The following is a 57,205-nucleotide window of genomic DNA, read 5'->3' as shown; positions in this document are numbered from 1 at the left end:
GGTCATGCGCGCAGTCTGGCAGCCCGCCGGTCCCGGACCTCGAGCGCCAGGTCGGGATGGTTCGTGGTGACCAGCCAGGCGCGGCCGGGCTTGAGCCAGTAGTGCAGCGACTTCTCGGTGTCGATGGTCCACACCAGCAGCGGCAGGTTGCGCTTGCGGGCGAAGCGGGCGACGCCGTACCTGGCCAGGGTGTGGTTGGCGACCATCACGTTGGCGAGCGAGGCGCGGTAGCGCAGTCGCGGGAAGAGCTCGGACAGCCGGATCCGGACGGCGGCCCGCAGCGGCAACCCGCGCACCCGGCGGCCGAGCGAGAGCCCGGCCAGGACCGGCAGCCCCTCGGCGTCGGACCACTCCCGGACCGCCCGCACCGACCGGTCGTCGAGGGTGGTGACGACGATCCGCTCCACGCCGAGCACCTCGACGGCGCGCCGGACGGCGGCGACCTCGTGGACCCCGCCCGGCGAGCTGAACTTCAGGTCGATGTGGGCGTGGGCGCGGCCGTCCAGCGCCTCGAGCACCTCGTCGTAGCGCATCGCGTGCGGGGCGTACGCCGCGAACTGCTCGGAGGTCGCCTCGCGCAGCCACGTCTTCTGGCCCTCGACCGTGATCCAGTCGTCGTGGAAGAGCACCAGCTCGCCGTCGGCACAGCGGTGCACGTCGAACTCGACGTACTCCACCCCGAGCGCGAGCGCCCGGTCGAGCGCGACCCGGGTGTTCTCCAGCTCCTTGTCGCCGCCCGCCCCGCAGCGGTGCGCGCTGAGCAGGACCTGCGGCCGCGGCCTCACCGGCCGGTGCCGTCCGCGGCGTACGACGCCGCCGCGCGCACGAGGCCCGCGAGCAGGCCGACGTCGGCGGCGGTCTCGGGGTGCCACTGCACGGCGAGGCGGAACGGGGCGCGGGGGTCCTCCATGGCCTCCAGCGTGCCATCATCGGCCCGCGCGACGGCGAGGTACCCCGGGTGTGTCCGCACCGACTGGTGGTGGTGGCAGCTCACCTCCAGCCGGTCACCCACCAGCCCGGCGAGCCGGGTGCCGGGGACGATGTCGACCGCGACGTTCCCGAACGCGTCGCCGCCGGGGCTGTGCTCCTCGTGCCCGACCAGGTCCGGGGTGTGCTGGTCCAGCGTCCCGCCCGCGTGCACGGCCATCAGCTGCATGCCCCGGCACACGCCGAGGACCGGCAGACCCCGCGACTCGGCCGCGTCGAGCAGGGCGAGCTCCCAAGCGTCCCGGTCGGGCCGCCAGGCCGCGGTCCGGGGATGCGGGAGGTCGTCGTACCGCGCCGGGTCGACGTCGGCCCCGCCGCTGATCACGAGCCCGTCGAGGCGGGCGACGACGACCTCGGCCGCGGCCGACGCCTGCGGCGGCAGCAGCACGGGTACGCCGCCCGTCGCCTCGACCGCCTCGGCGTACTGGGTCGGGAGCAGGTCCGCGCGCTGCTGCCAGACCCCCCACGCCGCGTGCTCGCGGTAGGTCGTCAGGCCGATGAGCGGGGCGTTCACAGCGGGGTGACGTACGCGCCCGAGATGCCGCCGTCGACCAGGAAGGTGCTGGCGGTCATGAAGGAGGAGTCGTCGGAGGCCAGGAACAGCACCGCCGCCGCCATCTCCTCGGGCTCGCCGAAGCGACCCATCGGCACGTGCACCAGCCGGCGCGCGGCGCGCTCGGCGTCCTTGGCGAACAGCTCCTGCAGCAGCGGAGTGTTGACGGGGCCGGGGCACAGGGCGTTGACGCGCACCCCCTGTCGGGCGAACTGGACGCCCAGCTCGCGGGTCATCGACAGCACCCCGCCCTTGGAGGCGGAGTAGGAGATCTGCGACGTCGCCGCCCCCATCACGGCGACGAACGAGGCCGTGTTGATGATCGAGCCGCGGCCCTGCTCCAGCATGTGGGGGAGCGCGGCCTTGCAGCACAGGTAGACCGACGTCAGGTTGACCTCCTGGACCCGGCGCCAGGCGTCCAGGTCGGTGTCCAGGATCGAGTCGTCCTCCGGCGGACTGATGCCGGCGTTGTTGAACGCGATGTCGACCGAGCCGTAGGTGTCCTTCGTGGTCCGGAACAGCGCCTCGACCTGCTCCTGGTCGGTCACGTCCACGTGGACGTACGTCGCCACCGACTCGCCGCCGAGCTGTCCGACCAGCTGGTGGCCGCGCTCGTCGTCGATGTCGCCGACGACGACCTTGGCTCCCTCCTCGACGAAGCGCTGGACCGTCGCCAGGCCGATGCCCGAGCAGCCGCCGGTGACGACCGCGACCCGGTCCTGGATGCGTCCTGCCATGGTGGTGGGGTTTCCTTTCGGGTGCGGGGGTCTCGACGGGCGTTCGGGCCTGGTGGCCCTCACTGCTCGACCACCGGGGTCAGTGGGCGATGAACACGTTCTTCTCCTCGGTGAACGCCATCGGGGCGTCCGGCCCGAGCTCGCGCCCGAGGCCGGACTGCTTGTAGCCGCCGAAGGGGGTCCAGTAGCGGACCGACGAGTGCGAGTTGACGCTGAGGTTGCCCGCCTCGACGGCGCGCGCGACCCGGAGACCGCGGCCGAGGTCGTTGGTGAAGATCGAGCCCGACAGGCCGTACTCGGTGTCGTTGGCCTTCGCCACCGCGTCGGCCTCGTCGTCGAACGGCATCACCGCGACGACCGGGCCGAAGACCTCCTCGCGCCAGATCCGCGCGGCGGGGTCGTCGACGGTGACGACGGACGGCGGCACCCAGAACCCGTCACCGCCCGGCGTCGATCCGGCGAACGCCACGTCCACCTCGTCGAGGTAGCCGGTCACCGTCTGCCGCTGCTGAGCCGAGATCAGGGGACCCATCTCGGACGACTCGTCGCTCGGGTCGAGCACCCGCAGCGCCTGCACGGCCGGCTCGAGCCTGCTCAGGAACTCGTCGTACGCCGAACGCTCGACCAGGATCCGCGAGCGGGCGCAGCAGTCCTGGCCCGCGTTGTCGAAGACGGCGTACGGCGCGCTGGCGGCCGCCGCCGCGATGTCGGCGTCCGCGAACACGATGTTGGCGCTCTTGCCGCCGAGCTCGAGCGTCACCCGCTTCACCTGGTCGGCGCAGCCCCGCATGATCCGCTTCCCGACCTCCGTGGAGCCGGTGAAGCAGACCTTGCGGACGAGCTCGTGGGTGACGAACCGCTCGCCGACCACCGAGCCCTTGCCGGGGACGATCGTCAGGACGTGCTCGGGGAGCCCTGCCTCGAGGGCCAGCTCGCCGAGCCGGACGGCCGTCAGCGGCGTCAGCTCGGCCGGCTTCAGGACGACCGTGTTGCCCGCCGCGAGCGCCGGTGCGAAGCCCCAACCCGCGATGGGCATCGGGAAGTTCCACGGGACGATGATCCCCACGACGCCGAGCGGCTCGTGGAACGTCACGTCGACGCCGCCCGCGACCGGGATCTGGCGACCGAAGAGCCGCTCCGGGGCGCCGGCGTAGTAGTTCAGGCAGTCGCGGACGTTGCCCGCCTCCCACCGGGCGTTGCCCCAGGTGTGGCCCGCGTTGCGGACCTCGAGCCCCGCCAGCTCGTCGACGTGTGCGTCGACGACGGCGGCGAACCGGCGCAGCAGGGTGGCGCGCTCGCCGGGGGGCATCGCCCGCCAGGCCGGGAAGGCCGCGTGGGCGGCCTCGATCGCGGCATCCGTCTCCTCGACGGATGCCAGGTGGACGTCGGTCACCGGTGCTGCGGTGGCCGGGTTGATGACGGTGTGCACCTCGTCGGTCGAGCTTGTCGAGACCATTACAGCCTTTCGAAGCCGCGCCGCAGCTCCCAGTCGGTGACGGCGGCCCGGAACGCGGTGAGCTCCACGTCGGCCATGTTCGTGTAGTGGTCGACGACGGCGTCGCCGAGCGCGTCCCGGGCGATCACCGACGACGAGAACGCCTCGCGCGCGGCCGCCAGCGTCGACGGAACCCGGGGCAGGTCGGAGGTGTAGGCGTTGCCGACCAGCTCCGGTCCGAGGGTGAGGTCCTGCTCGATGCCGTACAGGCCGCCCGCGATCATCGCGGCCAGCGCGAGGTACGGGTTGGTGTCGGCGCCCGGCACCCGGTTCTCCATCCGGGCGCCCGCGCCGTGGCCGACGAGTCGGACCGCGCAGGTGCGGTTGTCCCGGCCCCAGGCGATCGTCGTCGGCGCGAACGAGCCGTCGGCGAAGCGCTTGTAGGAGTTCACGTTGGGAGCGAACAGCAGCGTGAAGTCCGCCATCGTCGCCAGGACGCCCGCGACGAACCGGTCGTAGAGCGGGGTGCGGGTGCCGTCCTTCCAGAACACCAGCTCGCCGTCGGTGCCGCGCAGGGACAGGTGGATGTGGCACGAGCTGCCCTCGCGCTCGTCGTACTTGGCCATGAAGGTGACCGACCGGCCCTGCTGGGCGGCGATCTCCTTGGCGGCGTTCTTGTAGACGACGTGGTTGTCGGCGGTGGTGAGGGCGTCGGCGTACAGGAACCCGATCTCGTGCTGGCCGAGGTTGCACTCGCCCTTGGCGCCCTCGACGTCGAGGCCCGCGTCGTACATGTGGTTGCGGATGGCGCGCAGCAGCGGCTCGATCCGGCTGGTCCCGAGGATGGAGTAGTCGACGTTGTACTGGTTGGCGGGCGTCAGGTCGCGGTAGTCCGAGCGGTGGGCGTCCTCGTACGACGTGTCGAAGGCGATGAACTCCAGCTCGGTGCCGGCCAGGGCGGTCCAGCCGTGGGTGGCGCAGCGGTCGAGCTGGGCCTGGAGGATCGCCCGCGGGGACTGGACGACGGGCTCGTGCTCGGCGCCGTCGTCGTCCGCCGGCCAGACCAGGTCGCACTGCACCATCGCGGTCGCCGGGAGGTGGGTCAGCAGCCGGATCGTCCGCTCGTCGAGGACGAACTCCATGTCGCCGTACCCCTTCTCCCACGAGGAGATGGCGTAGCCGTCGACGGTGTTCATGTCGACGTCCACAGCGAGCAGGTAGTTGCAGCCTTCGGTGCCGTGCTCGACGACGTGGTCCACGAAGTAGCGGCCGTGCAGGCGCTTGCCCTGCAGGCGGCCCTGCATGTCGGTGAAGGCCACGATGACGGTGTCGATCTGGCCGGTCTCGATCCGGCGGACCAGGGCGTCCATGCTCAGGTGCCGGTCGTTGCGCAAGTGCATCCGTGCTCCTATCCGACCAGTCCGCGCAGCAGCGCGGCGGTGTCGTCGCAGTGCTCCTCCATGGCGCGGCGGGCGCGCTCGGGTCGCCCGTCGAGGATCGCGCGTACGACGGCCGCGTGCTGGCGGTCGGAGTGCGCGATGTTGGCGTCCAGGACCGGGATGGCCAGCAGCATCTCGTGCAGCGTGGCCTGCACCGACGTGACCGCCTCGACCGTCCGCGTCGAGCCGGTGAGCGCGGCGATGGTGAGGTGGAAGCGCGAGTCGGCCTGCCGGTGGGCAGCCGGCCGACGAGCCGAGGTGACGTCGTCGAGGGCACGCTGCAGGCGGTCGCGGGAGGCTTCGTCGAGCGGCAGACCGGCCGCGAGCCCGGCGGCGCCCGGCTCGACCACCCGCCGGAACTCGAGCGCGTCGAGCCAGTCGGCGCGGCGCTCGGGGGAGACCCGGGCCGCGGCTCGGGCGGAGGGCGTCCGGGGCTGCAGGGTCACGACGGTGCCGCCGCCGCGACCGCGGGTGGTCTCGACCAGCCCGGCCTGGCGCAGCGCGGCCATCGCCTCGCGCAGCGTCGCCCGGGAGACCTGGAGCCGGGTCGCGAGCTCGCGCTCGGGCGGCAGCGTCGACCCGAGCGGGTAGACACCCAGGCGGATGGCGGTGGCGAGTCGTTCGACGCACGCCTCGAAGGCGTGGTGGCCGCGCACGGGTCGGAGGACGACCTCGGGGAGCGGGTGCTCGGGGGAAGCGGTCACCCGCCCATCCTCTGGATCGAGAGCGGATCGCGCAATGGTCTGAGTTCAAACCATTTTTGGGGAGACCTCTGGACACCCGATTCCGGGCGGGTCTAGCGTCCGATTCACATTCGCACGAGCCTTCCCGGAGGAGTGCACCATGCCCGAAGCACACGAACCGATCTCGGATCACTCAGTCCTGGAGCTCACCGAGGACGAGAAGCACCTGGCCAAGCTCGGGTACAAGCAGGACCTGAACCGGTCCTGGTCGGGCTTCTCGAACTTCGCGATCTCCTTCTCGATCATCTCGATCCTGGCCGGCTGCTTCACGAACTTCGGCGCCGGCTTCAACAACGGCGGGCCGATCTCGATCTCGTGGTCGTGGCCGATCCTCGGCGTCTTCATCCTGATCATCGGCTTCACGATGTCGGAGCTGGTCTCGGCGTACCCGACCTCGGGCGGCATCTACTGGTGGGCGGCCAAGCTCGGCGGACCGGCGGCCGGCTTCTTCACCGGCTGGCTCAACCTCATCGGCCTGGTCGCCGTCACGGCGGGGGTGTCGTACGGCTGCGCGACCTTCATCGACCTGACGATCAGCACCTACTCGGACTCGTTCGCGGGCGACTACTCGCTGACCCGGGTGTTCGTGATCTTCGTGATCGTGCTGGCCCTCGTCTCGGTGCTGAACATCTTCAGCGGCCACCTGATGGCGATCATGAACAACGTCTCGGTGTGGTGGCACGTCGTCGGCGCCAGCGCGATCGTCCTGGTGCTGCTCTTCGTGCCCGACCAGCACCAGAGCTTCAGCTACGTGTTCACCGAGCGCTTCAACAACTCGGGGTACGCCGACGGGAGCACGACCAACCTCGCGTTCTGGTTCGCGATCGTGCCGTTCGGCTTCCTGCTCACGCAGTACACGATCACCGGGTTCGACGCGTGCGCCCACCTGTCGGAGGAGACCGCCGAGGCGTCGAAGGCGGCCGCGAAGGGGATCTGGCGCTCGATCTTCTACTCGGTCCTCGGCGGCTACATCCTGCTGCTCTGCGTGGTCTTCGCGATCCCGGACGACCCCGCGACCGGGCAGCCCAACAACGCGCTCGCCGGGTCGGGCGTCCAGCCGATCTTCCTGGAGGCGCTCGGGCAGAACTGGGCGACCCTGGTGTTGTTCATCTCCGCGTCGGCGCAGTTCTTCTGCGCCACCTCGTGCATGACCTCGGCCTCCCGGATGACCTTCGCGTTCAGCCGGGACGGCGCGATCCCGGGGTCGTCGATCTTCCAGAAGCTGACGCCCGCCCGGGTACCCGCGAACGCGGTGCTCTTCGTCGGGGTGGCGGCGGCGGTGCTGACCCTGCCCGCGCTGATCGAGGTCGACGTCAACGGGACCCCGGTCCCGCTCGCGTTCTACGCCGTCACCTCGATCGCGGTCATCGGCCTGTACCTCGCCTTCGCGATCCCGATCTTCCTGCGCTGGCGGATGGGCGACGCGTTCGAGGAGGGGGCGTGGACCAACGGCAGCAAGTACAAGTGGATGAACCCCATCGCGGTGCTGGAGATCGTCGTCGTCTCACTCTTCCTGATGATGCCGTCGACGCCGGCCGCGAACCCGTTCCGCGACGAGTTCGAGTGGAAGTTCGTCAACTACGCGCCGATCGTCACCCTCGGGGCACTGCTGCTGCTGACGATCTGGTGGTTCGCCTCGGCCCGGCACTGGTTCGCCGGCCCGAAGCACACGATCGACCAGGCCGTCGTCGAGGCGTTCGACGACTAGGCCTCTCCTGACCCGGTGACCGACACGACCGACACGATCGGCCTGGACCGCCTCGCCTGCCTGGCGGGGCGGTCCGTGGCCGTGTCCGACCTGCCCGGCGGCCTGACCAACCGCAACCTGCGGGTCACCACGACCGACGACGGGCCGCCGCTCGACGTCGTCGTTCGGTGCTCGCACGGGAACCCCGGCCTGCTCGGCATCGACCGGGACGCCGAGCACGCCAACACGGTCGCGGCCGCCGCTGCCGGGGTGGGCGCGCCGGTCGTCGAGTACCGGCCCGACCTCGGGATCCTGGTCATCGGCTTCCTGGCGGGCCGCACGCTGCAGGACGCCGACTTCGCCGATCCCGGGGTGCTGCGCCGGGCCGCGAGCGCGTGCCGCCGGTTGCACGCCGGGCCGGCGTTCACCGGCACGTTCGACATGTTCGCCCGGCAGGCGTCGTACCTCGCCACGGTGCGGGAGCACGGCTTCGCCCTGCCCCCGTCGTACGACGACCACGCGGACGCGTGGGCCGACGTACGACGCGCGCTCGCCGCCTCTCCGCGGCCGGGCGTGCCGTGCAACAACGACCTGCTGGCGGCGAACTTCGTCGACGACGGGCACGCCGTACGGCTGATCGACTACGAGTACTCCGGCACCGGTGACGCCTGCTTCGAGCTCGGCAACACCAGCACCGAGTGCGGATTCACCCCCGAGCAGACCGAGGCCTGGACGGCGGCGTACTTCGGCGACCCGACGCCGGCCGACCTCGCCCGGGTGCGCGTGCAGGCGCTGTGCAGCGAGTACGGCTGGTCGCTGTGGGGCTTCATCCAGGCCGCCACCAGCCCGGTCCACTTCGACTTCCACGGCTGGGGGATGGAGCGCTACGAGAAGGCGGTGGCGACCTTCCGTGGTCCGGATCTCCCGGGGCTGCTGGAGGCGGTGGCGACCGGTGGCTGAGCTCCCGTCGCGCGCCCGCGTGGTCATCGTCGGGGGTGGCGTGGTCGGCACCTCGGTGGCCTACCACCTCACGAGGCTCGGCTGGACCGATGTGCTCCTGCTGGAGCAGGGCCGGCTGTCCGGCGGGACCACCTGGCACGCGGCCGGGCTGGTCGGGCCGCTGCGCGCCTCGGAGGGAGGGACGCGGCTGGTGCAGTACTCCGCCGAGCTGTACGCCGGGCTGGAGGCCGAGACCGGCCTCGCGACGGGCTACCGCAACGTCGGCGGCGTGATCGTGGCTCGCACCGAGGACCGCCTGGTGCAGCTGCGTCGTACGGCGGCCAACGCGGCGGCGTACGACCTGCCGTGCGAGCTGGTGACGCCGAGGCGGGCGCAGGAGCTGTGGCCGCCCATGCGGGTCGACGACCTGCTCGGTGCGCTCTGGCTGCCGGGCGACGGCAAGGTCAACCCGACGGACCTGACCCAGTCGCTCGCGAAGGGCGCGCGGCAGCGAGGCGCGCGGATCGTCGAGCGGGTCCGGGTGACCGGCTTCGACGTCGTCGAGCGCGACGGGTGGCGTCGGGTGACCGGTGTGCGGACCGAGGCCGCCGGACAACAGCAGAGCGTCGAGGCCGAGGTGGTGGTGAACTGCGCCGGGCAGTGGGCCAAGGCGCTGGGCGACCTGGTCGGGGTGACGGTGCCGCTGCACTCGGCTGAGCACTTCTACGTCGTGACGGAGGCGATCGAGGGTTGCCACCCGGATCTGCCGATCATGCGCGACCCCGACGGCTGGACCTACTTCAAGGAGGAGGTCGGCGGCCTCGTCGTCGGCGGGTTCGAGCCCGAGGCCAAGCCCTGGCGCTCGCCGGACGACCTGCCGTACCCGTTCGAGTTCCAGCTCCTCGAGGAGGACTGGGACCACTTCTCGGTGCTGATGGACGAGGCGCTGCTGCGCATCCCGGCGCTGGAGCAGGCAGGGGTCCGGAAGTTCTACAACGGCCCGGAGTCGTTCACGCCCGACAACCAGTTCCTGCTCGGCGAGGCACCCGAGCTCGACGGCTTCTTCGTCGGCGCCGGCTTCAACTCCGTCGGCATCGCGTCGGCGGGAGGCGCCGGCCGCGCGCTCGCGGAGTGGATCGTGGCGGGGGAGCCGCAGGACGACCTGGTGGGCGTCGACGTACGCCGGTTCGCGCCGTTCCACGGCGACAACCGGTGGCTGCGCTCACGGGTCGCGGAGGTGCTCGGGCTGCACTACGCGGTCCCGTGGCCCAACCGCGAGCTCGAGTCCGGCCGTCCCCAGCGGACCTCGCCCCTGCACGAGCGCCTGGCGGGGCGAGGGGCACTGTTCGGGACCCGGATGGGATGGGAGCGCCCGCTCGTCTTCGGCCCCGACGAGCTGGACTACGCCTGGGGGCGTCCGCGCTGGCAGGACGCCTCGGCCGCGGAGCAGCGGGCCTGTCGCAGCGCGGTCGCGGTCTTCGACCAGACGTCGTTCTCGAAGTACCTCCTCGAGGGGCCGGACGCGCTCGCCGCCCTGCAGTGGATCTGCGCCGCGGACGTCGACGTCCCGGTCGGCGCGTGCGTCTACACGCCGTTCCTCAACGCCCGCGGCGGCTACGAGGCCGACCTGACCGTCACCCGCACCGGGGACGACTCGTTCCTCCTGGTCTCGAGCTCGGCGACGACGATCCGCGACCTCGACTGGATCCGGCGGCAGAGCGCCGCGGTGGGGCACCCGGTCCACGCGACCGATGTCACCGACCGGTACGCCGTGCTCGGGGTGATGGGTCCGCGCTCGCGGGAGCTGCTGGCCGAGCTCACGCCGGCGGACCTGTCGGAGGAGGGGTTCCCCTTCGCGACCAGCCGGGAGGTCCGGATCGCCGACCGGACGGTCCGGGCGACCCGGATGACGTACGTCGGGGAGCTGGGCTGGGAGCTGCTCGTCCCGGTCGCCGACGCCGTCGAGGTGTACGACGCGCTCGGGTCGGCGGGAGCGCCGTATGGGCTGGTCGACGCGGGGTACTCCGCCATCGAGTCGCTGCGGCTCGAGAAGGGCTACCGCGCCTTCGGGCGGGAGCTGACGCCGGACTGGACGCCCGTCGAGGCGGGCCTCGTCTTCGCCACCGCCCTGCGGGGCGACAAGCCGTTCCTGGGACGCGAGGCGCTCGCCGCCCGCCGGGAGCGGCTGTCGCGTCCCGGGCCACGTCGGCGGGTGGTGTCGTTCGCCGCCTTGTCGTCCGGGCCCGTGCTGTGGGGCGGCGAGCTGGTGCTGCACGAGGGCGAGCCGGTCGGGCAGGTGACCAGCGCGGCCTGGGGCGAGACCGTCGGCTCGTGCGTGGGGCTCGCCCTCCTGCGCCGGGACGAGCCGGTCACGGCGGCCTGGCTGGCCGAGGGCGGGTTCCAGGTCGACGTCGGGGGCGAGCGGCACGCGGTGCGGGTCGGCCTCCGGGCGCCGCTCGGAGGCTGAGAACCTTCCGCCCCTGGCCGTCGACGGCGCTCCGCGTCCCCTACGTTTCTCCCAGGCCCGCGGAGGCGCTCGGTCACGAAGGAGGTGTCGCGGGTGGAGGACCCTACGGAGAGCTCCGACCTGTGGCGGCTGACGCTGGAGTACTCGCCGGTCGGGATGGCCCTGGTCGATCTCGACGGGAGGCTCCTGCTCGTGAACCGGGCGCTCTCGGAGATGCTCGGCTACGACGTCGAGACGCTCACCCGGCGCGACTTCCAGCAGATCACGCATCCCGACGACCTGGACACCGACCTCCAGCAGTTCCACCGGGCGCTCGACGGGGAGATCGACTCCTACCGGCTGCGCAAGCGGTACCTGCACGCCGAGGGCCACGAGGTCTGGGGCGACCTGTCGGTCGCCGTCGTCCGCGGGCCGGAGCGCCAGCCCCTGTACTTCATCTCGCAGATCCTCGACGTGAGCGAGCAGCACGAGTACGAGCAGCGCCTGCAGGAGGCGAAGGCCGAGATCGAGCACGAGCGGAACGCGCTGGAGGCGATCTTCGAGACGGTGAGCGTCGGGCTGCTGCTCATCGACGCCGAGGGCCGCTACGAGCGGATGAACCGGCAGCACGAGGAGACGATGCGGCTGCCGTTCCCCGACGGCCACGACGGCCGCGCCGGCCAGCTCGGCCACGTCTACCACCTGGACGGCAAGACGCTGATGAAGCGCGAGGAGATGCCGTCGTACCGGGCGGCGCAGGGCGAGGAGTTCGACGACTACGCCTACTGGGCGGGCTCGGACCCGCTGACCCGCGCGGCGTTCTCCACCTCCGCCCGCCAGGTCCGGGGACCGAACGGAGAGCGGCTGGGCGCCGCGCTCGCGTACCAGGAGATCACCGAGCTGATGCGGGCGATGCAGGTCAAGGACGAGTTCGTGTCCTCGGTCTCCCACGAGCTGCGGACCCCACTGACCTCGGTCCTCGGCCATCTCGAGATGCTGGTCGAGGAGGACCTGCCGCCGTCGGTCGCGACCCAGCTCCGGGTCGTGCAGCGCAATGCCGCCCGCCTCGGCGCCCTCGTGGCGGACCTGCTCCTGGTGGCCCAGGTCGGCGAGGGCGGCCTGCGACTGCAGCGGCGGAAGGTGGACCTGTCCGCGTTGGTCCGCGAGGCCGTCGAGTCCGCCCGCCCGAGCGCCGGGCAGGCGCAGGTCGCGCTGAGGGCGGACGTGCCCGACCGGCTGGAGGCGGTCCTCGACGAGCAGCGGATCCGTCAGGTGCTCGACAACCTGGTCTCCAACGCGGTGAAGTACAGCCGGCCCGGCGGCCGCGCCACCGTCTCGCTCCGGCAGCGCCCCGACGCCGTCGAGATCGAGGTGAGCGACACCGGCATCGGGATCCCCGCGGACGAGACGGAGCGGGTCTTCTCCCGCTTCTTCCGGGGTGGGCACGCGCTCACCCAGCAGATCTCGGGGACCGGGCTCGGCCTGAACATCGTCAGCTCCATCGTCGCGGCCCACGAGGGGACCGTGTCGCTGGAGAGCGAGGTCGGGGTCGGGAGCACCTTCCGGGTCACGCTGCCTCGGCGATCGGGCTGACGGCGCGGGCAGTCCGACCACCGGCGCCGGCGACCGCATAGTCTGCACGGGTGCGGGGTCGGCGGGGGACGTTGAGTGACGGGATCTCGCGTCGCTTCCACGAACGGGTCCTGGGCTGGCGCAGTGGCACCTCGCAGAGCCAGGTGCTCGCGCTGGTGCTGCTGCTCGCGGGCGTGGCGGTGTCGTTCGTCGTCTCGGTGCTCGACTACGAGGTGATGCCGCTGACGACGTACTTCGTCTGGCTGCTGCTCGGCATGCTGCTGCTGCGCTTCCGGCCGCTGGTGGTGCTCACCGTCGCCGCCTCGGCGGCCGCCGTGGGGTCGGTGCTGGTCAGCGACGTGTCGTTCAACGGCGCGCGGGTCTCGGCCCTGGCGTCCCTGGCGGTCTCGGTCGCGATCATCCTGTACCAGTCCAGCCGGCAGCGCTCCGGCCTGCCGGCCGCCCTGGGCGAGGCGATGCTGGCCGACCTGCGCGAGCTGCAGGAGGCGCAGGGCACCGTGCCGCCGCTCCCCGACGGGTGGCTCTCGCAGTCGGCGATGCGGTCCGCCCACGGCGTCGGGTATGCCGGTGACTTCCTGGTGGCCGACCTCTCGCCCGACGGCCGCCGCCTCGAGATGGTGCTCGTCGACGTGTGCGGGAACGGCGTGAAGGCGAGCCCGCGGGCGCTGCAGTTCGCGGGTGCGCTCGGCGGCATGATCGGCGCGCTGCCGCCGCGCCAGCTGCTGAACGCGGCGAACGACTTCCTGCTGCGCCAGCACTCGGACGAGACCTTCGCGACCGCGGTGCACGTGGTCGTGGACCTGCCGACGGGGGAGTACGGCATCTTCAGCGCCGGTCACCCGCCGGCGCTGCGCTGGGACGCCGGACGACGGGAGTGGAGCGTCGACAACGCCCGCGGCACCGCGCTCGGCATCGCGCCCGACCCCGAGCTCCACCTCAGCGCTGGGCTGCTCCGGACCGGCGACGCGCTGCTCTTCTACACCGACGGCGTCGTGGAGTCGCGCGAGGCCGACCTCGACGCCGGAATCGACTGGCTGCGCGGGGTCGCGCGCCAGGCGATGAGCGGCGGGATCGACGGGACGCCGCGCCGGATCATCCGGCAGGTGGACCGCGGCGACGACGACCGGGCCGTCCTGATCCTGGGCCGGACCCTGCCCGGATCGCCCTAGCCGCAACCCGGACGGCACGATCGGAATACCTGGCCGGGGCCGGCGGTTCACTCGATAGTTCGAGATTCAACCAATAGACAGCGGAGGCAGTCATGCAGATCGGCATCTTCAGCGTCGGCGACGTGACGCCCGACCCCACGACGGGGCGGACACCGACGGAGCACGAGCGCATCAAGGCCACGGTCGCGATCGCGAAGCACGCGGAAGAGGTGGGTCTCGACGTCTTCGCCACCGGCGAGCACCACAACCCGCCGTTCATCGCGTCGAACCCGACGGCCACCCTGGCCTACATCGGCGCGCAGACCGAGCGGATCATCCTGTCGACGGCGACCACGCTGATCACCACCACCGACCCGGTGCTGATCGCGGAGGACTACGCCAAGATCCAGCACCTCACCGACGGCCGCGTCGACCTGATGATGGGGCGCGGGAACACCGGTCCGGTCTACCCCTGGTTCGGCAAGGACATCCGCGAGGGCATCAACCTCGCGGTCGAGAACTACGCCCTGCTGCGTCGCCTCTGGAGCGAGGACGTCGTCAACTGGGAGGGGAAGTTCCGCACGCCGCTGCAGGGCTACACCTCGACCCCGCGCCCGCTCGACGGCGTGGCGCCGTTCGTGTGGCACGGCTCGATCCGCAGCCCCGAGATCGCCGAGCAGGCGGCGTACTACGGCGACGGCTTCTTCCACAACCACATCTTCTGGCCGGCCGGGCACACCAAGCAGATGGTCGACCTCTACCGGCGCCGCTTCGAGCACTACGGGCACGGGACGGCGGAGCAGGCGATCGTCGGCCTCGGCGGGCAGTTCTTCATGCGCAAGGACAGCCAGGCCGCGGTCAACGAGTTCCGCCCCTACTTCGACAACGCCCCGGTCTACGGCCACGGGCCGTCGCTGGAGGACTTCACCGAGGCCACCCCGCTGACCGTCGGCTCGCCGCAGCAGGTGCTGGAGCGCACGCTGTCGTTCCGCGAGTACGTCGGGGACTACCAGCGCCAGCTGTTCCTGGTCGACCACGCGGGCCTGCCGCTGAAGACCGTGCTGGAGCAGCTCGACCTGCTCGGCGAGATCCTGCCCGACATGCGGGCCGGGTTCGCGGAGGGTCGCAGCCCGAACGCCCCCGAGGCGCCGACCCACGCCTCGCTGGTCGCGAAGGCCGGCGGCGCCAAGGACACGACCGTGCACGCGGTCGACGACGTGACGGGGGTGTCCGTATGACGACCCGCATCGTCGTCGTCTCGGCCGGGCTCTCCAACCCGAGCTCGACGCGGCTGCTGGCCGACCGGCTGGCCGCCGCGACGACCGAGGCGCTGGAGGAGGTGGAGCTGACCCAGGTCGAGCTCCGCGACCTCGCCCACGAGCTGACCGACCACCTGCTGACCGGCTTCCCGAAGCAGGCGCTGGCGGAGGCGATCGCCGCCGTCCGCGACGCCGACGGGCTCGTCGTCGTCACGCCGGTGTTCTCGGCGTCGTACTCCGGGCTGTTCAAGACGTTCTTCGACGTCCTGGAGTCCGGCACGCTGGAGGGCAAGCCGGTGCTGATCGCGGCGACCGCCGGGACGGCCCGCCACTCGCTGGTCCTCGACCACGCCCTGCGGCCGCTGTTCGCCTACCTGCGGGCGATCGTCGTACCGACGGGGGTCTTCGCGGCCACCGACGACTTCGGCGACACCGGCCTGCAGCGTCGCGTCGAGCAGGCGGCGGGCGAGCTCGCGGCCCTGGCCGGCAAGGTGCAGTCCAGCGGCTCCGCCCGCCACCACCGGACGGTGGACGAGGAGTTCGCCGACCCCACCCCCTTCGAGCAGCTCCTCAAGAACGCCTCCGCCCCCTAACGCCGACCCGGCGTGAATGTGGTGCCGAGCCGGCGCGAACTCGCGCCGGCTCGGCGTTTCAGTGCTGGTAGGTGCCGTGGATGATGGCGCGGCCGGCGGTCTTGAAAGCCAGGTTGAAGGAGACGACCGCGGCGGAGGCGTCGGAGTCGACGCCGAGGGACTCCTCGGTGACGGCGTGGACGACGAAGAAGTAGCGATGCACCTGGTCGCCCTCGGGCGGTGCGGCGCCCATGAAACCCTTCGGGCCGCCGTCGTTGCGGCACATGAACGCGCCGCCCGGCAGGTCCGCACCCTCGGCTCCCGCGTCGGCGTCGAGCGAGGTCACGTCGGCGGGGAGGTCCACGAGCACCCAGTGCCAGAACCCGCTCGGGGTCGGCGCGTCGGGGTCGAAGCAGGTGACGGTGAAGCTCTTGGTGCCCTCCGGTGCGCCCGACCAGGACAGCTGCGGCGAGGTGTTGCCCGCGGCCGCGACCTGGTCGTCCTTCAGGGGCTGCCCGTCGGTGACGTCGGTGCTGGTCACCGTGAAGGACGGTACGGCGGGCAGCAGGTCGTACGGGTTCGGGGTGACGGGACGGTCCAGCGAGGGCATGCGGTCTCCTAGCGCAGTCGGGGATCGGTCACGACCGTAGTCCGGCCACCGAACCCGTGCCCAGGGGTCAGGAGCGGCACACGGGATGATGGGCGGGTGGACGACTTCCCGACGTACCCCTCCGGGCTCCGCCTCGCCGATCGCCGCGTCGTCGTCGTCGGAGGCGGCCACGTCGCGCAGCGGCGGGTGCCGCAGCTGATCGCGGTGGGCGCCGACGTGCACGTGGTGTCGCCGGAGGTGACCCCGGCGATCGAGGGCCTGGTGGGCTCCGGCGAGGTCACCTGGCACGAGCGCGGGTTCGCGGACGCCGACCTCGACGAGGCCTGGTACTGCATCGCGGCCACCGACGACCCCGCCGTCAACGAGCAGGTCAGCGCCGCGGCGGAGGTACGGCGGGTGTTCTGCGTCCGCTCCGACGACGGGACCCAGGCCACCGCCTGGACTCCTGCGACCGGCCGCCACGACGGCGTCACGGTCGCCGTACTGTGCAACCGCGAGCCGCAGCGCTCCGCCCGGATCCGTGACGAGATCCTCGAGCAGATGCGCGAGGGCGTCGTCGCCGCGCCCCGCCAGCGCGACCGTACGGCGGGCGTCGTCCTCGTCGGCGGCGGCCCGGGCGACCCCGAGCTGATCAGCATCGCCGGGCGGAAGGCACTGATGGACGCCGACGTCGTGGTGGCCGACCGGCTCGCTCCCCGCGAGCTGCTGGGCGACCTCGGCCCCGACGTCGAGCTGATCGACGTGGCCAAGCTGCCGCGCGGGCGCAGCGCGATGCAGGAGGAGATCAACCGCGTCATCGTCGACCGGGCGCTCGCCGGCAAGCGGGTGGCGCGGTTCAAGGGCGGCGACAACTTCGTGTTCGGCCGCGGGTACGAGGAGATCCTGGCCTGCCGCGACGCCGGCGTACCGGTGACCGTGATCCCTGGCCTGACCAGCCCCGTCGCCGTACCCGCCGCCGCCGGCATCCCGGTCACCCACCGCGGCGTCGCGCACGAGTTCACCGTGATCTCGGGCCATCTCCCGCCCGGCCATCCCGACTCGTTGACCAACTGGTCCGCAGTCGCCGGGCTGGCCGGCACGCTGGTGCTGATGATGGCCGTCGAGAACGCGCCCCGCATCGCGCAGGCGCTCCTCGACGGCGGCCGCCCGGCCGACACGCCGGTCGGCGTGGTGTGCGACGGCACCATGCCGGGGGAGCGCACCGTACTGGCCACGCTCGGGACCCTGGCCGACGTACTCGCCGCCGAGCAGGTCAAGCCGCCCGCGATCATCGTCATCGGCGACGTGGTGGCCGTCGCCCACCCCGACACCTTCGCTGGTCGAGTAGCCGGTGAGGGACGAACCGGCGTATCGAGACCCTGATGGCGACCCTGGTCGAGATCGAGGACCCCGCCGACCCGCGGCTGGCCGACTACCGCGACCTGCGCGACGTCGAACTGCGCAAGAACCTGGAGGCCGAGCACGGCCTGTTCCTCGCCGAGGGGGAGAAGGTCGTACGCCGCGCCGTCGAGGGCGGCTTCGCCCCGCGCTCGTTCCTGATGGCGCCGCGCTGGCTCGACGGACTCGCCGACGTCCTCGCGACCACCGACGCCCCCTGCTATGTGCTGTCCGAGGCACTGGCCGAGCAGGTCACCGGCTTCCACGTGCACCGCGGCGCGCTCGCCTCGCTGGAGCGCCGGCCGCTGCCGCCGGTCGGGGAGGTGCTGGCCGGCGCCCGGTCCGTGCTGGTGCTGGAGGAGATCGTCGACCACACCAACGTCGGCGCGATCTTCCGCAGCGGAGCGGCGCTGGGCTTCGACGCCGTACTTCTCGCGCCGCGCTGCGCCGACCCGCTGTACCGCCGCGCGATCAAGGTCGCCATGGGCGCGATCTTCTCGATGCCCTGGACCCGCCTTCCTGACTGGTACGACGCCCTGCCGGACCTGTCCGCCGCGGGCTTCACCACGGTGGCGCTGACGCTCGCCGACGACGCGACCCCGGTCGACGAGGCCGTCGCCGGGCTCGACAAGGTCGCCCTCGTCCTCGGCTCGGAGGGCCACGGCCTCTCCGCGCGGTGGGAGCAGTCCGCCGACCGGCGCGCCATCATCCCGATGCGCGAGGGGATCGACTCCCTCAACGTCGCTGCCGCCACCGCCGTCGCCTGCTACGTGACGGCTCGCCGCTGAGAGTCCTCGGTTCCACCACGAAGCTGCCGACGATCCCGGTAAAGTCACGCGACTTTGCTCGAAGGGAGCCATCGTGAAGGGTGCAGGTGTCGGCCTCGTGGCCGCGGTCGTCGGTCTCGCCGTGCTCGTCCCGAGCACGCCGCCGACCTTCGCGAGCCCGCCCGAGAAGCACGTTCAGGTGGCCGAGGAGCAGCCGGAGCTGGCCGCGCTGGAGGTCGACATCCCGCGTCCCGCGCAGGGCCGCGCCGCCCTCCGGCTGCTCGGCGAGCAGGTCGACGCCGCGGCCGCCGTCAACGGGGTCGAGACCGCCGAGCTCCGCGAGATCCTGCGCACCGACGAGAGTGCCTGGCTCAGCACGAACGGCCTGCTGCACTACAAGGAGCCGCTCGTCACCGACCCGCAGCCGCCGGTCGCTGCCGCGGCGTCGTACCCGCTAGAGGAGACCTTCGAGCTGCACAGCAAGCCTGGTGCGCAGCGCACGATCTTCATCGACGTCGACGGTGCCACGGTCAGCGGGACGGAGTGGCACACGCAGTACCCCACGACGCCGACGGCTCACCCCGCCTGGGACCCGGCCGACGACGGACCGACCTTCTCCGCGAGCGAGCTCGCGACCGTGCAGGCGATCTGGGCGGGTGTCGCCGAGGACTACGCGCCGTTCGACGTCGACGTGACGACGGAGGACCCGGGCGCGGCGGCGATCCGCCGGTCCGGTGCCCTCGACCAGGAGTACGGCGCACATGCGCTGATCACGCCGAGCACCGCCTGGGACTCCATCTGCGACGAGAAGTGTGGCGGCGTCGCCTTCATCAACGTCTTCGACAAGGACTACGGCCCCGGCGGCAACGGCTACGGCGCTACCCAGCCGGCCTGGATCTTCCCGCAGGGCACCGGTGGCGACGCGAAGGGCATCGTGGAGGCGCTGTCCCACGAGGTCGGTCACCAGCTCGGACTCCAGCACGACGGCAACCCCAGCACGCAGACCGAGCACGACAACGGGTACGACGAGGGGCACGGCGCCTGGGCACCGATCATGGGCGCCGGCTACTACCGGCCGATCACCCAGTGGAGCAAGGGCGACTACGCCGGCGCGAACAACCAGCAGGACGACATCGCCATCATCCGGGGCGTGCTCGGCGAGCGACCCGACGAGGCGCCGTCCACCGTCGCCGGCGCTCCGACCGTGCCCACCGGCCCGGCGTACATCTCCAGCCGGACCGACGTCGACACCTTCCGCCTCGGCACCTGCACCGGGCCGGTGACGATCAGCGCCGCGCCGACGCTCGAGGCTGGCGCGAACCTGGACCTCGAGCTGCGGCTGCTGAACGCCGTGGGCACGACCGTCGGAACCATCGGCAACCCGTCGTCGGCCATGGTGGACGCCGAGCGGGCATCGGGACTCGGCGCCACGGTGACCGGGAACCTGGCGTCCGGCGTCTACCACGTCGCGGTCGACGGCGTCGGCAACGGCCCGTGGTCCACGGGGTACGACGACTACGGCTCGCTCGGCGCCTACGGCATCGAGGTCACAGGCGCCTGCGCGGACTCGGGGACGCCGGGCGTCCCCGGTGGGCTGAGCGCGACCGGCACGACGACCTCGTCGGTGTCCCTCTCGTGGACGGCTCCCACGGATCCGGGGTCGTCCGCCGTGACGGGCTACGTGCTCACCCGGACCGGCAGCGACCAGGTGGTCGAGCTCGGGGCCGGCGCGACGTCGTACACGTGGACCGGTCTGGCCGGGGGCACGTCGTACACCTTCCGGGTCGCGGCGGTGAACGCCGCCGGCACGGGCGTGGCGGCCAGCACCGGCGCGGCGACCGGGGCGGTCGTCCCCACGGCACCCCGGGACGTCACGGCTACCTGGGATCCGCTGGAGAAGGTGATCCTGGCAACCTGGACGCCGCCGGCGAGTGACGGCGGTGCGGCCCTGACCGGCTACCGGATCTACATCAATGACGTCTCGAGCGGCACCCTGCCGGCGGCGTGGGTCGGCGCGGTGATCAGTGACGTCGCTCCGGGTACCTACAAGATCGGCCTGGCGGCGGTGAACGGCGTCGGTCCTGGCCCGGTCGCGGAATCGACGGTCGTCGTGCCCGTCCCGCCCGCCAACGACGCGTTCGCGAACCGGAGCGCGCTGGCCGGCGCGACGGGATCGGTCGGTGGAGACAACGCCGGCGCGACCGCGCAGACCGGCGACCCGGTGCCGCCCGGTGCCGGCCTCGGCGCCGGTGGTGCCTCGGTCTGGTACTCCTGGACCGCGCCCGCCTCGGGCCCGGTCACGGTGGCCACCGACTCGACCGTCGACCAGCGCGACACGACCTTGGCGGCCTACACGGGCACGACGCTCGGGACGCTGACCCTGGTCGCCGAGAACGACGATGTGTCCGAGGACGACTACCTGTCCCGGATCACGTTCACCGCCGCCGCCGGCACGACCTACCACCTCGTCGTCGACGGCTTCCGGAACCGCGATGCGGGCACCGGGCCGTTCACGTTGACGTGGGCCGGTACGGCGCCGCCGGTGCTCCAGGCCACGACGACCGAACTCGACGTCACGGTCGCGGGCACCAGCGTGACGCTGACGGCCACGGTCGCCGCCGGCGCCCTGGTCCCGTCCGGATCGGTGCGGTTCACCGACGGAGCCGCGGCTCTCGGCGCCGCAACAGTGAGCGGTGGCCGGGCGACCCTGCGGCTCACCGGTGTCGCTCCGGGGGCTCACGCCTACCGAGCGACGTTCTTGCCGGCGACGGGCAGCGGCCAGGCCGGCTCGTCGTCGCCCGACCGGGTGGTCGCCGTGGCCGCGCCCGTCGTCGCCTCGCGCACCACCATCAAGGCCCCCCGGACGGCGAAGGCCGGTTCCCGCCCGACGGTGACGGTCCGGGTCTTGCGGGGATCTACGCCGGCGTCGGGGAAGGTCGTGCTGAAGTACGGCGCGAAGAAGAAGACCCTCACCCTCAGGGCCGGTACGGCGAGGCTGAAGCTGCCCAAGGTCAAGGCCGGGAAGGTCCGGCTGACGGCGACCTACGCCGGCAATGCCACCACCCGAGCGTCGTCCGCGAAGGCGACGATCAAGGTGGCGAAGAAGAGGCGTTGAGGCGCCGGTCTGCCTGATCCGGGATCAGGCGGGCCAGTTCGGCGGGTACTCGTCCGCGAGCTTGTCGTGGACCTTCTGCAGCTTCTTGCGGGCCTTGGTCGGCACCCGGTCGCCGAAGACCGTGCCGACGGTGTGGTCGGTCTCGTGCTGCAGGCACCGGGCGAGCAGGCCGTCGCCCTCGAAGGTGACCGGCTCGCCGTCGAGGCCCGTCCCGGTGACGGTCGCGTGGTCGGGGCGGGCGCAGTCGACGAACGCGCCCGGGAAGGACAGGCAGCCCTCCTCGGCGACGTCGAGCTGCCGGTCCTTGCCTTCGGGCAGGACGAGCTCGGGGTTGCAGACCACCCCGACGGTCCGGTCGCCGGTCGCGTCCGGGCAGTCGAAGACGAAGACCGCCTGGTCGACCCCGATCTGGCACGCGGCCAGGCCGACGCCGTCGGCGGCGTACATGGTCGCGACCATGTCGGCGACCAGGGTGCGCAGGGCGTCGTCGTACGCCGTGACCCGCTCTTGCGGCCGGTGCATCACCGGCGTGCCCCAGCGGGTCATCGGCCGGACGGTGCCGCCGGTCGGAAGGGGGCCGTACGGCGCGTGCTCGGGAGCCTCGGGGTGTTCGGACACGGCGCGATCGTAGGCCATCCGGGCACGGGCGACACGATCGCGGGCTCGTTCGTAGCCCGGCGTGTAACTACGAGTTACATTTGCCGACATGTCCCTCAGAGAGAGTCTCCGCCCCGGTGGGAAGCACGGGCTGTCCTCGACCGAGACCCGCGACCCGATCGGGTACGCCGTGGCCGCGCTCGGCCGCCTGGCGCGGAGCGACGTGCTCGACCGGGTCGGTCTGCGCCGGCATGCCGAGCGCGCCGTCTTCTCGACGACGCGCAGCGGGTTCCGCACCGCGACGGCGGCGAGTCGGGCCTTCGCCCGGGCCGGGTCGAGAGGCACGCCCGGGACCCGCGCCCTCCCGGCCTCGGGCGGGGGCATGTTCGACCTGACCCCCACGGAGGACCAGCAGCTGCTCGTCGACGTGGCCACGGAGCTGGCCGACGAGGTGTTCCGGCCTGCCGCCGCGGCCGCGGACGAGGCGTGCGCGGCCCCGGACGCGGTGCTGGCGTCGGGTCTCGAGGTCGGCCTCCCGACCCTCGGGGTCCCGGAGTCGCTCGGGGGTGTCGCCGAGGAGCGCTCCGCGGTGGCCGGCGTCCTGGTCGCCGAGGCGCTCGCCCGTGGCGACCTCGGGCTGGCCGTCGCGTCGCTCGCCCCGGGTTCGGTGGCGACGGCGCTCGGGCTGTGGGGCACCCAGGAGCAGCAGCAGACCTACCTGCCGGCCTTCACCGACGGGCGGGGGAGCCTCACCGCGGCCCTCGCGCTCGCGGAGCCGACGGTGCTCTTCGACGCGCTGAGCCCGGCGACGACCGCCCGGCGTACGGCCGACGGGCTGGTCCTCGACGGCGTGAAGTCCGCGGTCGCCCGCGGGGCCGAGGCCGAGCTGTTCGTGGTCGGTGCCGTCCTCGACGGGCGCCCGGTGCTGGTCCTGGTCGAGTCGAGCACGCCCGGGATCGAGGTCGTCGCCGACCCCGGCATGGGCGTCCGGGCCGCGGGCCTGACCCGGCTGGTCCTCACCGGCGTCACGGTCCCGGAGGCGAACCTCCTCGGTGAGACCGACGGATCCTCGTACACCGAGTGCGTCCGGCTCTCGCGCCTGGCCTGGTGCGCGCTCACCGTCGGCACGGCGCAGGCGGTGCTCGACTACGTGACGCCGTACGTCAGGGAGCGTGAGGCCTTCGGAGAGCCGATCGCACACCGGCAGTCGGTGGCCTTCATGGTCGCCGACATGGCCATCGAGCTGCAGGCGATGCGCCTGCTGACCTACAAGGCCGCCGGCCGGGCCGCCGCGGGCCGGGACATCGCTCGCGAGGTGGCGCTGGCGCGCCGGCTGTGCACGGACAAGGGGATGCGGATCGGCCTCGACGGGGTGCAGCTGCTCGGCGGGCACGGATTCGTGAAGGAGCACCCGGTCGAGCGGTGGTACCGCGACCTCCGGGCCGTCGGCGTGATGGAGGGAGTGGTTCTCGTATGAGCATCGATCTGGACGACCCGAAGAGGTTCCGGACCCTGGCCGGGCAGGCCCACCAGGTCGCGATGAACATGCTCCGGCCGATCTCGCGGAAGTACGACCGGGCCGAGCACGCCTACCCCCAGGAGCTCGACCTGCTCGCCGCGATGATCGACGGGCTGTCCGAGTCGGGCGCGAACGAGGGCGCGGGCGCGGCCGGCGTACGACGCGACACCGGAGACCCGGTCGACACGGGCGAGGGGGTCAGGAACGGCGCCAACCTCGCCTCGGTCATGTCGATCGCCGAGATGTGCTGGGGCGACGTCGGGCTGCTGCTGTCGATGCCCCGCCAGGGACTCGGCAACTCCGCGATCGCCTCGGTGGCGGACGACGAGCAGCTCGAGCGGTTCGCCGGGGTGTGGGCGGCGATGGCGATCACCGAGCCCGGGACCGGCTCCGACTCGGCGAGCATCACGACGACCGCCGTGCGCGACGGCGACGAGTACGTCATCAACGGCGAGAAGATCTACGTCACCTCCGGCGAGCGCGCCGACCACGTGGTCGTCTGGGCCAGCCTGGACCGGTCTCTGGGCCGGGCCGCGATCAAGTCGTTCGTCGTGCCGAAGGGCACGCCCGGCATGCGGGTCGACCGGCTCGAGCACAAACTCGGCATCAAGGCCTCCGACACCGCGACGATCATCTTCGAGGACTGCCGCGTCCCGAAGGAGAACCTGCTCGGCTCGCCGGAGATCGACGCGAAGCAGGGCTTCGCCGGCGCGATGGCGACCTTCGACAACACCCGGCCACTGGTCGCGGCGATGGCGGTCGGCTGCGCCCGGGCGGCGCTCGACCTGACCCGCGACCTCCTCGAGCAGGCCGGGGTGGTCGTCGACCACGACCGCCCGGCGAGCACGCAGTCGGCCGCCGCGGCGAAGCTGCTGCAGCTGGAGGCCGACTGGGAAGGGGCGCGGCTCCTGATGCTGCAGGCGGCCTGGCTGGCCGACAACCGGCGGCCCAACTCGCTGGAGGCCTCGATGGCCAAGGCCAAGGCCGGACGGGTCGGCTCCGACGTCACCTTGTCGTGCGTCGAGCTCTGCGGGACCCTCGGCTACTCCGAGGCCGAGCTGCTGGAGAAGTGGGCACGCGACTCCAAGATCCTGGACATCTTCGAGGGCACCCAGCAGATCCAGAAACTCATCGTCGCGCGACGGGTGCTCGGCCTGAGCAGCGCCGAGCTGAGGTAGCGCTCAGTCCTCGTCGGTCCGCCGCCGGGGCGGCAGCTTGGCGCCCGGCGCCCTCCTCGGTACGGAGGGCTTCGGAGGCGCCGTCACGGGCGCCGGCGGATGCGGGGCGATGTTGCGCGCCACACTCGCGGGACTCGGGCCAGTGCTGGCCTTCTTCGTGACCGCGGGAGCCTCCACCGGAGGTCCGGGATCGGGGGTGGACTCGACCACCGGTGGTTCGGCCGGGGCCGTGCCGCCCGCCGGGGGCTGGCCGGGCAGCCGCGACCGCAGCGTGGACTGCGCCTTCCCGGCCAGGTCCGAGATCACCGGGGCGACGGTCCGCACGACCTTCCAGCCGATGCCGGTCGCGACGTCCTGGAGGTGGTTGATCCGGGCGGTGAGGCTCATCGGGATCCCTCCGTCGGGGGTTGTTCCTCGGAGTGAAGCACGAACGTGGTCGGGACCGCCTCCGTCAGTCCTTGCCCGGATCCGCCGCTCGCGCTGCGACGTCGGCCTCCGTCGCCACGGCCTTCGCGGTCCCGGGGTCGAGCAACGGCTCCGTGCTCTCGGCCGGTGCGAGGTCGGGTTCCGAGCTCTCGCCGGCGGCGACCTCGGCCGCCGTGAGGGGGGCCGCCGGCGGCGGGGGCGTCGGACCGGCCGCCTTGGTCGCCGCCGCCTTGGTCGCCGCCTTCTTCGCGGGGCTCTTCTTCGCGGCAGTCTTCTTGGCCGGTGCGATGTCGGCCGGCGTGACGCCGTCGGCGGGGACGGCTGCCGTCGGGGCGGCCGCCTTCTTCGCCGCCGTCTTCTTCGCTGTCGTCTTCTTGGCCGGGGCCTTCTTCGCCGTCGCCTTCTTGGTCGCAGCCTTCTTGGTCGCCGCCTTCTTGGTCGCCGCCTTCGGAGCGGGGGCCTTCTTCTCCGGCGCCGACGTCAACGGCTGGAGCGGGTCGCCGTGCGGACGAGGCGCGGGGGAGGCCGGCGGGGGGCCGGCGTCGGGGGTCGGCTTCGCCGGGGCCGAGCGGCCGGTCACGGCGCCGACCCGGTCGACGGCCGCCTGGGTGGCCTGGCCGACGACGAGCCTGCCGAGCTGGACCGTGCCGCGCACCTGGTCGACGGCTTGTCCGATCACCTTCTGGCCGGTACCGACCGGGTCCTTGACGGCGCCGACGGCCGTGTCCACGGCCGAGCCGACCAGCTTGCCGACGGGATTCTGAGGCACAGGGGTTCCTTCCGATCGCGAACGGGTCCGGTCGACCGTTACCCCCGACCCGCTCAGGACACGCTGCGGAACGGGTCGTGGTCGGCCAGGATCTTGTCGACCCGCGCCTGGTCGAGGCGCGTGACGACGTACTGGTCATCCTGCGCGTCCCGGATGCACTTGGCCAGGGTGAACGCCGAGGTCGTCAGGAACAGCGTCGTCATGCCGAAGAAGGCCCGCACCCACGGGTCCACCGGCAGGTAGAGGATCGCGAAGAGCATGGCCAGCAGGGCGATGGCGAAGGAGATGCCGGCCTGGGCGAAGAAGGCGGTGGTGTTCTTGGTCTGCTTGGGCGTGTTCATGACGACAAGCCTCGTCCCGAGTCGTACGGCGCGGACCCGCCGTCGTACCCGGTCCTCCCTGAGTACGCCGACTCAGATCACCGTCGTGGCTCGTAGCGCAGTGCGACCGTCCCCGACTCGAAGTCGACCCGGTCCACGAGCCGCAGGTCCAGCTGCCGCGGGAGCCCGGCGAAGATCGTCGGCCCGTGCCCGGCGACCCGCGGGTGCACGACGAACTCGTACTCGTCGATCAGCCCCAGCTCCGCGAGCGCCAGGGACAGGCGCACGCCGCCGACGAACAACCCCCGACCCGGCTCCTGCTTGAGCCTCTCGACCGCGTCGGCCAGATCCCCGCGCAGCAGCTCGGCGTTCCAGTCGACGTGCGGCAACGTGCTGGAGACGACGTACTTCCTCGCGGCGTCGATCGTCCGCGCGAAGGAGTCGACCGGCTCCGGATGCTCGGCCGTCGGCCGGAAGGCGGCCTCCATCATCTGGTAGGTCTCCCGCCCGAACAGCAGGGCGTCGGCCCGGTCGAGGTTGGCGGCGTGGTGGCGGTGCAGCTCCTCGTCCGCGGGGATGGCGCGGTGGTCGCAGCACCCGTCCAGCGTGACGTTGACGGAGAACCGGAGAGGTCGCACGCGGCGACGCTACCGCTCGGGGACGGGTGCCGCCCCCGCCGACGGCTCCGCGCGCAGGTGCGCGGGCGGCCGGAACCCTTCGAGCACGAACGTCGCGTCGACGGCCCGCATCACGGCCTCGACCCGCTCCTCCGGGACGACGGCCACGCTGGAGCCGCCGAAGCCGCCGCCGGTCATCCGGGCCGCGACCGCGCCCGCCTCGACCGAGACCGCGACCGCGGCGTCGAGCTCCGGGGTGGAGATCTCGAAGTCGTCGCGCATCGAGGCATGCGAGTGGAGGAACGCCTCCCCGACGGCGTCCCAGTCGGAGCCGGCCAGGGCGTCGACGACCTCGGTCACCCGCGTGATCTCGCTAACGACGTGCCGGGCGCGGCGGCGTACCCGGTCGTCGTCGAGCTGCTCGACGGCGGCCAGGTCGGCCTGCCGCAGGGTGGGGACGCCGATCCGGCGGGCCGCCTCCTCGCAGTCGGTACGTCGCGAGCCGTAGCCGCCGTCGGTGAGCTCGTGGCTGACCCGGGTGTCGGTGACCAGGAGGGTGTGTCCCGTCAGGTCGAGCGGCACCTGCGTGGTCTCGTCGCTCTCGAAGTCGATCAGCAGCGCGTGCCCGGGCCGCGCCAGCAGGGCGACGTACTGGTCCATCCCGCCGGTGGGCGCGCCCGCGACCTCGGTCTCGGCCCGGATGCAGGCGGCGGCCAGCACCCTCCGATCGGTGTCGGGTGCCAGCGCCACCGCCACCGCGCACTCGAGCGCGGCCGAGCTGGAGAGCCCGGAGCCGACCGGGACGGTGCTGTCGACGAGCAGGTCGCCGCCCGGGACGTCTACCCCCGCTTCGCGCAGCGCCCACACCACGCCGGCTGCGTAGGTGGCCCAGCCGTCGACCGCGCCCGGCCGGAGCTCGTCGAGCCGGCCCTCCCAGGTCGTCGCCTGCTGACGGCTCGCGACGCGGAGCCGCCCGTCAGCGCTCGGCCGCCACGCGGCGTACGTCGCATGGGGGAGCGCCACCGGCAGCACCAGCCCCGCGTTGTAGTCGGTGTGCTCGCCGATCAGGTTGACCCGTCCGGGCGCCCGGCCGACCGCCGACGCGGGGGCGCCGTACCGCTCCTCGAACGCCTCGCGGACGCGGGCGGCAAGCTGGACGGGGTCACCCGGATCGAGGTACGCCATGGCGTCCAACCTGCCAGATGGGGTGGCGGCACGTAGATTCTCAGGAGTGGAGTTCCTCGACGGTGCGGTGCCCCCGTACGACCTGACCTACGACGACGTCTACATGGTGCCCCGCCAGTCCGCGGTGGCCAGCCGGTACGACGTCGACCTCGCGACCAGCGACGGCACGGGCGCGACCCTGCCGGTGGTGGTGGCCAACATGACGGCGATCGCCGGGAAGCGGATGGCCGAGACCGTCGCCCGCCGCGGCGGGCTGGTCGTGATCCCGCAGGACATCCCGATCCCGGTGGTCGCCGACGTGGTGCGCTGGGTCAAGCAGCGGCACCTGGTCTTCGACACCCCGATCGAGCTCGCCCGGGACGCCACCGTCGCCGAGGCGCTGGCGCTGATCCCCAAGCGCGCGCACCGGGCGGCCGTGGTCGTCGAGGACGGCCGTCCGGTCGGCCTCGTGACCGCCGCGGACTGCGCCGAGGTGGACCGGTTCGCCCAGGTCCAGCAGGTCATGTCGCCACCGCGGGTGATCGTCCCGGCCGACACCGACCCGCGCGCCGTCTTCGACGCCCTGGACACCGTCGGCGCCACGCTGGCCGTGGGCGTCGACGAGGACGGGCGCCTGGTCGGCGTGCTGACCCGCACGGGCGCGCTGCGGGCGACCCTCTACACCCCCGCCGTCGACGCCCGGGGCGGCCTGCGGATCGCTGCGGCGATCGGCGTCAACGGCGACGTCAAGGACAAGGCCGCCCGGCTCCTGGAGGCCGGGGTCGACGTGCTCGTCGCCGACACCGCCCACGGCCACCAGGACCGGATGATCGAGGCGCTGGGCGCGATCCGCTCGGTCGCGCCGGCGGTCCCCGTCGTCGCCGGCAACGTCGTCTCGGCCGAGGGCACCCGCGCGCTCATCGACGCCGGAGCCGACATCGTCAAGGTCGGCGTGGGGCCGGGCGCGATGTGCACCACCCGGATGATGACCGGGGTCGGCCGGCCGCAGTTCTCCGCCGTCGTCGAGTGCGCGGCCGCGGCGCGTGCGCTCGGTCGCCACGTGTGGGCGGACGGCGGCGTCCGGCACCCGCGCGACGTGGCGCTCGCGCTGGCCGCCGGCGCCTCGAGCGTGATGGTCGGCTCCTGGTTCGCCGGCACCCACGAGTCGCCGGGCGACCTGCTGGAGGACTCCACGGGCCGTCCCTACAAGGTGAGCTTCGGGATGGCGTCCGCGCGGGCGGTCGCCAACCGTACGTCGACGGAGTCGGCGTACGACCGGGCGCGCAAGGGGCTCTACGAGGAGGGCATCTCGTCCTCGCGGATGTACCTCGACCCGCATCGCCCCGGCGTCGAGGACCTGCTGGACTCCATCGGGTCCGGAGTCCGCTCCGCCTGCACGTACGCCGGAGCCGCCACGCTCGAGGAGTTCCACGAGCGGGCGCTCGTCGGCCTGCAGTCGGCCGCCGGGTTCACCGAGGGGCGTCCGCTGGCGACGTCCTGGTAGGCGCCACCGGGTTCGACCCGGTGTCGGGATCGGCCTCGACGGAGATGACGAAGTCGTCGCCGTGCTCGGTCACCCCCGCGATCACCGCCTGCTCGACCGCCTCGACGGCGTACTGACGCCGGACGACGACCGGGTCGGTGCGCAGGTCCATCACCAGCGAGACGCACAGCCCGATCACGACCAGCACGAACGGCACGGCCGCCACGATGGTCATCGTCTGGAGTCCCGACAGCGCGTCCTCGCCGCCCGCGAGCAGCATCACCGCGGCGACCGCGCCGGTCGCGACGCCCCAGAAGATGACGGTCGCCCGGCGGGGCGACGGCGTGCCGCGCTCGGAGAGGGAGCCCATCACGATGGAGGCGGCGTCGGCTCCGGAGACGAAGAAGATCGCCACGAGCACCATCACCACGACGCTCGCGAACGTCGCCGCGGGGTAGGCCTCGAGGGTGCTGAACAGCTGCGACTCCTCGCCGCCCGCGCCGCCGATGTCGGTGCCGAGCTGCTGGAGCCTGATCGCCGCACCGCCGAAGATGCAGAACCAGACCAGGCTGACCATGCTCGGCACGAGCAGCACGCCCGTCACGAACTGGCGGATGGTCCGACCGCGCGAGATGCGCGCGATGAACATCCCGACGAACGGGGTCCAGGAGAGCCACCACGCCCAGTAGAAGACGGTCCAGCCCTGCAGCCACTCGTTGGTGTCCTGGCCCTCGGCACCGGTGCGCGCCGCCATCATCGGCAGGTCGCCGACGTAGCTGCCGAGCGAGGTCGGGATCAGGTTGAGCATGAAGACGGTCGGCCCGACGATGAAGACGAACGCCGCGAGCGCGACCGCGAGCACCATGTTGATGTTCGAGAGCCACTGGATGCCCTTCGCGACCCCGGACACGGCCGAGGCGACGAAGGCGACGGTGAGGACCGCGATGATGCCGACCAGGAACGCGTTGCCGAGGTCGCCGAGGCCCGCGACGATCTCCAGGCCGCTGCGGATCTGCAGCGCGCCGAGGCCGAGGGACGCAGCCGAGCCGAAGAGCGTGGCGAAGATGGCCAGCATGTCGATGACCTTGCCGCCCGGGCCGTGCGCGTGCTTGCCGAGCAGTGGCTCGAAGGCGGCCGAGATCAGCTGCAGCCGGCCCTTGCGGTAGACGCCGTACGCGATGGCCAGGCCGACCACGGCGTAGATCGCCCACGGGTGCAGCGTCCAGTGGAACAGCGTCGTGGCCATGGCGTGCTGGACCGCCTCGTTGCCCGCGGGGTCGCCGGTGCCGGGCGGGGGCGTGACGAAGTGGCTGATCGGCTCGCTGACGCCGTAGAACATCAGGCCGATGCCCATGCCGGCGCTGAACATCATCGCGATCCACGAGACCGTCCGGAACTCCGGCTCCTCGCCGTCGTGCCCGAGGGTGATCGCCCCGAACCTGCTCATGGCCAGCCAGATGACGAAGACGACCAGGGCGCTGGCGGTCAGGACGAAGAGCCAGCCGGTGTTGCGCATGGTCCACGCCAGCGAGTCCGCGGAGACCTCGCCCAGCGAGTCGGTGCCGACGAACCCCCATACGAGGAAGGCCAGCGAGACGCTCGCCGTGACGCCGAAGACCAGCCGGTCCAGGCGGGGGTGCTCACCGTCCGGGCCGTACGACGACTGCTCGACGTCGAGGACGGGATGCGTGTCGGGCTCCGGGATGGGGCTGCCGACCGCCGCGGTGGTCTGCTGGACGGACGGGGGACGTTGTAACGAGGTCACTAGATCAGTGTTGCCACCCGTCGCTCGTCCCACACCTTCGGGTGAGGACGCTCACGCTCGCCGACCGGGCTCAGGAGCGCGAGCTGCGTTCCGAGCGGCCCCGCACGATGCCGATGAAGGTCTGGACCCGCGGGTCCTCGTTGTCGACCAGCCAGCCGAGCCCGACCGTGGTCGGCGGGAGGTCGGTGACCGGCCGCTGGACGACGTCCTTGCGGTGGTGCAGCCGGGCCACGGACATCGGCACCAGCACGATCCCGGTGCCGGACGCGACGACCTCGATCGCGTCGCGCACCGACATCGGCGGCCAGTCGAGCTGGGGGGCCGACGGCACCCAGCCGGACGCGTGGGGAAGCACCAGCTGCTCGTCGGCCAGGTCGGCCAGGGTGACCCCGTCCGGATCGGCCGCCGCGACCAGGTGCTCGCGGCCGGCCACGACGACGGCGACCTCGTCGTACAGCGGGATCAGGTGCAGCCCGTCCCTGTCCACGGGCAGCCGGACCAGGCACATGTCCAGGTCGCCGGAGCGGATCCCGTCCTCCTGCTGGTCCTGCTCGACCGGCACGAGCTCCAGCGGGATGCGGGAGCGTTCCCGCCAGATGCGCGCCCACTTGTCCGGCGTGGCGCCGGTGACGAAGCCGACGCGGAAGGGGGGCGGGGACACCCGGGCACTCTAGTGGCCGGGTCGTCAGGCCGCAGCGGCCACCAGGGAGGTGAGCTCCCGGTTGAACGCGGGCAGGTCGTCGGGCTTGCGGCTGGTGACCAGGTTGCCGTCGACGACGACCTCGCGGTCGACCCACGCGCCGCCCGCGTTGCGCACGTCGGTCTGCAGGCTGGGCCACGAGGTGAGCTCGCGGCCGCTGACCACGCCGGCCTCGACCAGCATCCAGATCGCGTGGCAGATCGCGGCCACTGGCTTGCCGGAGCCCACGAAGTCGCGCACGAAGCCGACGGCGGGCTCGGAGGTGCGGAGCAGGTCGGGGTTCGGCACCCCACCGGGGAGCACCAGGGCGTCGTACTGGTCCACCGAGACGTCGTCGACGACGGCGTCGACGGCGAAGGTGTCCGCGCGGTCCAGGTGGTTGAACGCCTGGACCTTGCCGTCCTCGGTGCTGACCAGGACAGGCGTCCCGCCGGCGTCGCGCACCGCCGCCCAGGGCTCGGTGAGCTCGACCTGCTCGATGCCCTCGGTGGCGACGAGGAAGGCGACGGTCTTGCCGGACAGGGTCTGCTCGTTCACAGGAGATTCCTCTCGGTGGGGTACGTCGACCGGTAGCCGTGGCGCGGGCGCGCAAACGGCGTTTGCCGGGGGCGGTCTCCGGGCACGGGCCGCTCCGTGTCCTCAGCACCCGCCGACGGCCCCGGCGTCTACCGGGCACCGATGCGCTCCCGCCGCGACGACGTGGACCCGTGGGCCGCGGTCGAGCGGGCGCTCGACCTCGGGCTGTGCGGGATGGGCGCGGTGACCGACGAGCGGTCCGCCCGCCGTCGGGACCGGTTCGCGACCGTGCCGGACGGTGCCGTGGTGTGGACCCGGGACCCGGACGGCCGCTACGTGCGGGGCCTCCTGAGCGGTCCGCTGCGGGACGACCGGTCGGCAGCGGCCGTCGAGGCGGATCTCGTGCACGTCCGCCCCTGCCGCTGGTCCCAGCCCGTCGAGGAGCATCGCGTACCCCCGGCCGTGGTCGCGACCTACGCGCGCGGCGGGCGCAGCTTCCAGCGCATCCGCGCCCTGTGAGCCATGGGACGCAGCAGGACGGCGGGCGCCTCCCACGGCCGGCCGTTCACGACGGCCAGGATCGCGTCGACCGCGGGCCAGCGCACCCGGCCGCCGGAGAAGATCGCCACCGACCGCAGTGGAAGCTCCTCGAGGGACCTCTCCAGCATCAGCTTGATCGTCTCGTCGTCGCCCGCGGCCTGGTCCAGCGGCGCTGCCGCGGCGAGTGCGCGGCGCAGCAGGCGGCCCGTGCGCGTCGTGGCGAGCTCCCCGACGGTCGACTCGCGGGTGAACGGCCGGACCGGTCGCGGCACCGGAACCGGGCGGCCGAGACGGCGGGCGAAGGCCCCGTCGTCGACGGCGAGGGGTGTGGTGTCGGCCGGTTCCGGCGCCCGGTCGACGCCGCCCGACACCCGGACCGGGAGGGTCGCCACGACCTCGGCGCTGGAGCGGGCCAGCTCGACGGCGTACTCGCCGGACGGGACGGCCCAGTCCGCGCGCTCGACGTCGTAGAAGGCGAACGCGCGGGTCGGCACCTCCAGGGTCACCGTCCGGCTCCCGCCGGGGTCGAGCCGGACCTTGGCGTACGCCGCGAGCTCGCGCCGGGGCCGCAGGACCACCCCGGTGCGGTCGTGGAGGTAGACCTGGACGACGTCGGAGCCGGGTCGCTCGCCGGGGTTCGTGAGCGTCACCGTGAGCCGCACGGACTCGCCGGCAGTGAGCTCCGTGCGGTCCAGGTCAGGATCGGTCCACTCGAGGCGGCCGTAGCCGAGACCGTGCCCGAACGGGTACGCCGGCGCTACGCCGGCCGTCTCGTGGTGCCGGTAGCCGACGAACAGCCCCTCCCGGTGCTCGACCTGGTGCGGGTCGCCGGGGAACCACGGGGCCGAGGCGACGTCGCCCAGTTCCTCCGGCCACGACTCGGCGAGCCGGCCGGCGGGCTCGACGTCGCCGTACAGGACGTCGACGAGGGCTGACCCGGTCGCCTGGCCACCGAGGTGCCCGGCCAGGACCGCCGCGGCCCGGTCGCGCCACGGCAGCCGGACCGGCCCGCCGGCGGAGACGACCACGACGGTGCGCGGGTTCGCGGCGCAGGTGGCCTCGACGAGGGCGTCGTGCTCGGTCGGCAGCTCGAGGCCGGCCCGGTCGAAGCCTTCGCTCTCGTGGGTGCCGGGCAGCCCGACCAGCACGACGGCCACGTCGGCGGTCGCCGGGTCGTCGGTCACCGTGATGCCGCGCGCCGCGAACGCGTCGCGGGCGCTGGTCAACCGGGTCGGTGTCACCAGGGAGCTTCCGCTGCCCTGGTAGCGCGGCTGGTCGGCGAACTCGCCGAGCAGGGCCACGGTGAGCCCGGGGGAGAGGGGCAGCAGGCCGTCGTTCTCGAGGACGACGGTGGCCTCGGCGGCGACCCGCCGGGCGAGCGCGTCGTGCTCGTCGACGGGGAGTACCGGCCGCTCGCCGCCCGGGCAGCGGGCGAGCAGGTCGATGACCCGCTGGGCGCTCGTCGCGACGACCGCGGCCGGGAGGTCGCCATCCTCCACGGCCTGGAGGACCGTGCGGTCGAACAGGCCGCGGCTGGTCGGCATCTCCAGGTCCATCCCGGCGGCGATGCCGCGGACCCGGTCGCCCACGGCGCCCCAGTCGCTCATCACCAGGCCGTCGAAGCCCCACTCGTCCCGCAGGATCGTGGTGAGCAGCTGGTGGTGCGCGGTGGCGGGCACGCCGTTGACCGAGTTGTACGACGCCATCACGGTCCAGGGCGGGCTCGCGCGGACGGCGTACTCGAAGCCGGCGAGGTAGAGCTCCCGCAGCGTGCGCTCGTCCAGGACGGCGTCGACCACGAACCGGTGCGACTCCTGGTTGTTCACGGCGTAGTGCTTCAGGCACGCACCGACGTCCCGGGACTGGATGCCCTCCACCATCGCCGCGGCGAGGCGGCCGCTGAGCAGCGGGTCCTCGGAGAAGTACTCGAAGTTGCGTCCGCCCAGCGGGTGGCGCTTGATGTTCAGTCCCGGTCCGAGGACCACGTCGACACCGAGGGCGCGCGCCTCGAGCCCGATCGCGGCGCCCACCTCGTGCGCCAGCGCGTCGTCCCAGGTGCAGGCCAGGGTCACCGCCGTCGGGAAGCACGTCGCCGGGATGCTCTCGCCGAAGCCGAGGTGGTCCCCGCCCTCCGGCTGCACCCGCAGGCCGTGCGGCCCGTCGCTGAGCATCGCCGGGCGCAGCGCGCCGGCCCGCTCGGTGCGCCACTCGTCGTGTCCCGAGAGCAGGCGCACCTGCTCGCGCAGGGGGAGGTCCTCGGCCCGCTGGGTCATAGTCGAGAGACTAGATCCCTTTACACTCCAACGGTGACGAGATGGCGAGACCGGACCCTGACGACGCTCGTGCTCGCACTGACGGCGACGGTGCTGTCCGTCGTACCTGCGGGCTCCGTGGGCGCCGCTCCGATCTCCGCTCCGGCCGCGACGCCCGCAGCGGCGAAGGTCTCGGCGCCGCTGGCGCCCCGCCGCCGGTGGAAGCCGCCGCGGGGGCCGGTCTTCAACGACCCCACGGGTGGTCCGAAGCGACGGGTCGCGATCGTGGCGCGGATCCGGGATGCCATCAAGCACACCCGGCGCGGCGACACGATCCGGATCTCGAGCTACTCGATGGATCGCAAGGACGTCGCCGACCTGCTGATCAAGGCGCACCGGCGTGGTGTGCACGTGCAGATGGTCTTCAACGACAACACCATCAGCAACACCCAGCGGCGCCTGCAGAAGGTCCTCGGCAAGCGCCGCGACCGGCCGAGCTTCCTGGTCTTCTGCCAGGGCTCGTGCCGCAACGGACCGGGCGGCAACCTGCACACCAAGATCTACTCGTTCAGCCGGAGCGGCGCCTCGAAGAACGTGATCATCTCGTCCTCGGCGAACCTGACGTATGGCGCCGCCTTCGCCCAGTGGAACGACGCCTACACCATCCGCGACGACCGCCGGCTCTTCCGCACCTGGGTCCGCGTCTTCCGCCAGCTCGTCCGCGACCGGAAGTCGACGCCGCGCTACATCGGCTACAGCTCGCCGGACCTCTCCGTGTCCTTCCAACGCGAGCTCGCCCGGGCCTCCGGCGGCGTCACCGAGGTGCGCGCGGCCCGCGCCGGCAGCGGCGATCCCGTTATCCAGCGGCTGTCCAAGATCGGCTGCCAGGCGCCCGCGGGCTTCGGGATCGACGGCCGCACCGTCGTGAAGATCATCGTCTACGCCTGGTACGGCGAGCGCGGCGAGAAGATCGCGCGCAAGGTGGCCGACCTCCAGCGCCGGGGTTGTCGGGTCAAGGTCATCGGCAGCGTCCTCGGCGAGTCGTCCGCCCGGGTGCTGCAGAACGCCGGCATCGCGGTCAAGGCGGCCGACTGGGACTTCGGGGACCGGATCTCGACCGGCAGCGAGGACAAGATCGTCTACGGCCCCCGCTGCTACTCCCACTACAAGTTCTTCACCGTCAGCGGCGCGTACGACGGCGCCGGCGTCCGCGCGGTATGGACCGGTTCGGAGAACTGGTCGCGCGTCTCCCTCGGCAACGACGAGGTGACCCTGCGGCTCAACGGCCGGGCCGTCTACCGGCGCTACACCGACCGCTTCGACGCCATGTGGAACGACCCCGACGCCACCCACCAGGTCGGTGTCGAGCCCACCCGGAGGCCCTGCGCGTACCGGTGATGCACCGTCGAGTGGGTCTCTCTGCCGCCGCACTGGTGACCGCGCCCCTGCTTCGTGCGGGGAGAGCTCACCCGACTCGATAGCGGCGCTTCGCCGACTGTCCGGAAGGCCCACGACGCACGAGGTGGAGGAGCCGACCGACGCGGGTGGTCGGAAGGTGGCGACCCCCGAGGTCACGGTCGCGGCCCCACCCGCCGCCTGCGTCGAGGCTGGCTCTCATCAGCGACTCGGCACCGTCGGGGTCCGCGTCCAGGAAGGGCGCTTCGAGGCAGCGACCGTCGTCGGCGGTCCGGAAGCCCGCGATGTCGAGGAACTCGTCGGGAAGCGGGGTCGTGACGCGTTGGACTCCGCTCGCGACGGCCGCCTGGGCGGCGAAGTAGGCGAGGTCGAGACGGACGCTGGCGGGCACCCCGGGCGAGGTTTCGAGTCGCAGAAGCGTGGCTTCGCCCGGTCCCGCCGTGGCGACGACGGCCTGGCCTACGTACGGGTGGCCCGTCGAGTTGTTCTCGTACGACACCAGCCAGGTAAGCAGCCTGCCGCTCGCGTGGAGCGATAGGGCCAACGACGGGTCCAGGCCGTCGCTGCGCAGGCCCGAGGCCAGGCCGGGGTCGCCCTCCTGGAGGTAGAACCTGCCGTCGGACGGCCAGCCACCCTCCGCACGAAGCTCGATGAAGTCGTCCACACGGCGTCGTCGTGCGTAGGCGCGGAAGCCGGTGTCCAGCATGACCGTCAGTCCCAGGCCGACGGAGTCCATCCACTCCTCGTCGCTCGTCACCTCGTCGTCGTCGTAGTAGTACTCGTGACCGGTGTCGGTCAGGTCGATGGGGATCCCGTAGAGGTGCGGGTCGTACTCCCACCTGAAGAGCAACACGGCTTCGGTCTGGCCCTCGCGGACCCCGACGAACCAGCCCGCCGAGGAACCAGGCAGCGGTGATCCCGCCGGGAACATCCCCCGCAGCCCCTCTACGAGAGCACGCCGCCGATCAGGGTCCATGGTCGAAGTCTGCCAGCGGCGAGCCACCGCCCTCGATGTCGAGCAGCGGCGGGACCGGAGACCTCCCGGAGAAGCAGCTGAAGGGCGGCCCGTGGGCCGCCCTTCAGCGTGAAGTCCGGGGAGTCGATTCCCCAGTTTCTGTGTCCGAGGGGGGACTTGAACCCCCACGCCCGATAAAGGGCACTAGCACCTCAAGCTAGCGCGTCTGCCAATTCCGCCACCCGGACGAGTGCGGAGAAAAGGTAGCAAACGGACTGCCGAAACGCCGCATCGGGGCGGTGTCCGCAGGGTGTCATGCTGGGGGCATGGCGAACACCCCCGTGAACGACGTTCCCGAGGCCTCGGCGGACCCCGCCGGCGAGGTGGTCGAGCTGTGCCGGGAACTCATCCGGATGGACACCTCGAACTACGGGGACGAGGACGGTCCGGGGGAGCGGAAGGCGGCCGAGTACGTCGCCACGCTGCTCGACGAGGTCGGGATCGAGTCGCGCCTCTACGAGTCGGAGCCGGGCCGGACGTCGCTCGTCGCCCGATGGGGCGGGCAGGAGGGTGACGGGCTGCTGCTGCACGGCCACCTGGACGTCGTACCCGCCGCCGCCGAGGACTGGCAGGTCCACCCGTTCAGCGGCGAGATCCAGGACGGCTACGTGTGGGGTCGCGGCGCGGTCGACATGAAGGACTTCGACGCGATGCTGCTCTCGGTCGTCCGGGCGCGGCAGCGCGCCGGCCGGGTGCCCGAGCGGCCGATCGTGCTCTGCTTCACCGCCGACGAGGAGGCGGGCGGGCACAAGGGCGCCCAGGTCATCGTCGACGACCACCCCGAGGAGCTCGAAGGCGTCACCGAGGCCGTGGGCGAGGTCGGCGGCTTCTCGACGACGGTCCGGGGCCGGCGGATGTACCTCGTCGAGGCGGCCGAGAAGGGGATGGCCTGGATGCGGCTCACCGCCCGCGGCCGGGCCGGCCACGGCTCGATGCGGAACCCCGACAACGCCGTGTCGCGCCTGACCGCCGCCGTCGCCCGGATCGGCGCCTACGAGTGGCCGGTGCGGCTGACGCCCACGATGGAGGTCCTGCTGGCCTCGGTGGGCGAGCTGGCCGGCGTCGAGGCCACCCCCGAGAACGCCCCGGCACTGATCGAGGAGTTCGGGGGAGCGGCCCGGATGCTCGGCGCCGCGATCAGCAACATCACCAGCCCCACCATGCTCAGCGCCGGCTACAAGGTGAACGTCATCCCGACGGAGGCCACCGCCCACGTCGACGGCCGCTTCCTCCCGGGCTTCGAGGACGAGTTCTTCGCGACCCTCGCCGAGCTGGTCGGCGAGGGCATCGAGATCGAGCACCTCTCGCACCAGCAGCCCTGGGAGACGCCGTACGACGGCGACCTGGTCGGTGCCATGCACCGTTCGATCCTCGCCGAGGACCCCGACGCGATCATCGCGCCGTACCTGATGAGCGCCGGCACCGACGCCAAGCACTTCCGCCGCCTCGGCATGCGCTCCTACGGCTTCGCCCCGCTCAAGCTCCCCGCCGACCTCGACTTCACGGCCCTCTTCCACGGCGTCGACGAGCGCGTCCCCGTCGACGCCCTGGAGTTCGGCGCCCGAGTGTTCGACCGGTTCCTGGACGACGTCTGACGTCTTGGCACCGTCGTTGAGGGGTGCCGTTTGGTCACCAACGGCATCTTTCGCGGGCCAGGACTGCCGTTGGTGACCAAACGGCAGTAAAGAGCTACGCCGTCCGAACCGCCCGGATGATCTTCCGCCGCAACACGACCCGCCGCGTGCCGTCGGGCCCGATCCGCACCCGGTCCAGCTCCCAGCCACCCACTTCGGCCCGCTCGACGAGCAGCTTGGTGACCACGCCTCGTGGGAACTCCCGCGAGAAGGTCACCTTGTCGAACTCCCACTCCACGCCGCGCCCGGGTGCGCGGCGGTGCGCCCGTGTCATCGTGGCGCCCTAGCTCGGGTCCGGCCGGCTCACGTCGTCGAGCGCGGCGACGATCTCGGCGGGCAGGGTCAGCTCCTCGACGGTGAGGGCGCCCTGCAGTTGTGCCGCGGTCCGGGCGCCGACGATCGGGGCGGTCACGCCCGGCCGGTCGCGGACCCACACGAGCGCGACCTCCAGCGGCGTCCAGCCGAGCCCCTCGGCCGCGCGGGCGACGGCCTCGACGATGCCGGCGGAGCGCTCGGTGAGGTGGGTCCCGACGAAGGACGAGAAGTGCTGCGAGGCGGCGCGCGAGTCCGACGGCGTACCGGTGCGGTACTTGCCCGTCAGCACTCCCCGGCCCAGCGGCGACCACGGCAGTACGCCGAGCCCTAGCGCGGCGCAGGCGGGGAGCACCTCGTGCTCGACGTACCGGCTGAGCAGCGAGTACTCCACCTGCGTCGATGCGAGCACCGCCCGCCCGGGGACCGCGCGCTGCCAGGTCGCGGCCTGGGCGGTCTGCCACCCGGAGTAGTTAGAGATCCCGACGTACGACGCCCGCCCCGACGTCACCGCGAGGTCGAGCGCGGTCAGCGTCTCCTCCAGGGGTACGTCGTCGGCCCAGATGTGCACCTGCCACAGGTCGACGTGGTCCACGCCGAGGCGGCGCAGGGAGGCGTCGAGGGTCGTCAGCAGGTGACCGCGGGAGACGTCGTACGACCGCCCGCCGCCGCGGGTGCCGGTGATGCCGGCCTTGGTCGCGACGACCACCTCGTCGCGGGCGACGACGTCGCCGATCAGCGTGCCGATCAGCTCCTCGGACGCGCCGTTGCCGTAGCCGGCCGCGGTGTCGAGCAGGGTGCCGCCTGCCTCGGCGAACGCGACCAGCTGGTCGCGGGCCTCGTGCTCGTCGGTGTCTCGTCCCCACGTCATCGTGCCGAGCCCGAGGCGTGACACCTTGAGGCCTGTGGCGCCCAGCGACCTGTGCTGCATGGCGACAAGGTAGTCGCCGACACCACACCAGGTGTCGTCGGCTCGCCCACCGAACCTCCGTAGGATCCCCTCTCGTGTGGGACTACCTCGAGGCGTTGGTCCTCGGCACCATCCAAGGCCTGACGGAGTTCCTCCCGATCTCCAGCAGCGCGCACCTGCGGATCTTCCCCGAGATGTTCGGGTGGGGGGACCCCGGCGCGGCGTTCACGGCCGTCATCCAGATCGGCACCGAGCTGGCGGTGCTCATCTACTTCCGGCACGACATCTGGCGCATCGGGTCGATGTGGCTGAAGTCGCTGTTCAAACCGGAGTACCGCGGCCACTTCGACGCCCGGATGGGCTGGTTCATCATCATCGGCTCGCTGCCGATCGTGCTCCTCGGCATCGCGTTGAAGGACGTGATCGAGGAGGACTTCCGCAGCCTGTGGATCATCGGCACCACGCTCATCGTGCTCGGCATCATCCTCGGCATCGCCGACAAAATCAGCCGCAGCAACAAGACGATCAAGAACATGAGCCTGCGCGACGCGATCCTGATGGGTCTCGCCCAGGCGTGCGCGCTGGTGCCCGGCGTGTCTCGCTCCGGCGCGACGATCTCGATGGGCCGCTTCCTCGGCTACGAGCGCGAGGCGGCCACCCGCTACGCGTTCCTGCTCGCCATCCCGGCCGTCGTTGGTGCCGGGCTCTTCGAGCTCAAGGAGATCCCGCACGGGGACAACACCTACGGCTGGGGTCCCACGATCGTCGCGACGCTCGTCTCCTTCGTCATCGGGTACGCCGCGATCGCGTGGCTGCTGCGCTATGTCTCGACGAAGTCGTACACGCCGTTCGTGATCTACCGGATCGGTCTGGGCGCGCTGACCCTCACGCTCGTGGCCACCGGCGTCCTGAACGCCTGAGCCGGCAGCGGGCTACAACCAGCCCGACTTCTTGAACCAGATCCACAGCCCGGCGGACACGGAGGCCATCAGCAGCAGGACGAGCGGATAGCCGAACGTCCAACCCAGCTCGGGCATGTGCTCGAAGTTCATGCCGTAGATCCCGGCGATCAGCGTCGGGACCACGACCAGCGCCGCACCGGCCGAGATCTTGCGCATGTCGTCGTTCTGCTGCACGGAGATGCGGGCCAGGTGGGCGTCGAAGGCCGAGGACAGCAGCGACTCGAGGTTCTCGCCGATCTCCTGTGCCTGGGTGACGTGGTCGAGGACGTCGCGGAAGAACGGCCGGGCGTCCTCGTGGATCACCGGCACCTCGCCCGACACGAGACGCCGCAGCGGATCGCGCAGCGGCTGGACCGCCCGCCGTACCTCCGCCAGCTCGCGCTTCAGCGTGTAGATCCGGGCCGAGTCCTGGGTGCGCTCGGGGGAGAAGACCGAGGTCTCGACCTCGTCGACGTCGGTCTCGAGCTCGCCCATCACGTCGAGGTAGCCGTCGACGACGGTGTCGCACGCGGCGTACATCACCGCGCCCGGACCGTGTGCGAGCAGGTGCGGCTCGGCTTCGAGGTGCGCTCGAGCGCTGTGCAGCTGCGAGCCCTCGCCGTGCCGGACCGTCACCACGAAGTCCGTCCCCAGGAAGATGTTGATCTCCCCGGTCTCGACCGCGTCCTCCTCGTCGACGTACCAGAGGGTCTTCAGGACGAGGAACAGGCTGTCGGCGTAACGCTCCAGCTTGGGCCGCTGATGAGCCTGTACGGCGTCCTCCACGGCCAGCGCGTGCAGCCCGAACGCCGCGGCCACCTCGTCGAGCTCCTCCCGGCTGGGCTGGAAGAGGCCGAGCCAGACGAAGTCGCCGGGGTTCTCGACCCCGGCGCGGAGGCGGCCGAAGTCGCCGGGAGCGCAGTGGAGGTCCACCCGGGCGCCGGCCTGGTACAGCGCGCTGTCGACGATCACGAAGCCACGCTAGCGCCGGGTGCGTCCCGCTACAGTCCGCGACATGGCAACGGTCATCCTCGTCCGGCACGGCAGGACCACGGCGAACGCCTCCGGGATGCTCGCCGGGCGCACGGCCGGCGTGCGACTCGACGAGACGGGCCGAGCCCAGGCGGACCGCACCGGCGTACGGCTCGCGGCCGTCCCGCTCACGGCCGTCGTCACCAGCCCGCTCGAACGCTGCCGCCAGACCGCCCGCGCGCTCCTCGCCCACCAGGCGGGGGAGCCGGCGACCCAGGTCGAGAGGGGCATCACCGAGTGCGACTACGGCGAGTGGCAGGGGCGGCCCCTGCGCGAGCTGGCCAAGGAGAAGCTCTGGCAGGTCGTCCAGTCGCAGCCCTCGGCCGCGACCTTCCCCGGTGGGGAGTCGATGACCCAGATGCAGGCCCGGTCGGTGTCGGCGGTACGCCGCCTCGACGCGGCGTTCGAGGCCGAGCACGGCCCCGGCGCGGTCTGGGTCGCCGTCAGCCACGGCGACATCATCAAGTCGGTGCTCGCGGACGCGCTCGGCATGCACCTCGACCTCTTCCAGCGCCTCAACGTCGACCCGGCGTCGGTCTCGATCGTCCGCTACACCGAGACCAGGCCCTACGTGCTCGCCACCAACACCCACGACGGGGATCTGGGCTGGCTGGCTCCGCCGAAGGGCGCCAAGCGCGGCCGGCGCCGGCGTACCTCCGACGCGGCGGTGGGCGGTGGGGCCGGCCCTGTTCCGGCCTCAGGGGCGCGGTCATAGGGTGAGTCACATGCCTCTCGTCCACGGCTTCGACCCGCCGGAGCGCTTCGTCACCGGCACGGTCGGTCCGCCCGGCTCCCGGACCTTCTTCCTGCAGGCGCGCAGCGGTGCCCGGCTGGTGAGCGTCGCCCTGGAGAAGCAGCAGGTCGCGGCCCTGGCCGAGCGGGTCGACGAGCTGCTCGACGACGTGATGTCCAGCGACGAGCTGGCGACGGTCATCCCGGCCGTGGCGCCGCTCGGGCTCGACGACACCGCTCCGCTGGAGCAGCCGATCGAGGAGGAGTTCCGCGCGGGCACGATGACCCTGTCGTGGGATCCCGCCGACGAGCGCGTCGTGATCGAGGTGTTCCCGTTCAGCGAGGCCGCGGTCGTGACCCCCGACCAGCTCGACGAGGAGATCATCGAGCCGGAGCCCGACGAGGTCCTCGTCGTGCGCCTCACCCCGGGCGCGGCCCGGGCCTTCGTCAAGCGCAGCGCGCAGGTGCTGGACGCCGGGCGTCCCAGCTGCCCGTTCTGCGGCAACCCCATCGACCCCGACGGGCACCTGTGCGTCCGGGCCAACGGCTTCCGCAGACGGGACCCGTGACGCAGCCGGCGACGGACCTGCTCGAGGGGGAGCTGGTCCTCACCGGGCGGATCATGCCCGCCTCCAACGCGACGTTCCTCGGCACCATCGCCGCCGAGGACGGCCCCCTCGAGGTCGTCTACAAGCCGGTCGCCGGCGAGCGACCGCTGTGGGACTTCCCCGACGGCGACCTGGCCGGGCGGGAGCGGGCGGCGTACCTCGTCTCCGAGGCGCTCGGCTGGGACGTCGTACCCCAGACCTGGCTGCGCGACGGCCCGCACGGCTGGGGCATGGTGCAGCGCTGGCAGGAGGTCGACGGCGGCCAGGACGCCGTGATCCTGGTGCCGGAGGGACAGGTGCCGCCCGGCTGGCGGCACGTCTTCGACGGGATCGACGGGCGGGACCTGCCGGTCTCGCTGGTGCACGAGGACAGCGTGCCGCTGCGCCGGATGGCGGTCTTCGACGTGGTCGTCAACAACGCCGACCGCAAGGGTGGGCACGTGCTGGCGATGGCCGGGGGACACCGGTACGGCGTCGACCACGGCATCGCCTTCCACGCCGAGCACAAGCTGCGGACCGTCCTGTGGGGCTGGCTGGGCGAGCCGCTCCTCGACGACGAGCTCGAGGCCGTGCGCGCGTTGGGGGAGTCCGTCCGGGGCGAGCTCGGCGACGCGTTGGCGCCGCTGCTGACCGACCGGGAGATCGACGCGTTCGCTCGCCGGTGCCGCCGACTGGCCGAGCACGGCGTGATGCCGGCGCCGCGCGGTGAGTACCCCGCCATCCCGTGGCCGCCGTTCTGACGGGCCTCCTCTAGAGTTCAGGCATGCGTGCCTGGCCCTCCCCGGAGATCCCTTCCCTGCCGGTGGCGGGTCCGCCCGTGTCGCTCCACGACACGGCGAGCGGTGGGCGGGTCACGACCCGTCCCGACGGCCCGGCGCGGCTCTACGTCTGCGGCATCACGCCGTACGACGCCACCCACCTCGGCCACGCCGCGACGTACCTCGGGTTCGACCTGCTCAACCGGGCCTGGCGCAACGCCGGCCACGAGGTCACCTACGTGCAGAACGTCACCGACGTCGACGACCCGCTGCTGGAGCGCGCGACCAAGGTCAAGGTGGACTGGGTCGAGCTGGCCGAGCGCGAGACCGAGCTGTTCCGCCAGGACATGACGGCGCTGCGGGTGCTGCCGCCCGCTCACTACGTCGGCGCCGTGGAGTCGATCCCGCTGGCCGTCGAGCTCATCGAGCGGCTCCAGGCCGCCGGCGCGGTCTACCGGGTCGACCAGGACCTCTACATGTCGGTGACCGCCGACCCCGCCTTCGGCGCCGAGTCGGGCCTGGACCGCGAGGAGATGCTCCGGATCTTCCCCGAGCGCGGCGGCGACCCGGAGACCCCGGGGAAGAAGGACCCGCTCGACTGCGTGCTGTGGCGTGGCGCCCGGGAGGGTGAGCCGTCCTGGCCCAGCCCGTTCGGTCCCGGCCGACCCGGCTGGCACATCGAGTGCGCGGCCATCGCGATGCACCACCTCGGCGGCAACTTCGACGTCCAGGGCGGCGGCAGCGACCTGGTCTTCCCGCACCACGAGATGTGCGCCGGCCACGCCCAGGTGGCCGTGCCCGGCACGCCCTTCGCGCAGGTCTACGCCCACGCAGGGATGGTCGCGTACGACGGCGAGAAGATGTCGAAGTCGCGGGGCAACCTGGTCTTCGTCTCCGCGCTCCGCAACAGCGACGTGGACCCGATGGCCATCCGGCTCGCGCTCCTGCGGCACCACTACCGCTCCGACTGGGAGTGGACCGACGCCGAGCTCTGGGACGCCGTCGACGCCCTCGCCGACTGGCGCCGCGCCCTCGCCCTCGGCGCCGGCGCAGCCTCGGCCCCGGTGGTCACCGAGGTGCTTGCCGCCCTCGCCGACGACCTCGACGCCCCCCGCGCCGTCGCCGCCGTGGACGCCTGGGTCAGCGCCACCCTCGGCACCGACGGTCTCGCCGACACCAGCGACCCCGACGCCGCCCTCGCCGTACACGCGGTCCTCGACGCAGCCCTGGGCCTCGCGCTCTGACCTTCGGGCTGCCCGCCTGAACGCGTTCAGAGTGGCTGCCGTTTGGTCACCAACGGCAGTTCTGGCGGCTCAGGGTTGCCGTTGGTGACCAAACGGCAACACCGACCGGTGAGGGATCAGCCCTCGTCCTGCCGCCGCTTCAGGTACCGCTCGAACTCCCGCGCGATCGCCTCACCCGACGCCTCGGGGAGGTCGGTGGTGTCGCGGGTCTCCTCCAGCGCACGCACGTAGTCGGCGACGTCCTCGTCCTCCTCGGCGAGCTCGTCGACGCCGCGCTCCCAGGCACGGGCGTCCTCGGGGAGGTCGCCGAGCGGGATGCTGACCTCGAGCAGGTCCTCCAGCTGGCCGATGAGCGCCAGTGTCGCCTTGGGGCACGGCGGCTGGGCGACGTAGTGGGGGACGGCCGCCCAGTACGACACCGCCGGGATGTCGAGACGCACGCAGGCGTCCTGGAAGACGCCGACGATGCCGGTCGGTCCCTCGTACGTCGACTGCTCCAGTTTCAGGCGGTCGACGAGCTCGACCTCGGTCGCGGTGCCGGTGACGGGGATCGGTCGGGTGTGCGGGGTGTCGGCGAGCAGGGCGCCGAGGGTGATGACGAGCTCGCCGCCGAGCTCGTCGCAGGCGGCGAGGAGCTCGGCGCAGAACTGGCGCCAGCGCATGTTCGGCTCGATCCCGCGCAGCAGGATGACGTCGCGGTCGAGGTCGGGCGGGCTGGCGATCGCGATCTGGGTGCTGGGCCAGGTGAGGCGGCGGTGCCCGTGCTCGTCGCTGCCCACGACGGGACGGTTGACCTGGAAGTCGTAGAAGTCCTCGGGATCGATGGCCCCGACGACGCGGGCGTTCCAGACCTTCATCAGGTGGTCGACCACGGACGAGGCCGCGTCCGCGGCGTCGTTCCAGCCCTCGAAGGCGGCGATCACCACGGGGTCGACCAGGTCCGGGGCTTCCTCGATCTCGATCACCCGTCCAGCCTAGTCACGGCCCGGGATTTCGCCCGGCTCCCGGGGAGGTGTCACGATCTGAGAAGACCGTCCACCACGTGGACATTGGTTCCTAGGGTGGAGAACAGCCGTTCGCACCCGGCCCGAGAGGAGTCACCGTGAGTGGTCAGAGTGACGACACCCGGTTCGAGGCCCGGCCGCGCCCCGACTGCACGCAGGCGCTGACCGAGACACTGCGCGAGCGGATCATGGTCCTCGACGGCGCGATGGGTACGGCGATCCAGCGGGACCGTCCCGACGAGGCCGGCTACCGCGGGGAGCGCTTCGCCGACTGGCCCAGCGACCTGCAGGGCAACAACGACCTGCTCACCCTGACGCAGCCCGACATCATCGCGGGCATCCACCGCGAGTACCTCGAGGCCGGCGCCGACATCATCGAGACCAACACGTTCAACGCGAACGCGGTCTCGCTCGCCGACTACGGCATGCAGGACCTCGCCTACGAGCTGAACTTCGCGGCCGCCCGCCTGGCGCGGGAGGTGGCCGACGAGGTCGCGACGCCGGAGAAGCCCCGGTACGTCGCCGGAGCGCTCGGCCCGACCACCCGGACCGCATCCATCTCACCGGACGTCAACGACCCCGGAGCCCGCAACGTCTCGTACGACGAGCTGGTGGCGGCGTACCTCGAGTCGACCGGCGGTCTGGTCGACGGCGGCTCCGACCTGATCATGATCGAGACGATCTTCGACACCCTGAACGCCAAGGCCGCGATCTTCGCGGTCGAGGCGCTCTTCGAGGAGCGTGGACGTCGCTGGCCGGTGATCATCTCCGGCACCATCACCGACGCCTCCGGCCGCACGCTGTCGGGCCAGGTGACCGAGGCGTTCTGGGCGTCCGTGCGCCACGTCGAGCCGCTCGCCGTCGGCCTCAACTGCGCGCTCGGGGCCAAGGAGATGCGCCCCTACATCGCCGAGATGGCGCGGGTCGCCGACTCGTTCGTGTCCTGCTACCCCAACGCCGGCTTGCCCAACGCCTTCGGCGAGTACGACGAGGCTCCCGACGAGACCGCGGCGGTGGTCGCGGAGTTCGCCGACGCCGGGTTCGTGAACCTGGTCGGCGGCTGCTGCGGCACGACGCCCGACCACATCGCCGCGATCGCGCGGGAGGTCGCGGGCAAGCAGCGCCGCGAGCCGTCGGTCGTCGTACCGGCTATGCGCCTGTCCGGGCTGGAGCCGTTCACGGTGACCGAGGACAGCCTCTTCGTGAACATCGGCGAGCGCACCAACATCACCGGCTCGGCCAAGTTCCGCAACCTGATCAAGGCCGGCGACTACGACACCGCGCTGTCGATCGCCGCCCAGCAGGTCGAGAACGGCGCGCAGGTCATCGACGTCAACATGGACGAGGGCATGATCGACGGCGTCGCGGCCATGGACCGCTTCACCAAGCTCATCGCCAGCGAACCCGACATCAGCCGCGTGCCGGTGATGGTCGACTCCTCCAAGTGGGAGGTGATCGAGGCCGGTCTGAAGAACGTCCAGGGCAAGGCCATCGTCAACTCCATCTCCATGAAGGAGGGGGAGGAGACGTTCCGCGAGCAGGCCCGCCTGGTCAAGAGGTACGGCGCGGCCGCGGTCGTGATGGCCTTCGACGAGGACGGCCAGGCCGACAACATCGAGCGTCGCAAGCAGATCTGCGAGCGCGCGTACCGGATCCTCGTCGACGAGGTCGGGTTCCCTGCCGAGGACATCATCTTCGACCCTAACGTCTTCGCGGTCGCGACCGGCATCGAGGAGCACGCGTCGTACGGCCTCGACTTCATCGAGGCGACCCGCTGGATCAAGGCCAACCTGCCCGGTGCCAAGGTCAGCGGCGGCATCTCCAACGTGAGCTTCTCCTTCCGGGGCAACAACCCGGTGCGCGAGGCCATCCACGCGGTGTTCCTCTTCCACGCCGTCGAGGCCGGTCTCGACATGGGCATCGTCAACGCGGGGGCGCTGGTGCCCTACAGCGAGGTGGAGCCCGAGCTGCGCGACCGGATCGAGGACGTCATCCTCAACCGGCGCCCGGACGCTGCCGAGCGACTGCTGGAGATCGCGGAGGCCCACAACAAGAAGGGCGCCGAGGTCGAGGCGGCCACCGAGGAGTGGCGCACGCTGCCCGTCGGGGAACGGATCACGCACGCGCTGGTCAAGGGCCTCGACGCCTACGTCGAGGGCGACACCGAGGAGCTCCGCCAGGAGATCGCGGCCCGCGGCGGCCGGCCGATCGAGGTCATCGAGGGTCCGCTGATGGACGGCATGGACGTCGTCGGCGACCTGTTCGGCGCGGGCAAGATGTTCCTCCCGCAGGTGGTGAAGTCCGCCCGGGTGATGAAGAAGGCCGTCGCCTACCTGATCCCCTTCATCGAGCAGGAGAAGGTGGCCAACCCCGCCCTCGCCACCCAGAAGGACACCAACGGCACCATCGTGATGGCGACCGTGAAGGGCGACGTCCACGACATCGGCAAGAACATCGTCGGTGTGGTGCTGCAGTGCAACAACTACGAGGTGATCGACCTCGGCGTGATGGTCCCCACGCAGAAGATCCTCGACACCGCCCAGGAGGTCGGCGCCGACATCATCGGCCTGTCCGGCCTGATCACCCCGTCGCTGGACGAGATGGTCACCATGGCCAGCGAGATGCAGCGCCTTGGGATGGAGATCCCGCTGTTGATCGGCGGTGCCACGACCTCGCGCGCCCACACCGCCGTCAAGGTCGACCCGAAGTACGACGGCCCGGTGGTCTGGGTGAAGGACGCCTCGCGCTCGGTGCCGACCGCCGCGGCGCTGCTTCACGAGACGCGTCGCGAGAAGCTGCTCACCGATCTGAAGGCCGACTACGACTCGCTGCGCACCCGGCACGCCGCCAAGAGCGACCGGCCGCAGCTGTCGTACGCCGACGCCGTCGCGAACGCCTCGCCGATCGACTGGTCGTCGTACACCCCGACCGCGCCGCGGGACCCGGGCGTGCACGTGCTCGACGGCTACGACATCGCCGAGCTACGCGAGTACATCGACTGGCAGCCGTTCTTCAACGCCTGGGAGATGAAGGGCAAGTTCCCCGACATCCTCAACAGCCCCACGTCGGGCGAGGCCGCGCGCAAGCTGTACGACGACGCCCAGGAGATGCTCGACCGGATCATCGCCGAGAAGTGGCTCACCGCCCGCGCGGTCTTCGGCTTCTTCCCGGCCGCGGGGGAGGGCGACGACACCGTGCTGTACACCGACGACGCGCGCACGACCGAGCTGACCCGTCTCCACCACCTGCGCCAGCAGGGCAAGCACCGCGCCGGCATCCCCAACCGCTCGCTCGGCGACTACGTCGCCCCCGCGTCGACCGGTCTCGCCGACCACGTCGGGGCGTTCGCCGTCACGGCCGGCATCGGGCTCCCGGAGCGGGTGCAAGCGTTCAAGGACGACCTCGACGACTACAACGCGATCCTCATCGAGTCGCTCGCCGACCGCCTCGCCGAGGCCTTCGCCGAGCGTCTGCACCAACGCGTGCGCACGGAGTTCTGGGGGCACGTCGGCTCGGAGGAGCTGTCCAACGAGGACCTGATCGCCGAGAAGTACGTCGGCATCCGCCCCGCCCCCGGCTACCCCGCCTGCCCCGACCACACCGAGAAGCGGACCCTGTGGGACCTGCTCGACGTCACGGCGGCGACCGGCATCGAGCTGACCGAGTCGATGGCGATGTGGCCCGGCGCCTCGGTGTCCGGCTGGTACTTCAGCCACCCCGAGTCGCAGTACTTCGTCGTCGGACGCCTCGGTCGCGACCAGGTGGCGTCGTACGCCGAGCGCAAGGGCTGGACGCTCGCCGAGGCCGAGAAGTGGCTCTCCCCGAACCTGGGCTACGACCCGGATGACTGAGCCGTCTGCTGCTGCCGAGGGGTGCCGTTTGGTCACCAACGGCACGGAATCCGCCCCCGGGAGTGCCGTTGGTGACCAAACGGCACCCCCGGGAGACCTGCCCGCCGCCGTCCTCTGGGACATGGACGGCACCCTGGTGGACACCGAGCCGTACTGGATCGATACCGAGCACGCGCTCGCCGACGAGTACGGCGGCACCTGGTCGACGGCGCACGCCATGAACCTGGTCGGCAATTCGTTGATCGACTCCGCTCGCTACATCAAGGAGCACATGGGGGTCCCGCTGCCGCCGGAGGAGATCGTCGATCGGCTGCTCGACGGAGTCGTGTCGCGCGTCGAGGACGAGGTGCCGTGGCGACCGGGGGCGCGGGAGCTGCTCCAGGCCCTGGCCGAGTCCGGGGTCCGGTGTGCCCTCGTGACGATGTCGTACGAGCGCTTCGTCGCGCCGATCCTGGCCCAGCTGCCGCCGGAGACGTTCCGCGTGATCGTCACCGGCGACCAGGTGGAGTTCGGCAAGCCGCATCCGGAGCCGTACCTCACCGCGGCAGCCGCGCTCGGCGTACGTCCCGAGGACTGTGTGGCGATCGAGGACTCCAACACCGGTGCGAAGTCGGCCGAGGCGGCGGGCTGCACCGTGCTGGTCGTGGAGAACCACGTACCGATCCTCGACGGCCCGCGCCGCGTCTTCCGTGACAGCCTGGAGGGACTCGCGCCGGCCGACCTCGGTGCAATGCGGATCCGGTGAACCCGGCAGGTCAGCGTTCCGGCCCCGGACTGCGCCCAAACCGGGCAGGATCGGCGGCATGAGCAGCTACGAGTCCGTACCCTCGACGCCCGCGGAACCCGCGTGCAGCGCCTGTGGAGCGGAGTCCCTGGAGCCCGGGTTCGTCGAGGACGCCGGAGAGTCGTCCCAGGGCTATGCGCGCTGGATCCCGGGTCCGTTGGAGCGGGGTCTCTTCGGAGGAGCGCGCCGGCTGGGCAAGCAGCGGTTCACGATCGAGGCGAACCGCTGCGCCCGGTGCGGATTCTTGATGCTCTTCGCCCGCTCGCCGGCCTGAGGTGACTCAGGGCGTCTCGGGCAGCGCCACATCGGCCGGAAGCTCTGGCGCGGGCAGCGGCGGGGGAGTGCCTCCGAACTCGGGGCAGATCGCCTGGTGGGCGCACCAGCCGCACAGCCTGCTGCGGTGCGGCAGCCATTCGCCGGTCTCCTCGGCGGTGCGGATGGCCCGCCAGATGGCCTCGACCTTCCGCTCGGTCGCCAGTAGGTCCTGCTCGTCGGGGACGTAGCTGATGATCTCCCCGTCGCCGAGATAGACCAGCCTCAGCATGGCCGGGACGACGCCTCGAGTGCGCCAGACGACGAGTGCGTAGAACCTCATCTGGAAGAGCGCCTTCGCCTCGAACCCCGGCGCCGGCGCCCGACCGGTCTTGTAGTCGACCAGGCGGATCGCTCCGTCGGGGGCGATGTCGACCCGGTCGACGAAGCCCCGCAGGAGCAGTTTCGAGTCCAGGAGGCTCTCGACGTACAGCTCGCGCTCCGCGGGCTCGAGCCGCTGGGGATCCTCCAGCGTGAAGTAGCGCTCGAGGACGGTCGCGCAGGACGCCAGCCACGCCGTCACGTCGGGTCCCTCGTCGCCGAGCATGTCCGCGACCTCGGGCTCCAGCTCGACGAGTCGCTCCCAGGCCGGCAGCACCATCTGGCCGGCCCGCTCCGGCGTGCGCTGCTCGGCCGGAAGGTCGAACAGGTCCTCGAGAACCTTGTGCACGACGGTGCCGCGGACCGCATCGGGCGAGGGGGGCTCGGGCAGCCGGTCGACCGTGCGGAACCGGTAGAGGAGCGGGCAGGTCAGGAAGTCGCCTGCCCGGCTCGGGGACAGCGCGCCCAGGACCTCGACACCGTCGACCGGGGTCGAGACCCGATCCGCGGGGGATTCCTGGTCCACGCTCACCTGCCGCACCCTAGGCGACGCCACGGACAGTCCGACCCGTCGGATAGCCTCGACGGGTGTCGGAGCAACAACCTCGCCCCCCGGGCACGTTCAAGGTCGGCACGATCGCGGGCAGCGACGTCCTGGTGAGCTCCTCGTGGTTCCTGGTCGCCGGCCTGATCGCCGTCGTCATGGCACCGCGTGTCGAGCAGGTCTCTCCGGGGTTGGGCGCCGGCAAGTACGTCGCCGGGTTCGCGTTCGCGGTCATCCTCTATCTCTCCGTGCTGCTCCACGAGGCGTCGCACGCCGTGGTCGCCCGACGGCTCGGCTTCCCGGTCAACTCGATCACGCTGCACTTCCTCGGCGGGATGACCTCCGTGGAGGGCGAGGCCAAGACGCCCCGCCAGGAGTTCTGGATCGCCGTCGTCGGACCCCTCACCTCGCTGGCGGTCGGGATCGCGGCTTTCGCGGCGCTGCTCACCGAACCCGAGGGCCTCATCCGCCTCGGACTGGAGGGGCTGGCCGGCGCGAACCTCCTGGTCGGCGTACTCAACCTGATTCCGGGCCTGCCGCTGGACGGCGGCCGGGTCCTGAAGGCCGCCGTGTGGGGCGCCAGCGGTGACCAGCATCGCGGCACCGTCGTCGCCGGCTGGGGCGGGCGTGTCACCGCCCTGGCCGCGCTGTCCTGGCCGCTGTTCCAGGAGCCGCTCCTCGGTGTCACGCCCGACCTGCTCGACTTCGCGCTCGCCCTGATCGTGGCCATGTTCCTCTGGTCCGGGTCGACCGCCGCCATCACCGGGGCCAAGGTCCGCCGGCGTCTTCCGGCGCTCGTGGCGCGCAACCTCGCCCGCCGTACCCTCGCGGTGCCCGCCGACCTCCCGCTCGCCGAGGCGGTACGCCGCGCGCAGGACGCGGAGGCCGGAGGGATCGTCACGGTCACGACGGCCGGACAGCCGGTGGGCGTGGTCAACGAGGCGGCGCTGCTCGCGACACCTGTCGAGCGGCGTCCGTGGGTGCCCGTCTCAGCTGTCGCCCGCTCGCTGGTCCCGGGCCTGCAGCTGCCCGTCGGGATCGGTGGCGAGGAGCTGGTGATGGCGATCAACCGCACGCCTGCGGCGGAGTACCTCCTCGTCGAGGAGGATGGCTCCGTGTACGGCGTACTCGCGACCGCCGACGTCGATCGGGCGTTCCGCGAGGCCGCCCACTAGGGTTCTCGGTCGTGTCCGAGAGTGCCGATCAGCCCGCCGACCGTCCCGTAGACCCCGACGTCGCACCCGAGGCGTGGTCGGGCGTGCACCGTGGCCCCCTCCGGGCCGGGGAGTGGGTGCGCCTGGTCGACCAGAAGGGCCGGCGACACAACTTCGAGCTCGTGCCGGGGAAGCGGTTCTTCTCCAGCCGTGGCCACCTCGAACACGACGACATGATCGGCCGGGACGAGGGCTTCACCCTCGTCTCCTCCGCCGGCGGTGAGTACCTCATCTTCCGCCCGCTCCTGTCCGAGTTCGTCGTCTCGATGCCCCGCGGTGCGGCCGTGGTGTACCCGAAGGACGCGGCGCAGATCGTCGCGATGGCCGACATCTTCCCCGGCGCGCACGTCGTCGAGGCCGGCGTCGGCTCGGGCGCCCTCACCTGCTCACTCCTGCGCGCCGTCGGACCCTCCGGTCGGGTGTCCTCGTACGAGCGTCGCGAGGAGTTCGCGGACGTCGCGCGACGCAACGTCACCCAGTTCTTCGGCGGTGACCACCCCGCCTGGCAGCTGACCCTCGGCGACCTCGCCGAGGCGCTCCCCGCCTCGGGTGAGCGGGTCGACCGCATCATCCTCGACATGCTCGCCCCCTGGGAGTGCCTGGATGCCGCCGCCGACGCGCTGCGCCCCGGCGGGATCGTGTGCGCGTACGTCGCCACCACCACCCAGCTCTCCCGCTTCGTGGAGACGGTCCGCCTCCACGGCGGCTTCACCGAGCCCCAGCCCTGGGAGTCGCTGGTGCGCGACTGGCACGTCGAGGGGCTCGCGGTGCGCCCGGGCCACAAGATGATCGGCCACACGGCGTTCCTGGTCACCGCCCGCCGGATGGCTCCCGGTCAGCGTCCGCCGCTGAAGAAGCGCCGCCCGGCTCCCGGCGCCTACGGCCCGGACTACACCGGCCCCCGCCCGCCCGGTGTTCCTGTTGAGGAGCCGGAAGCCTGAACGCCTTGCCGTTTGGTCACCAACGGCATCGCTGACGCCTCCGGTGTTGCCGTTGGTGACCAAACGGCAACACCGGCCGCAACCCGCGCGGCACCCGACCCGGTGCCAAATCGTGATCAACACCGTGGGCGGTGCCCTTCCGTTGTCCCCGCTCGCGGGTAGGGTCGCAGACACACAGGAGGTGCGCTGACATGACTGCAGACGGCCCGTACGGCACAGAGTCCAACTCCGGTGGCGCGAGCGCTGAGGAGCTCCTTCACCAGGTGCGTTTCCTGGAGTCCGAGGTCGGCGACCTCCGGCGCCGGCTCTCCGAGGGTCCGGGCGGCTCCCGCGCCCTCGAGTTGCGCCTGGCGGACGCCCAGCGGTCTCTCGCGGCGGTCACGAGCCAGAACGAGCGGCTCGCCCAGACGTTGCGCGAGGCGCGCGACCAGATCATGAAGCTGAAGGAGGAGGTCGACCGGCTGGCGCAGCCGCCGGCGGGCTTCGGCACCTTCCTCCAGCGCAATGACGACGACTCCGTCGACGTGTTCACCGGTGGCCGCAAGCTCCGGGTGAACGTCAGTCCCACCGTCGAGCTCGACTCGCTGCGGCGTGGCCAAGAGGTCATGCTCAACGAGGCGCTCAACGTGGTCGCCGCCCTCGCCTACGAGGAGGTCGGCGAGGTGGTGATGTTCAAGGAGCTGCTCGCTGACGGGGCTCGGGCGCTCGTCATCGCCAACGCTGACGAGGAGCGCGTCGTCCGTCTCGCCGAGCCGCTGCGCAACGACACCATCCGCGCGGGGGATTCCCTCCTCCTCGACTCGCGGGCCGGCTACGTCTACGAGAAGGTCCCGAAGTCGGAGGTCGAGGAGCTGGTCCTCGAAGAGGTCCCCGACATCGCCTACGAGTCCATCGGTGGACTGCGCGGCCAGATCGAGCAGATCCAGGACGCGGTCGAGCTCCCGTACCTCCACCCCGAGCTGTTCAAGGAGCACCAGCTGAAGCCGCCGAAGGGCGTGCTGCTCTACGGCCCTCCGGGTTGCGGCAAGACCCTGATCGCCAAGGCCGTCGCGAACAGTCTCGCCAAGAAGGTCGCGGCCAAGACCGGCCAGGAGGGGAAGTCGTACTTCCTCAACATCAAGGGTCCCGAGCTGCTCAACAAGTACGTCGGGGAGACCGAGCGCCACATCCGGCTGGTCTTCCAACGCGCGCGCGAGAAGGCCAGCAGCGGTACGCCGGTGATCGTGTTCTTCGACGAGATGGACTCGTTGTTCCGCACCCGTGGCTCGGGCGTCTCCTCGGACGTCGAGAACACCATCGTCCCGCAGCTGCTCAGCGAGATCGACGGCGTGGAGCTCCTGGAGAACGTCCTGGTGATCGGTGCCTCCAACCGCGAGGACATGATCGACCCCGCGATCCTGCGGCCCGGCCGCCTCGACGTAAAGATCAAGATCGAGCGCCCGGACGCCGAATCGGCGCAGGACATCTTCTCCAAGTACCTGACCGAGGGGCTGCCGGTGCACGCCGACGACCTCGCGGAGTTCGACGGCGACCGCTCGTTGTGCCTAAGGGCGATGATCGAGAAGGTCGTCGACCGGATGTACGCCGAGATCGACGACAACCGTTTCCTGGAAGTCACCTACGCCAACGGCGACAAAGAGGTCATGTACTTCAAGGACTTCAACTCCGGCGCGATGATTCAGAACGTCGTGGACCGCGCGAAGAAGAACGCGATCAAGTCGGTGCTGGAGTCGGGCCAGTCGGGTCTGCGGATCCAGCACCTGCTCGACTCGATCGTCGACGAGTTCGCCGAGAACGAGGACCTGCCCAACACCACCAACCCCGATGACTGGGCGCGGATTTCGGGCAAGAAGGGTGAGCGGATCGTCTACATTCGCACCCTGGTCACCGGCAAGTCGTCGAGCGCGTCGCGGGCCATCGACACCGAATCCAACCTGGGCCAATACCTGTAGGGCTCAGTCGGTTTCGGGGTCGAACTCGAGCGAGTAGCTGTTCGTCAGGTCGTCCTGCGTGACGTGGGCGGGGCGGGTCGTGGTGTCCACCCGCAGCGTCTCGTCGAGCACGCGCGGCTGGTAGGTCCACCCTTCGGGCAATTTCAGCCGGCCGGCGAGCCCGGGCAGGTCCGCTCGCGACAGGTTGGGGTCCGCGACCTGGCTGAAGGTCTGCATGACCCAGCGCCGTCCGTCGGGATCGATGAGTTCGTAGATCTCTTCCCCGGCGTTGAAGACGAACACCGTATGGCGGCTCACCTTGTTGACGCTGTAGGGGGCGGGGTTCATCGAGGAGAGTTCGACCGTGGCCTGCTTGATCATCTCGATCCCGCCGAAGGTCTTCGTCTCCTGCGGGCCCTGGGGCTGCTTTTCGATGGCGTTCATCAAC

General features: G+C 71.7%; 52 protein-coding genes and 1 tRNA gene (1 of these 53 cut by a window edge). 27 read left to right on the top strand and 26 right to left on the bottom strand.

From position 1 onward, the window contains the following. The 7 genes from VMF51_RS17405 to VMF51_RS17375 all read right to left on the bottom strand — a co-directional run. Positions 1 to 6: the start of an alpha/beta hydrolase gene (locus VMF51_RS17405; RefSeq protein ID WP_325475720.1), read on the bottom strand. Its footprint begins 951 nt before the window's first position; 6 of the gene's 957 nt are visible here — the first part of the coding sequence; the start codon lies at positions 4 to 6; its stop codon lies beyond the left edge, outside the window. Further along, a complete protein-coding gene (locus VMF51_RS17400; protein ID WP_325475719.1) occupies positions 3 to 785 on the bottom strand; it encodes a glycerophosphodiester phosphodiesterase in 783 nt (260 codons plus the stop codon). Before VMF51_RS17400 ends, VMF51_RS17405 begins: the two co-directional genes overlap by 4 nt. Beyond that, the gene (locus tag VMF51_RS17395; RefSeq protein WP_325475718.1) at positions 782 to 1,501 is read right to left on the bottom strand and encodes a gamma-glutamyl-gamma-aminobutyrate hydrolase family protein; all 720 of its coding nucleotides are present in this window, start codon (positions 1,499 to 1,501) and stop codon (positions 782 to 784) included. The genes VMF51_RS17400 and VMF51_RS17395 overlap by 4 nt, the downstream gene beginning before the upstream one ends. Next, a complete protein-coding gene (locus VMF51_RS17390; protein WP_325475717.1) occupies positions 1,498 to 2,277 on the bottom strand; it encodes a 3-oxoacyl-ACP reductase in 780 nt (259 codons plus the stop codon). Before VMF51_RS17390 ends, VMF51_RS17395 begins: the two co-directional genes overlap by 4 nt. A 79-nt stretch (positions 2,278 to 2,356) precedes the next feature. Continuing rightward, entirely contained in the window at positions 2,357 to 3,733 is a 1,377-nt protein-coding gene (locus VMF51_RS17385; protein WP_325475716.1) for an aldehyde dehydrogenase family protein, read from the bottom strand. Then, positions 3,733 to 5,112 (bottom strand): glutamine synthetase family protein, encoded by a 1,380-nt coding sequence (locus tag VMF51_RS17380; RefSeq protein WP_325475715.1) that lies wholly within the window; start codon positions 5,110 to 5,112, stop codon positions 3,733 to 3,735. Before VMF51_RS17380 ends, VMF51_RS17385 begins: the two co-directional genes overlap by 1 nt. 8 nt (positions 5,113 to 5,120) lie before the next feature. Continuing rightward, on the bottom strand, positions 5,121 to 5,855 hold the full coding sequence (locus VMF51_RS17375; RefSeq protein WP_325475714.1) for a FadR/GntR family transcriptional regulator: 735 nt from the start codon (positions 5,853 to 5,855) through the stop codon (positions 5,121 to 5,123). 139 nt (positions 5,856 to 5,994) lie between these two features. Here VMF51_RS17375 and VMF51_RS17370 point away from each other — a divergent pair, with 139 nt between their 5' ends. The 7 genes from VMF51_RS17370 (at position 5,995) to VMF51_RS17340 (ending at position 15,559) form a co-directional block, all read left to right on the top strand. After that, on the top strand, positions 5,995 to 7,602 hold the full coding sequence (locus tag VMF51_RS17370) for an amino acid permease (RefSeq protein ID WP_325475713.1): 1,608 nt from the start codon (positions 5,995 to 5,997) through the stop codon (positions 7,600 to 7,602). Positions 7,603 to 7,617: 15 nt separating this feature from the next. Then, positions 7,618 to 8,541: an LPS biosynthesis choline kinase gene (locus tag VMF51_RS17365; RefSeq protein WP_325475712.1), complete on the top strand. Its 924-nt coding sequence runs from the start codon at positions 7,618 to 7,620 to the stop codon at positions 8,539 to 8,541. Then, positions 8,534 to 10,987, top strand: coding sequence for an FAD-dependent oxidoreductase (locus VMF51_RS17360; RefSeq protein WP_325475711.1), 2,454 nt, complete (start codon positions 8,534 to 8,536; stop codon positions 10,985 to 10,987). The genes VMF51_RS17365 and VMF51_RS17360 overlap by 8 nt, the downstream gene beginning before the upstream one ends. A gap of 93 nt (positions 10,988 to 11,080) precedes the next feature. Then, on the top strand, positions 11,081 to 12,559 hold the full coding sequence (locus VMF51_RS17355; RefSeq protein ID WP_325475710.1) for a sensor histidine kinase: 1,479 nt from the start codon (positions 11,081 to 11,083) through the stop codon (positions 12,557 to 12,559). Between the two features lie 71 nt (positions 12,560 to 12,630). Further along, positions 12,631 to 13,728 carry a PP2C family protein-serine/threonine phosphatase gene (locus tag VMF51_RS17350; protein ID WP_325475709.1) on the top strand — a complete coding sequence of 366 codons (1,098 nt, stop codon included), beginning with the start codon at positions 12,631 to 12,633 and terminating at the stop codon, positions 13,726 to 13,728. 92 nt (positions 13,729 to 13,820) lie between these two features. Then, the gene (locus tag VMF51_RS17345) at positions 13,821 to 14,945 is read left to right on the top strand and encodes an LLM class flavin-dependent oxidoreductase (RefSeq protein ID WP_325475708.1); all 1,125 of its coding nucleotides are present in this window, start codon (positions 13,821 to 13,823) and stop codon (positions 14,943 to 14,945) included. Continuing rightward, positions 14,942 to 15,559 carry an FMN reductase gene (locus tag VMF51_RS17340; RefSeq protein WP_325475707.1) on the top strand — a complete coding sequence of 206 codons (618 nt, stop codon included), beginning with the start codon at positions 14,942 to 14,944 and terminating at the stop codon, positions 15,557 to 15,559. Before VMF51_RS17345 ends, VMF51_RS17340 begins: the two co-directional genes overlap by 4 nt. 58 nt (positions 15,560 to 15,617) lie before the next feature. On the opposite strand, the gene VMF51_RS17335 is transcribed toward VMF51_RS17340, so the two are convergent. Then, positions 15,618 to 16,148, bottom strand: coding sequence for a YbhB/YbcL family Raf kinase inhibitor-like protein (locus VMF51_RS17335; RefSeq protein ID WP_325475706.1), 531 nt, complete (start codon positions 16,146 to 16,148; stop codon positions 15,618 to 15,620). A gap of 96 nt (positions 16,149 to 16,244) precedes the next feature. Here VMF51_RS17335 and cobA point away from each other — a divergent pair, with 96 nt between their 5' ends. From cobA to VMF51_RS17320, 3 genes are all read left to right on the top strand, one after another. After that, positions 16,245 to 17,510, top strand: a complete 1,266-nt coding sequence (cobA, locus tag VMF51_RS17330) for a uroporphyrinogen-III C-methyltransferase (protein ID WP_325475705.1) — start codon at positions 16,245 to 16,247, stop codon at positions 17,508 to 17,510. Then, a complete protein-coding gene (locus VMF51_RS17325; protein WP_325475704.1) occupies positions 17,510 to 18,313 on the top strand; it encodes an RNA methyltransferase in 804 nt (267 codons plus the stop codon). Before cobA ends, VMF51_RS17325 begins: the two co-directional genes overlap by 1 nt. Before the next feature lie 73 nt (positions 18,314 to 18,386). Then, complete coding sequence (locus VMF51_RS17320) at positions 18,387 to 21,407, top strand: fibronectin type III domain-containing protein (RefSeq protein ID WP_325475703.1); 3,021 nt, start codon at positions 18,387 to 18,389, stop codon at positions 21,405 to 21,407. 24 nt (positions 21,408 to 21,431) lie between these two features. Here the strand turns inward: VMF51_RS17320 and def are convergent, their stop codons facing one another. Then, positions 21,432 to 21,953 (bottom strand): peptide deformylase, encoded by a 522-nt coding sequence (gene def / locus VMF51_RS17315; RefSeq protein WP_325475740.1) that lies wholly within the window; start codon positions 21,951 to 21,953, stop codon positions 21,432 to 21,434. A 160-nt stretch (positions 21,954 to 22,113) separates the two neighbouring features. Between def and VMF51_RS17310 the strand changes: the two genes are divergently transcribed. Both VMF51_RS17310 and VMF51_RS17305 read left to right on the top strand, forming a co-directional pair. Beyond that, positions 22,114 to 23,481, top strand: a complete 1,368-nt coding sequence (locus VMF51_RS17310) for an acyl-CoA dehydrogenase family protein (protein ID WP_325475702.1) — start codon at positions 22,114 to 22,116, stop codon at positions 23,479 to 23,481. Next, positions 23,478 to 24,701: an acyl-CoA dehydrogenase family protein gene (locus VMF51_RS17305; protein WP_325475701.1), complete on the top strand. Its 1,224-nt coding sequence runs from the start codon at positions 23,478 to 23,480 to the stop codon at positions 24,699 to 24,701. Before VMF51_RS17310 ends, VMF51_RS17305 begins: the two co-directional genes overlap by 4 nt. 3 nt (positions 24,702 to 24,704) lie before the next feature. On the opposite strand, the gene VMF51_RS17300 is transcribed toward VMF51_RS17305, so the two are convergent. The 5 genes from VMF51_RS17300 to galK all read right to left on the bottom strand — a co-directional run bounded on the left by VMF51_RS17300 (position 24,705) and on the right by galK (position 28,018). Further along, positions 24,705 to 25,088: a hypothetical protein gene (locus VMF51_RS17300; RefSeq protein ID WP_325475700.1), complete on the bottom strand. Its 384-nt coding sequence runs from the start codon at positions 25,086 to 25,088 to the stop codon at positions 24,705 to 24,707. A gap of 64 nt (positions 25,089 to 25,152) precedes the next feature. Then, positions 25,153 to 25,896: a hypothetical protein gene (locus VMF51_RS17295; protein ID WP_325475699.1), complete on the bottom strand. Its 744-nt coding sequence runs from the start codon at positions 25,894 to 25,896 to the stop codon at positions 25,153 to 25,155. Between the two features lie 53 nt (positions 25,897 to 25,949). Beyond that, positions 25,950 to 26,237, bottom strand: coding sequence for a YiaA/YiaB family inner membrane protein (locus tag VMF51_RS17290; RefSeq protein ID WP_325475698.1), 288 nt, complete (start codon positions 26,235 to 26,237; stop codon positions 25,950 to 25,952). Positions 26,238 to 26,314: 77 nt separating this feature from the next. Beyond that, positions 26,315 to 26,854: a dihydrofolate reductase family protein gene (locus VMF51_RS17285; protein WP_325475697.1), complete on the bottom strand. Its 540-nt coding sequence runs from the start codon at positions 26,852 to 26,854 to the stop codon at positions 26,315 to 26,317. Positions 26,855 to 26,863: 9 nt separating this feature from the next. Continuing rightward, the gene (gene galK, locus VMF51_RS17280) at positions 26,864 to 28,018 is read right to left on the bottom strand and encodes a galactokinase (RefSeq protein WP_325475696.1); all 1,155 of its coding nucleotides are present in this window, start codon (positions 28,016 to 28,018) and stop codon (positions 26,864 to 26,866) included. Between the two features lie 46 nt (positions 28,019 to 28,064). Between galK and VMF51_RS17275 the strand changes: the two genes are divergently transcribed. Continuing rightward, positions 28,065 to 29,501 carry a GuaB1 family IMP dehydrogenase-related protein gene (locus VMF51_RS17275; protein WP_325475695.1) on the top strand — a complete coding sequence of 479 codons (1,437 nt, stop codon included), beginning with the start codon at positions 28,065 to 28,067 and terminating at the stop codon, positions 29,499 to 29,501. On the opposite strand, the gene VMF51_RS17270 is transcribed toward VMF51_RS17275, so the two are convergent. From VMF51_RS17270 to VMF51_RS17260, 3 genes are all read right to left on the bottom strand, one after another. After that, complete coding sequence (locus VMF51_RS17270; RefSeq protein WP_325475694.1) at positions 29,467 to 31,245, bottom strand: BCCT family transporter; 1,779 nt, start codon at positions 31,243 to 31,245, stop codon at positions 29,467 to 29,469. The two genes, VMF51_RS17275 and VMF51_RS17270, sit on opposite strands and share 35 nt — an antisense overlap. Positions 31,246 to 31,315: 70 nt before the next feature. Then, positions 31,316 to 31,906 carry a LysR substrate-binding domain-containing protein gene (locus VMF51_RS17265; RefSeq protein ID WP_325475693.1) on the bottom strand — a complete coding sequence of 197 codons (591 nt, stop codon included), beginning with the start codon at positions 31,904 to 31,906 and terminating at the stop codon, positions 31,316 to 31,318. Between the two features lie 24 nt (positions 31,907 to 31,930). After that, complete coding sequence (locus tag VMF51_RS17260) at positions 31,931 to 32,482, bottom strand: type 1 glutamine amidotransferase domain-containing protein (RefSeq protein WP_325475692.1); 552 nt, start codon at positions 32,480 to 32,482, stop codon at positions 31,931 to 31,933. Between the two features lie 96 nt (positions 32,483 to 32,578). Here VMF51_RS17260 and VMF51_RS17255 point away from each other — a divergent pair, with 96 nt between their 5' ends. Then, positions 32,579 to 32,980, top strand: coding sequence for a GAF domain-containing protein (locus VMF51_RS17255; protein WP_325475691.1), 402 nt, complete (start codon positions 32,579 to 32,581; stop codon positions 32,978 to 32,980). On the opposite strand, the gene VMF51_RS17250 is transcribed toward VMF51_RS17255, so the two are convergent. Continuing rightward, on the bottom strand, positions 32,935 to 35,274 hold the full coding sequence (locus tag VMF51_RS17250) for a glycoside hydrolase family 3 C-terminal domain-containing protein (RefSeq protein ID WP_325475690.1): 2,340 nt from the start codon (positions 35,272 to 35,274) through the stop codon (positions 32,935 to 32,937). The two genes, VMF51_RS17255 and VMF51_RS17250, sit on opposite strands and share 46 nt — an antisense overlap. Before the next feature lie 33 nt (positions 35,275 to 35,307). Here VMF51_RS17250 and VMF51_RS17245 point away from each other — a divergent pair, with 33 nt between their 5' ends. After that, the gene (locus VMF51_RS17245) at positions 35,308 to 36,651 is read left to right on the top strand and encodes a phospholipase D-like domain-containing protein (protein WP_325475689.1); all 1,344 of its coding nucleotides are present in this window, start codon (positions 35,308 to 35,310) and stop codon (positions 36,649 to 36,651) included. 67 nt (positions 36,652 to 36,718) lie between these two features. Here the strand turns inward: VMF51_RS17245 and VMF51_RS17240 are convergent, their stop codons facing one another. Both VMF51_RS17240 and VMF51_RS17235 read right to left on the bottom strand, forming a co-directional pair. Beyond that, positions 36,719 to 37,522 carry a hypothetical protein gene (locus tag VMF51_RS17240; RefSeq protein WP_325475688.1) on the bottom strand — a complete coding sequence of 268 codons (804 nt, stop codon included), beginning with the start codon at positions 37,520 to 37,522 and terminating at the stop codon, positions 36,719 to 36,721. A 264-nt stretch (positions 37,523 to 37,786) separates the two neighbouring features. Then, positions 37,787 to 37,872: transfer RNA gene (locus VMF51_RS17235), tRNA-Leu, on the bottom strand. A gap of 78 nt (positions 37,873 to 37,950) precedes the next feature. Here VMF51_RS17235 and VMF51_RS17230 point away from each other — a divergent pair. Next, positions 37,951 to 39,279 carry a M20/M25/M40 family metallo-hydrolase gene (locus VMF51_RS17230; protein WP_325475687.1) on the top strand — a complete coding sequence of 443 codons (1,329 nt, stop codon included), beginning with the start codon at positions 37,951 to 37,953 and terminating at the stop codon, positions 39,277 to 39,279. 94 nt (positions 39,280 to 39,373) lie between these two features. Here the strand turns inward: VMF51_RS17230 and VMF51_RS17225 are convergent, their stop codons facing one another. Both VMF51_RS17225 and VMF51_RS17220 read right to left on the bottom strand, forming a co-directional pair. Beyond that, on the bottom strand, positions 39,374 to 39,592 hold the full coding sequence (locus VMF51_RS17225) for a DUF5703 family protein (RefSeq protein WP_325475686.1): 219 nt from the start codon (positions 39,590 to 39,592) through the stop codon (positions 39,374 to 39,376). 9 nt (positions 39,593 to 39,601) lie between these two features. After that, positions 39,602 to 40,561 carry an aldo/keto reductase gene (locus VMF51_RS17220; protein ID WP_325475685.1) on the bottom strand — a complete coding sequence of 320 codons (960 nt, stop codon included), beginning with the start codon at positions 40,559 to 40,561 and terminating at the stop codon, positions 39,602 to 39,604. A gap of 74 nt (positions 40,562 to 40,635) precedes the next feature. Here VMF51_RS17220 and VMF51_RS17215 point away from each other — a divergent pair, with 74 nt between their 5' ends. Then, complete coding sequence (locus VMF51_RS17215; RefSeq protein WP_325475684.1) at positions 40,636 to 41,460, top strand: undecaprenyl-diphosphate phosphatase; 825 nt, start codon at positions 40,636 to 40,638, stop codon at positions 41,458 to 41,460. A gap of 12 nt (positions 41,461 to 41,472) precedes the next feature. Here the strand turns inward: VMF51_RS17215 and corA are convergent, their stop codons facing one another. Next, positions 41,473 to 42,453, bottom strand: coding sequence for a magnesium/cobalt transporter CorA (gene corA / locus VMF51_RS17210; protein WP_325475683.1), 981 nt, complete (start codon positions 42,451 to 42,453; stop codon positions 41,473 to 41,475). A 43-nt stretch (positions 42,454 to 42,496) separates the two neighbouring features. Between corA and VMF51_RS17205 the strand changes: the two genes are divergently transcribed. Genes VMF51_RS17205 through mshC form a run of 4 tightly spaced genes read left to right on the top strand, consistent with a single transcriptional unit; the run spans position 42,497 to position 45,855 of the window. Next, complete coding sequence (locus VMF51_RS17205) at positions 42,497 to 43,228, top strand: histidine phosphatase family protein (RefSeq protein ID WP_325475682.1); 732 nt, start codon at positions 42,497 to 42,499, stop codon at positions 43,226 to 43,228. A 10-nt stretch (positions 43,229 to 43,238) separates the two neighbouring features. Beyond that, positions 43,239 to 43,814 carry a DUF3090 domain-containing protein gene (locus VMF51_RS17200; protein ID WP_325475681.1) on the top strand — a complete coding sequence of 192 codons (576 nt, stop codon included), beginning with the start codon at positions 43,239 to 43,241 and terminating at the stop codon, positions 43,812 to 43,814. Continuing rightward, on the top strand, positions 43,811 to 44,593 hold the full coding sequence (locus VMF51_RS17195) for an SCO1664 family protein (RefSeq protein WP_325475680.1): 783 nt from the start codon (positions 43,811 to 43,813) through the stop codon (positions 44,591 to 44,593). The genes VMF51_RS17200 and VMF51_RS17195 overlap by 4 nt, the downstream gene beginning before the upstream one ends. 23 nt (positions 44,594 to 44,616) lie before the next feature. Beyond that, entirely contained in the window at positions 44,617 to 45,855 is a 1,239-nt protein-coding gene (mshC, locus tag VMF51_RS17190; protein WP_325475679.1) for a cysteine--1-D-myo-inosityl 2-amino-2-deoxy-alpha-D-glucopyranoside ligase, read from the top strand. A gap of 116 nt (positions 45,856 to 45,971) precedes the next feature. On the opposite strand, the gene VMF51_RS17185 is transcribed toward mshC, so the two are convergent. Beyond that, positions 45,972 to 46,820 (bottom strand): PAC2 family protein, encoded by an 849-nt coding sequence (locus tag VMF51_RS17185; RefSeq protein WP_325475678.1) that lies wholly within the window; start codon positions 46,818 to 46,820, stop codon positions 45,972 to 45,974. A 137-nt stretch (positions 46,821 to 46,957) separates the two neighbouring features. On the opposite strand from VMF51_RS17185, the gene metH reads away from it, so the two are divergent. The 3 genes from metH to VMF51_RS17170 are packed head-to-tail and all read left to right on the top strand — an operon-like array spanning position 46,958 to position 51,768. Continuing rightward, positions 46,958 to 50,710: a methionine synthase gene (gene metH / locus VMF51_RS17180; protein ID WP_325475677.1), complete on the top strand. Its 3,753-nt coding sequence runs from the start codon at positions 46,958 to 46,960 to the stop codon at positions 50,708 to 50,710. Positions 50,711 to 50,738: 28 nt separating this feature from the next. Further along, positions 50,739 to 51,455 (top strand): HAD family hydrolase, encoded by a 717-nt coding sequence (locus VMF51_RS17175; protein ID WP_414689482.1) that lies wholly within the window; start codon positions 50,739 to 50,741, stop codon positions 51,453 to 51,455. A 58-nt stretch (positions 51,456 to 51,513) separates the two neighbouring features. Then, positions 51,514 to 51,768 (top strand): hypothetical protein, encoded by a 255-nt coding sequence (locus VMF51_RS17170; RefSeq protein ID WP_325475676.1) that lies wholly within the window; start codon positions 51,514 to 51,516, stop codon positions 51,766 to 51,768. Positions 51,769 to 51,774: 6 nt separating this feature from the next. Here the strand turns inward: VMF51_RS17170 and VMF51_RS17165 are convergent, their stop codons facing one another. Continuing rightward, a complete protein-coding gene (locus VMF51_RS17165; protein ID WP_325475675.1) occupies positions 51,775 to 52,659 on the bottom strand; it encodes a PD-(D/E)XK nuclease family protein in 885 nt (294 codons plus the stop codon). A gap of 56 nt (positions 52,660 to 52,715) precedes the next feature. Here VMF51_RS17165 and VMF51_RS17160 point away from each other — a divergent pair, with 56 nt between their 5' ends. The 3 genes from VMF51_RS17160 (at position 52,716) to arc (ending at position 56,778) form a co-directional block, all read left to right on the top strand. Further along, positions 52,716 to 53,846 carry a site-2 protease family protein gene (locus VMF51_RS17160; RefSeq protein ID WP_325475674.1) on the top strand — a complete coding sequence of 377 codons (1,131 nt, stop codon included), beginning with the start codon at positions 52,716 to 52,718 and terminating at the stop codon, positions 53,844 to 53,846. Between the two features lie 83 nt (positions 53,847 to 53,929). Continuing rightward, positions 53,930 to 54,826 carry a tRNA (adenine-N1)-methyltransferase gene (locus tag VMF51_RS17155; protein ID WP_325475673.1) on the top strand — a complete coding sequence of 299 codons (897 nt, stop codon included), beginning with the start codon at positions 53,930 to 53,932 and terminating at the stop codon, positions 54,824 to 54,826. 191 nt (positions 54,827 to 55,017) lie between these two features. Next, a complete protein-coding gene (arc, locus tag VMF51_RS17150; RefSeq protein ID WP_325475672.1) occupies positions 55,018 to 56,778 on the top strand; it encodes a proteasome ATPase in 1,761 nt (586 codons plus the stop codon). 3 nt (positions 56,779 to 56,781) lie between these two features. Here the strand turns inward: arc and VMF51_RS17145 are convergent. Continuing rightward, on the bottom strand, positions 56,782 to 57,205 hold a 424-nt coding region (locus tag VMF51_RS17145; RefSeq protein ID WP_325475671.1), incomplete at its 5' end, for a hypothetical protein.

Source organism: Nocardioides sp. (assembly GCF_035503875.1).
Classification (GTDB): Bacteria; Actinomycetota; Actinomycetes; order Propionibacteriales; family Nocardioidaceae; genus Nocardioides.
The sequence above is the reverse complement of the archived record's forward strand: the minus strand, read 5'-3'. Positions and strand labels throughout refer to the sequence as shown.

Coding starts and splice junctions, on each gene's coding strand:
- VMF51_RS17335 (WP_325475706.1), bottom strand. CDS start 16,148: ATGCCCTCGCTGGACCGTCCCGTCACCCCGAACCCGTACGACCTGCTG.
- def (WP_325475740.1), bottom strand. CDS start 21,953: ATGACCCGCTGGGGCACGCCGGTGATGCACCGGCCGCAAGAGCGGGTC.
- VMF51_RS17205 (WP_325475682.1), top strand. CDS start 42,497: ATGGCAACGGTCATCCTCGTCCGGCACGGCAGGACCACGGCGAACGCC.
- arc (WP_325475672.1), top strand. CDS start 55,018: ATGACTGCAGACGGCCCGTACGGCACAGAGTCCAACTCCGGTGGCGCG.
- VMF51_RS17325 (WP_325475704.1), top strand. CDS start 17,510: ATGGCGACCCTGGTCGAGATCGAGGACCCCGCCGACCCGCGGCTGGCC.
- galK (WP_325475696.1), bottom strand. CDS start 28,018: ATGGCGTACCTCGATCCGGGTGACCCCGTCCAGCTTGCCGCCCGCGTC.
- mshC (WP_325475679.1), top strand. CDS start 44,617: ATGCGTGCCTGGCCCTCCCCGGAGATCCCTTCCCTGCCGGTGGCGGGT.
- VMF51_RS17300 (WP_325475700.1), bottom strand. CDS start 25,088: ATGAGCCTCACCGCCCGGATCAACCACCTCCAGGACGTCGCGACCGGC.
- VMF51_RS17345 (WP_325475708.1), top strand. CDS start 13,821: ATGCAGATCGGCATCTTCAGCGTCGGCGACGTGACGCCCGACCCCACG.
- VMF51_RS17290 (WP_325475698.1), bottom strand. CDS start 26,237: ATGAACACGCCCAAGCAGACCAAGAACACCACCGCCTTCTTCGCCCAG.
- VMF51_RS17305 (WP_325475701.1), top strand. CDS start 23,478: ATGAGCATCGATCTGGACGACCCGAAGAGGTTCCGGACCCTGGCCGGG.
- VMF51_RS17250 (WP_325475690.1), bottom strand. CDS start 35,274: ATGACCCAGCGGGCCGAGGACCTCCCCCTGCGCGAGCAGGTGCGCCTG.
- VMF51_RS17200 (WP_325475681.1), top strand. CDS start 43,239: ATGCCTCTCGTCCACGGCTTCGACCCGCCGGAGCGCTTCGTCACCGGC.
- VMF51_RS17230 (WP_325475687.1), top strand. CDS start 37,951: ATGGCGAACACCCCCGTGAACGACGTTCCCGAGGCCTCGGCGGACCCC.
- VMF51_RS17390 (WP_325475717.1), bottom strand. CDS start 2,277: ATGGCAGGACGCATCCAGGACCGGGTCGCGGTCGTCACCGGCGGCTGC.
- VMF51_RS17220 (WP_325475685.1), bottom strand. CDS start 40,561: ATGCAGCACAGGTCGCTGGGCGCCACAGGCCTCAAGGTGTCACGCCTC.
- VMF51_RS17370 (WP_325475713.1), top strand. CDS start 5,995: ATGCCCGAAGCACACGAACCGATCTCGGATCACTCAGTCCTGGAGCTC.
- VMF51_RS17340 (WP_325475707.1), top strand. CDS start 14,942: ATGACGACCCGCATCGTCGTCGTCTCGGCCGGGCTCTCCAACCCGAGC.
- VMF51_RS17385 (WP_325475716.1), bottom strand. CDS start 3,733: ATGGTCTCGACAAGCTCGACCGACGAGGTGCACACCGTCATCAACCCG.
- VMF51_RS17380 (WP_325475715.1), bottom strand. CDS start 5,112: ATGCACTTGCGCAACGACCGGCACCTGAGCATGGACGCCCTGGTCCGC.
- VMF51_RS17225 (WP_325475686.1), bottom strand. CDS start 39,592: ATGACACGGGCGCACCGCCGCGCACCCGGGCGCGGCGTGGAGTGGGAG.
- VMF51_RS17170 (WP_325475676.1), top strand. CDS start 51,514: ATGAGCAGCTACGAGTCCGTACCCTCGACGCCCGCGGAACCCGCGTGC.
- VMF51_RS17310 (WP_325475702.1), top strand. CDS start 22,114: ATGTCCCTCAGAGAGAGTCTCCGCCCCGGTGGGAAGCACGGGCTGTCC.